A 57,671-nucleotide genomic window follows, 5' to 3' on the forward strand; every position below is an offset into this window, starting at 1 on the left:
CTGTTGCCATCGACCGGATCGAAATCGAGTCCCGGAGCCACGGCGACACCCGTATCGCGCAACAAGGCTTCGCAGAAGGAGAGGCTGTCATTCGTGAGATGGCCGACATCCGCATAGATATAGAAAGCCCCGTCGGGGGGCGCGATGCGCTGGAGGCCCATTTCAGGAAGGGCCTGGAGCAGGAGTTCGCGATTGCGCGCATAGGTATGGATATGGCCTTCGAGTTCGTCGCGGCAGTCAAACGCGATCAGGCCGGCATGCTGGGCGAGCGAGGGCGGCGTCAGGAACAGATTGCCCATTCGGGCGCGGGCGGCGTCGATCAGGCTTTCGGGAACGATGAGCCATCCAAGGCGCCAGCCCGCCATGCTGAAATATTTGGAGAAGCTGTTGACGACTAGCGCGCCCGGCGCATGCTGCAGCATGGATTCGGCGGGCAGCGTATAGCTCAGCCCGTGATAGATTTCGTCCGACACGAGAGCGATGCCACGGCGCTCGCAAACGGCCGCCAGCGCCCGAAGCTCCTCGGGCGGGATGATCGTGCCGGTGGGGTTGGCAGGGCTCGCGACGATCAGTCCATCCGGCGCCGGCTCCATTCGTTCGACTGCGTCGGCCGTGATCTGGAACCGCTCGGCTTCGCCGCAGGCGAGTTCGACCGGCTCGAGATGCAGCGCCTTGAGGGTGTTTCTGTAGGCAACATAACCGGGCCGAGCCAAGGCGACCCTCGCGCCAGGCGAAAACAGGCAGGAGAGTGCGAGGACGAAGGCAGGCGAAGCGCCGCACGTGAGGATGACCTGTTCCGGACTGACGGACACCCCGTAGGCTTCGCCATAATGTGCCGCGATACGCGCCTTGAGCCCCGGACTTTCCCAATAGCCCATGCCATCCTCGTCGAGGATGTGGTGCGCGGTCTCGATCGCTGCTGCCGGAGCACCGGTCGAGGGTTGGCCGAATTCCATATGAATCACGGACCGCCCCTCGGCTCGCAGCTGATGCGCGAGACGGCTTATGGCGATGGCGTGAAAGGGATCGATCTCGACCGGCATGAAAAACTTGCTCCACTTGAATATCGACTAATGCTTCACGCCGGGCTGATAGGGACACCGGCATAATTATCCAACGCTGCTTCTTTTGCCGACCGGATGCGCGGGTGCCTGCGTAGCGTGATGAGACGGTGCCGACGAGCGCACCGACTGTCCATACTGGTTCCTTGGTGGGTCATAGCGAGATAGCGAAGCTTCAAGGGAGCAACTATCATATCGGGTGTGGATTCTCCGATGTCCGCTCGTCCCGATTTCACCAAATGGCCTGACCGCAGACGGGCACGCCCATCGCAAGGGGCTCGCAAGCATAAGTTCTTGCCAATTTCCCGGAAAACCAAAGCTCTCAGGCCGCGCTGGTTCGAATTCCTGAAGGCGCTGACGGGAAGTCGTTGACAATTTTCTCTCGGGGCAATTATGTCCAAATACGAAAATATTCTCCGTTTAGAAACTTCTGTTTGGCGAAAAGGGAATGCATCATGATCTCGTGTAAGCGATTGAAATATGTCGTCCTGCCCGCGCTGAGTCTGGTCCTGCTCGCCAGTCCCGCATTCGCGCAGACCGTTGCGGAGACGCCTGTTCCAGCGCCCTTGGTATCATCACCCACGACGGCAGAAGCGCTCGGCGGCCTCGACGCTTATATCGAGAGCGCGCGGAAAGCGTGGCACGTACCCGGCCTGTCCATCGCCATCGTCAGGGATGACCGGATTGTGTATTCCAGAGGTTTCGGTGTCCGCGAAGCAGGCAAGCCCGGCAAGGTCGACGCCGATACGGTCTTCGCGATCGGATCGGCGACCAAGGCTTTCACCGCCGCGGCGCTCGGCATGCTGGTCGATGATAAGAAGATCGAATGGGACGGCGCGGTGCACGATTATATGCCGTCGTTCGAACTTCACGACCCCTATGTCACCCGCCACGTGACGGTACGCGATCTGCTGTCGCATCGTACCGGCGTCGTTACCAACGGCGGGCTCTGGTATGGATCGGGGTTCGACCGCCGGGAAATCATCCGGCGGTTACGCTTCCAGACCGAGACGCTCGGCTTCCGTAACCAGTATCAGTATCAGAACGAGATGTTCATCGTGGCGGGCGAGATAGTCTCCGCGGTGACCGGCACCAGCTATGACCAGTTCATCGCCGGCCGCATCTTCGAGCCGCTCGGCATGCGCCGCACCAACACCAGTGTCACTGCCCTCAAGGGGCTGGCCAACGTTGCCACCCCGCATGCGCTGCTGGACGGCAAGGCGACGCCGGTCGAATATCGCATGATCGACAATGTCGGCGGCGCCGGCGTGATCAACTCCAGTGCGCGCGACATGGCGCAGTGGGTGCGCCTGCAACTAGGCGGCGGCACGTTCGAGGGTAAGCGGCTGATCGGCTCCACGACGCTGGCGGAAATGCATAGCGGTCAGATCGTCCCGCGCGGAGGAACCGACGCACTCTTCAAGTTCAGTGAATACGGCCTTGGCTGGGGCATGCAGGAATATCGCGGTCAAAAGATTGTCCAGCATTCCGGCGCGATCGATGGGATGCAGAGCATGGTCGCGATGATACCGGAAAGAAAGCTCGGCGTGGTTGTGCTGACCAACGGCCTGCGCACAAAGCTGGCTACGGCCGTGGAACTGCGAGTGCTGGATGCCTTCCTTGGCGGTCCTGCGACCGATCACAGCGCTGTCATGAAGCAGGAGAGCGATGACGCGGTCCGGATTGCGCGTGAAAAGGCAGCGGCGACGTCGGGTTCAGTGACGATTGCGCCCGCGCGACTGCCGCTCGATCGCTATGTCGGAACCTACTCGAGCGACCTGCTCGGGGAGATTGCAATCACGCTGGCCGACGGCAAGCTCAAGCTCGCACGTCCGCAGGCGACGGCGGTGCTCAACCATGATCGCAACGATATGTTCAAGGCGCAGTGGGATAGCCCTGGCCAGAGGAGTATAACCGGTCAGACCTCCGTCGGGTTCACCTTCGCTCCGGATGGAGAGATTGCCACTCTGGAACTCGGCGGCGACAAATTTGCACGCGAATAGGCGTTGTTGAAGGGCTGCCCATCTTCCACCTTTGATGACAGCTTGTGATCTCCTAAGCCAATAAGCAGGCTGGCCGCTACCGGCCAGTTCTGGAGCCCTTGTGCTGCTCTTGCCTGCGCTGTTGAGCCCGGTCCTGCACCCACGCTCAGCTTTCGTAATAGACCGGCCCCAGCGCATCGATTACAGCGACGGCGTCGAGCGCGTCGGCTTCGCCTTCGCCCAGCAGGCGGATGGTCAGTTCGGTCTTATAGCCAGTCAGCGTCCGGTTCATCGGCACGCCGTTCATCGTCTGAGTGAGATAACGCTGGTAATCGTTCCGCCCGACGACGTGAAAATGCGACTTGCCCGCCTCGCGCGCGAGTTCGGCCGCCCGTAGTAGAGTCATTTCCTGAACCACCGGTCCGGAGGTGGTATTACCGGTATATTCGACCTTGATCGAACCGTCATCGTTCGGGGTCGAACGGAATCCTGCCGTGCGGTCGATCCCCCCGAGCAACGTTGTGCCCATCGAAAACGCCGCGCCCACCAGCGCGCCGAGAATATTCGGGCGCGATTTTTCGTAGTCGATCAGCTTGCGTTGCGATTCGGGGCGGATCAGAAGATCGTCCGCCATTCCGGAGAGACGCGCCGGACCGCGTTTGGCAGCGGGGCCCAGCGGAGGCAAATCGGGTGCGCTCAGCGCGCTGGCACTACGCGCGGCGGCATAGGCGGCGTGGAATTCTTCCGTCACCGGGGTCGCGCGCAATTGCTTGCCCTGAAGCGCGGTGGCGGCATCGGCGAGCCGGCCCTCGGCGATGGCAATGCGGGCGTCGACCAGATCGGCCAACGGTTTGAAATGTTCGGCACGCGCCATTTCGACTAACAGGGTAACGATATCCTTGGGAGCCTGCTTGCCCTCTTCGCCCTGTGAATTCCATGCCGGACCGGCGGCGTCGAGCGCCGCGCGGGTCGCCTCAACCCAGGCACGGGCGGCTGCAGGCTGGCCATGGGCGGCAAGCGCATAGGCCTTGGTCATTGCCCCTCTGACGGGGGCCGACCACTCGGACAGTAGCGGCGCGATATTCCCGCCATTGGCCATCATCGCGTTGAGCGAAGGCGCTGCGGGCATGGCTACCGAGGGCGTCCCAGCCGAGGCCGCCAGTTCGGCGAGATCGCCGGACTGGGACGCGAGCTGCGAGAAAATGCCCCGAGTAGCCGGATCGATGCGGGCGAGGCCCTGCCAGATCGTCGGATCGGCCGGCTTGTCACCATTGGCGGCGCGGAGCATGCCTGCGACACGCTGCACCTCGAGCGCATAGGTGCGCTTGGCCGCCGCCGCTTCAGCCAGCGCCAGCGCCGCTTTGCTCTCGCCCGTCTCGTTCAGGGCAAGAGCGCGCAGCAGATCGAGCGAGACGCCCATGCTGCGAGCGTAAAAGAAATCGCCGGCGTAGGCCTTACCAGCCTCTTGAGCGGCATCGATATCGGCGAGCGCACCGGCGGCATCCCCGAGCTCCAGCTTCGCGGCAGCGCGGGCGCGCATCACATGGGCGCGGCGCAGTGTCTGCTCGGGCAGGAGTTTCCCGCTCTCTAGCACGCGGTCGCATGCGGCCAGCGTCTGGCTGGGCGCATCGCGACCGCTGAAGCGGTAGGAGGGGAAAGTCGCCTCGCCCCGCATCCCGTCGTCGCTGCTCTTGGGTTTCTTAAGCCCGTCGCATTCGGAGAAATCCTCCGACACGCCCGCATGGGCGGACACGGTGATCCCAAGCGCAAGCGCAACTAGCCCCGCTCGGGCGAAGATCGCGTTCATTCGGTGCAGCCCCCAACCCCTGTTCCGCAAGTGCTTGGCGCCCAGCGGTGAAGCGATGTCTAATTTGGATTGTGGAGGGCGGCAATCGGGAAAAAGTCGAGCGCGAGGCATTTAAGTGAATCGAAACGACAACGGCACCGGAAGTTAGTCGCTGTCCAATCAGGATCAATGAAACTGCCGGGAAGAGGGGCGATTCCGGCCCGCGTCGATTCAATCTCACGCCGCGATGTGTGGGATTTGGAGGAGATCGAAGCTTGGATCGCAGAGCGTCGCCAAAGCAGCTTGGAAGGTCGCGCGAAGGTGGCGCCCGCACCCAAAATCCGCCAACGCAGAACTGCGCCCGTCGAACCGACAGAGTGAAGCGGGTTTCGTCGTATTTGTTAGTTATTACTGATGCTTAAGGCGGCTGAGGTGGGATAGTGGAGCAATCGAAGTGCTCCTACCGATTGTAGTCGATTGATATCGATTGATACCGTCACTCCCACTCAATTGTTCAATTAGACATAACAAATTGAAAAATAACGAATAAAAAATATTTGATCCGGGATGACCGGGCGGCGATCCGTCAAATAACTACACTTTTGAAATTCAAAGAAAAAATTCCCGATTCGACGAAATCTCAAATTCGAAGACATTCGGCTACATTCGAGCCTCGGCGCTTTCACGATCGGCACCTTAGCCTCAGGCCTTTCGCGGACAAATGCCGTAAGTCGATTTGAACGCGCATCTTTGTCGAATCATCGGTCCCGTGACGTTTCCACGAAGCTTTCGATGCCGAAGATTGACCGTCCCGGGCCAATGGCGAATCTGCCAAGCACAAGGTGCAGCTTCTGCTCCTCGGTTCGGTATGGCGCAAAATGTGCGCCCAGTTCCATCACGCCGCCTGACCTGTTCGCGAACTCCGGCCATTGTGGCAAACCCGGGCCGTTGGGGTCGCCGCGCTTCACGAAAGTTGCCCATAGTTGCGACATGGTCGCAGCAACCGAGCGGTCGTATTCCGTGAAGGGGCGGTCGGGCGAGGTTCTCAACGAATTGAAAGTGTAGGGCATTTCGGCCGAGTGGAACGCGCCGAACATCTCCTGTCCCGGGCCCGGTTCGGGATGGGTGTAATAATAGGCAAAGGCGGGGGCGTGGTGCATGCGCGCCCAGTCGACAAGCGATGCAAGGCCGTACAGGCGGGTCAGTTGCCGGCGCGCGGCGAGCGCCGTCATCTCGCTATCGAGCGGGATGTCCGCCAGTAGTGCATCGGCGCCGGCGTCGCCCGCGATCCGGGCGGCGAGCGCACGCACATCCGCAGGCGCCGCGCGGAAATAACCGGGGCTCAACACGCCTTCGTCGGCGTTCAGCCCGACCATCACCGGCACGGCGCGCCGCCGGCCCGCCGCTTCCATGGCGGCAACCTGTCCGGGCAGGATCGATCCGTCGACGACCGGGCCGAGCAGCGGCATGCCGCCGACATCTCCAGCGCCGGCGAGCGGGCCGGTTTCGAGCAGCGCCATCACCCGATCCGCCGGCAGGTGCCGCAGCGCTGCGATGCCGGGGAGCCTCGCGCGGGCGAGCAGGTCGGCGCCGCGGCGGTCGGCTTCGATGCGATCAGGGAGCGGGGTTTCGACAATGCCGCTTTGTGCGATCGCGCGCGCGAACAGTCCGTCCGCTTTCGGCGAGAGGAGCAGCATATGGACGGCCATGGCACCTGCCGACTGACCGGCGATCGTCACCTGTCCGGGATCGCCCCCAAAGCCGGCGATATTGCGCTGCGTCCAGCGCAGCGCCGCCAATATGTCCTGCAACCCGAAATTGGCGCCGCCGCCGGGATCGCCCGCGAGGTCGCGAAAGGCGGCAAAGCCGAAGACGCCCAGGCGATAGTTGATCGACACGACAATGATGCCCTGCCGCGCCAGCGCCGCGCCGTCATAGATCGGAACCGCATTCGACCCCGACATGAAGGCGCCGCCGTGAATCCATATCATCACCGGCAGCGGCCGGCCGTCATGCTCCGCCGGTGCCCAGATGTTGAGGGTGAGGCAATCCTCCGAAACCGGGGCCGGCGCGACATATTCGCGGGTCCACGGACCGAAGCCGCCGGGGGTGATCGTCTGGACGCAGCCGGGGCCATGCGCCTTCGCATCGCGCCGCCCGGACCACGGCGGCGGCGCTTCGGGGGCGGCCCAGCGCCGTTCGCCGACGGGCGGCGCGGCATAGGGGACGCCGAGGAAGCGAACGACGCCGTTGTCGACGGTTCCGCCGATCTCGCCGCTTTCAACCTTCGCCACCACCTCTTGCGCCGCCACGGGCGGCGCGAACAAGAGAGCGCCGGTCAGGGCGGCGAGATGCGACAGAAAGCGCATCGGAATCGGGCGCACCGGTCAGGGCGCTCTGGCGGCCACGACGCGCTCGACGAAGTCGAGCCGCGCGCGGATCGGGTCGGGACCTTCGCGGGCGCCGGCCGCGTCGAAGGTCATGATGGTGTCGGCAGCCACGCCGCCGGGCGACCAGTGCCCGCCGCCCGTTGCCGAGGGCACGCCGGTCTTTGCGAAATTGACCCAATAATCCTGTACCAGCCGCGCCGCCGCGCGATCGGCGGGCGATGTCGCGGCGCCGTGCCGGGCGTCGACGGTGCCGAAGAAAAAGGGCAATTCGCTGGCATGAAAGGCGCCCGGCATCTTGGCGCGCAGATATTCGGGCACATAGCCGAAGCGGTAGGTGAAGACGGGCTGCCCGCGCCCCGCGATGATCCGGGCGACGTGCCGCGCGGGTTCGAGGAACATCGTGTCGGCCGAAACCGCGATGCCGATGCGCATCGCGTCCTTGCGCGCTTCGGGGTCATAGACCGGCTCGGCCTCTGTCCGCACCGCTGCCAGCGGGGCATAGGCCTGATCGACACCCCCGCCGAAGAAGAAGCCGTCGGCATCGTTCGCGCCGATGACCATCGGAATCTTTGCGCCGTCGCCGGCGGCATAGGCCGCATCGATCGACCGGCGCACGATCTGTCCGTCGGCATAGAGCGGGGTGAAATCCTTCGCGCCGAACAGGCTCATCAGGTTGAGCCCGCTCATCACGCTGTCGGCCGGCAGGGCGCGAAGCGCTGCGAGTGCGCCGGCCTCATCGCCTTCTATCCCCTTTGCCCGCGCAAAGCCGGCGCCGATCGCTTCGGCCTCGGTCGCGGTGCGCAGCGGGCCCATCAGATCGCGCCCGCCGCCCGACATGGAGATCGCCTTGTGAAACAGTCCCTTCGCAAGCGGGGTCGTCGTCAGCGCGTGCACCGACATGCCGCCGGCCGATTCACCGAAAATGGTGACGTTGCCGGGATCGCCGCCGAAGGCCGCGATATTTTCCTGCACCCATTTCAGTGCCGCGATCTGGTCGAGGATCGCATAATTGCCCGTCGGCGCGCCAGCGGCTTCGCGCTTGAGGGCCGGGTGGGCGAAAAAGCCGAAACGGCCGAGCCGGTAGTTGAAGCTGACGAAAACCACATCCGATTCGGCAAAAGACCGGCCCGTATAGACCGGCGGCGAGCTGCCGCCGTTGACGAAACCGCCGCCATAGATCCAGACCATCACCGGGCGTTTCTTGCGCGACCGTTCGGCCGGGGTCCAGACGTTGAGATAGAGGCAGTCCTCGGACGGCTTCACCCCCAGCGGCGCGGCATCGGCCTTGAAGGGAATCTGCATGCAATCGGGGCCGTACTGGTCGGCGACGCGAACCTGGGCCCAGCGATCGGCGGGCTGCGGCGCGCGCCAGCGCAGATCGCCGACGGGGGGCAGGGCATAGGGAATCCCTCGATAGGCGATGCTCTGGCCTTCGGCGACGCCTTGCACGGCACCGCTACGCGTGTCGACGACCGGCTGCGGCGCGGTGTCGGCCGCCATCGCGGGAGAAACGAGCGCCAGCGCGAGCGCGACGGTGGGGAATATCCGCATTGTCTGTCCTTTCACATTATCGCCGCGATGCTGCCGGAAGGGGACAGCCTGTCCCCGTTCCGCCGAGTTCGAGGCATTCTCCATCAACCGGACCGTCCGGCGCGACCCGTATGGCGGCGGCAAGTGTTGGCGCCACATCGGCCACCTGTACCGGCAGGGTGCGTTCCTGATGCGTCACACCGGGCCACCAGAAGAGGATGGGGACGCGCCGGTTGAAGTCGCTGGGCCCCGAATGGCCCATCATGAACAGGCCGGGGAGCGGCGGCGCGGCGATCTTCAGCGGGTCGGTCGCGAGCAATATGTCGCCGCTACGCCCGGGATAGAAGGACAGCGCCATACGGTCGGCGACCGGCAGCAGGTCGGGGGACAGGCGCGGGTCGGGTTTCCGCCCCTGCAATTGCGCCGCCGTCCAGGCACCAGCGATGCCCGGCCGGGTGAGCGCGCGCGCCGCGGTCGCTTCGGCGATGCGGTTCTTGAGCGCGGTATCGGCGAGCGACTGCCCGCCGGCGTCGACGACGACAAGCTGCGTCGGGTCGAAGAACGCCGGACGCAGCGGGGTCCAGTCGACGCCTGTCGCGGCGCGCGCCGCGGCGTTGAGATCGGCGAGCAGCGCGGCGGCATCGATCCGCCCGGCGTCGCGATAGCCGCGCGCCATCAGCCGTTCGGGGAGATCCCCGCCGCCATGGTCGGCGGTGAGCGCGACGAGTACGGGAATCTTCAGTTCCGCGATCCGTTTGAGGAGGCGGCCGACCGCCTCGTCGACCCGGGCCATCTGGTCGCACATCTCGGGTCCCTGCGTGCCATAGGCATGGCCGACCATATCGGTCGCCGACAGGCCGACCGCGAGCAGGTCGGTTCCGGGCGATTGGCCAAGCTTTTGTCCGTCGAGCAGGTCGATCGCCGCGTCGATTGTGATCTGGTCATAAAACCAGGGCGGCAGTGTTGGGCCGCTCGCGGGTGGCCGGCCGGGGATCGCGGCCGGCGGATCGGGCGGTAGATGCGCGTGGAAACTCTTGCCGTCGGGGAGGGGAATCACCGCCTCGCGTACGCGGCAGCTTTCGCGCCGGTAGGTCCAGGCGGGTGCGGCCTTCAGCCGCCGCGCAAACCCGGCATTGAGCTTTGCAAGCGGCGCGAGGCGGCGCTGCGCGTCCTGCGCATCGGTGCCCCAGGTGTCGAATCCCTGCTTGCCATCGAACCAGAACGCCCCGTCGGGATGGCGGCCGCCCATCATGATCGCCGACCGATCCTTGCCCGCGACCGAAAAGACGCGATTGGCGGGCGAGGCGGCCTTGAGCCAGTCGCCGAGCGTCGACACCTCGAGCATTCCCGGTCCGGTGCCGAGCTTGCGGCTGGCGCGTGCGGCGACATGGATGCCGTCGTCGGTGCAATAGCGGTCGACCCCGGCGCGCTGGTCGTACCATTGGTTCGCGATAATCCCCGTCGCAGCAGGATGCCGGCCGCTCGCAATCACCGCATGGCCCGCGCAGGTTTCGGTCACGCCCTGCGCATGAAAACCGTTCGAATAGACGATGCCCTGCGCCAGCCTGGCGAGCCCGTCCTGAAATTCGCTCCGGCTCGCGTTGAACAGATCGGCCGAGAACTGGTCGATCGAAATCAGGACGACCAGCTTTGGTTTGCCGGGCGTTTCCTCGGCGGCGGCGGGTGTCGCCGAAAATGCGGCCATGGCGATGGCGCTGACCGCAGCCGCGATCCATTTCTTGGTCATCCGAACCCTCCCGGGCGTGACGCCGGGCCGTCCCAATCGACGGCCCGGGCCTCCCCTCTTTTTAGAAACGACCTTCCAGCGACACGCCCAGCGTCCGGAACGAGTTGAGACCGAACATGTGGTAATAGTCGCCGCGCGACTGCGAGTTGGAGTTGACGAAGGTCGGCTGGCGCTTGTCGAAGCAGTTGCGGCAGAAGATCGTCAGCTTGTATTTGTCGTCGATCTGTTTGAGCCCGATGCTGGCGTCGAACAGCGAATAGCCCGGCAGCTTCGTACTCGGATCCTCGGTCGAGCTGAAATTCGAACTGGTGCGGGCATAGAGCGCGCCCTGCAGGAACACTGCGAGGCTTTCACTGACCGGCGTTTCATAGCGGCCCGTCAGGCTGACCGTCCATTTGGGCACGTTCGGCAAGCGGTTGCCCGACGAGTCGATCGTCCCGTTGGCGCGGCAGTTCGGCTGGAAGGGATAGCAGCGGTCGCCCTGGAAGTCCGAGAAGAAGGCGTCGACATAGCTGACGCCCAGATTGAAGACGAGGCCTTCGGCGGGCAGCGCCGACGCCTCGATCTCGAACCCGCGCGACTTGAGCTCGCCCGCGTTCAGCAGGACATAGCCGTTGCTCGCCGTGTCGAAGGCCTGCGCCTGGAAGTTCTTGAAGGTCGAGGTGTAGCCCGAGATGTTGAAGATCAGGTGGCGGTCGAGCAGCGTCGACTTGATCCCGGCTTCATAGGAGGTCGGGATTTCGGGCATGATCAGCGGCGCGCGCGGATCGATCGTCAGGTTGAAACCCGGTCCCTTATAACCGCGCGCCACCGAGGCATAGGCCATGACATCATCGGTCACGTCATATTGCGCGCCGACGCGCCACGAGAAATTTTCCTCGCTGATCCGCTGGTTGCGCGACCCCACCGCGCCGAACGGGACGACGAACCCGGCCGCATCGCTGACCGAGCGAAGCTTGAGCTTGTCATAGGTATACCGACCGCCGAAGGTGAACCGGAAGCGGTCGCTGATATTGAGCGTGCCCTGACCGAAGCCTGCGTAGCTTTTCGACGTCATCGAGCCGGTCGAGTGAATGCCGAGCCATGCATTGAAGCCGGCCGGCGGCGATGCTGTCGCGCCGTTGGCGCCCGCCGCGGTGATGTCGGAATCGCTCTTGGAATCGTAATAATAGAGACCGAACTGATATTCGAAAAACTGGCCGACCGGCGACGCCAGCCGCAGCTCTTCGGTGACCTGGCTGATCGTCGAAAGCTGGTGGTTCGTATCGAGCAGGTTGATGCGGTGCTTGTCCGAATCGAAGAGGTTGTCGGCGTCGAACTTTCGCCAGGCAGTGATGCTGGTCAGCGTGTGACCGCTTTCGAACTCATAATCTATATTGGCCTGAAGCCCGCCGACATCGAAATTGGCCCGCGTCGGCGCGCCATAGCTCGAGAAGAAATTGTCGGGGTTGGCGACGATGCCGAGTGCGGCGTTTTCGGCGGCGAAGCGGCTCGTGGGCCGGACGATCCGGTCGGCGCTGCCGCCCGATCCGACGCCCGAGGAATGGGCATAGTCGCCGGCGATATAGATGCTGAGCTCGGCGGTCGGTTCCCACAACAATTTGGCGCGCAGGCTGGTCTGGTTCTGGCCATATTGGCTGCCCGGAACGTCGACCAGATTCGTGATGACGGGATCGGTATGCGTCTGCGACGCGCTGACGCGCAGCGCGGCCTTGTCGCCCAGCGGAACGTTGACGATGCCTTGCAGACGATAGAGCAATCCGTCGCCGGGCACCTTCATCTGTGCGATCTCGCCCATCACCTGCCCGTCGAAACGGCCGATTTCCGGGCGGCGCGTCGTGATGTTGACGAGGCCGGCAGAGGCGTTCTTGCCGAACAACATGCCCTGCGGCCCGTTGAGCACTTCGATCTGCGCGAGGTCGAGATAGTTCATGAAGCCGAGCGACGGGTTGCCCATGACCACGCCGTCGATCACCGAGGTCACGCTCGCTTCGATCGAGTTCGAGAAGCTCAATGTGCCGACGCCGCGGATCGAGAAATTGGATGCGCCGAGCGCCGCGTTGAAGCTTTTGACCTGCAGGCTGGGCGCGACGAGCTGGAGCTGCGACGGGTCGAAAATCTGGCGCGAAGCAAGTGCATCCGCGCTGACGACGGTTGCCGAGATCGGCACGTCCTGGAGGTTTTCGGCGCGTTTCTGCGCAGTAACGATGATTTCGCCGAAGCCGCCGGTCTGCTCGTCGGCTGCCGCGCTATCCTGTGCGAAGGCCGGTGTCGTGACCGCGAGCACGGCGCCGAGCGCGGTGGCGGAAGTCCAAATCCTCTTCATATCATCCCCCTGTTCTGTGATGGTCTATTTGCGGTAGTTCCAGGTCCTTCCGGCGAGCGTGACGCCCGTTTCCTCGATCAGGTCTTCGGCCGACGCGCCGAGCGCGAAGCGATAGGTGCCGGGCGCGATCGCCCAGCCCTTGGGGCCCCAGTCGGCGAGCAGGCGCGGGTCGATGGGCGCGTCGACCCGGCGCGTCTCGCCGGGTTTCAGGTCGACGCGCGCAAAGGCGACCAGCCGGCGCGTTTTTCCGCGCGGCGTTTCGACCAGATAGACTTGTCCGACATCGGCGCCGTCGCGCGCACCGCTATTGCGCAGCGTGAAGGCAGCCGTGGGGCTCGCCCCGTCCGTTACGGCAAGGCCCGAGCGTTCGAAGCGGGTGTAGCTGAGCCCGAAACCGAACGGATAGAGCGGCTTCGCCTGCTGGCGCGCGAACCAGCGGTAACCGACGTCGGCGCCTTCGATATTATAGTCGATGTCGAGCGTCTGGCCCGGCTTGCCATGCCCGGCGAAGCTGGGCTCGACGGTCTCGGCGCCGGGAAGGGCGGGGCGCGGAAGCTGCGCGATCGAAGCGGGAAAGGTTACGGGCAGGCGGCCCGACGGATTGACGTCGCCGAACAGCACCCTCGCGATCGCCTCGCCGCCGCGCGCGCCGGGATACCAAGCCGCGAGGATCGCGCCGACATCGTCCTTCCACGGCATCGCGACGGGTCCGCCGGTTTCGAGGACGACGACCGTCTTCGGATTGGCCTTCGCCACCGCTGCGATCACCGCATCCTGCCCCTGCGGCAGCGAGAGGTCGGGGACGTCGAGCCCTTCGGTCATCCACTGGGTTCCGAAGACGACGACGAGGTCGGCGTTCTTCGCCGCGATCGCCGCTTCGGCCGGGTAGCGGCCATCGCGAAAGACGACCTCGGCCCGCGGCGCGCGGGCGCGAATGGCGTCGAGCGGCGAGGAGCGGTGATAATTTTGCGCCATCAGTGCGGTGAACGGCCCGTCCTTCACGGTCGGAAGCGACACAGCCGGGCCGCCCTGACCCTGTACCTGCGACGATCCCGCGCCCGAAAGCACGCCCGCGTCGGCATAGCCGCCGACCACCAATATACGCTTTGCCGAGGCGGCGAGCGGCAGGATATCGCCGTGGTTCTGAAGCAGGACCATGCCTTTTTCGGCGATCTCCTGCGCAATCGCGGCGCCGGCGGCGACATCGATCGGCGCCTTGCGCGGCGGGTTGCGATCGACCCCGACGGCGTAGATGGAGCGCAGCACCCGCCGGCTCATGTCGGCGATGCGGCGCTGGTAGCGCTTGTCGCGATTGGCGGCATCGAGCAGCGGCTGGCCAAAGAACACCGCCGCGTCGAGCTGCGAGCCCGATTGCTGGTCGAGGCCATGGAGCGCGAAATCGGTCGCCCGGACCGATCCCCAGTCGGACATCACCCAGCCCTTGTAGCCCCAGTCGCCTTTGAGGATGCCGTTCAGCATGCGGTCGTTGCCGCACGCCTGCGCGCCATTGACCTTGTTATAGGCGCACATGACCGATCCGGGCTGGCCCTTTTCGATCGCGATCTCGAACGCGAGGAGATCGCTCATGCGCAGCGCGCCTTCGTCGATCATGCCATTGTGGAACTGCCGCCCGATCTCGGTCGGATTGAGTATGAAATGCTTGATCGTCGAAATCACGCCCTGCGACTGGATGCCTGCAACCGCCGCGCCGCCGAGCAGTCCCGAATGCAGCGGGTCTTCGCCCAGATATTCGAAGGCACGGCCGCCGCGCGGATCGCGGACCAGGTTGATGCCGCCCGCGAGCAGGACATTGAATCCCTTGGCATGAGCTTCGCCGCCGATCAGCGCGCCGCCCTTTTGCATAAGGTCGGGGCTCCATGTCGATCCCATCGCCATTCCCGACGGAAGCGCGGTCGCGCCGTCGCCGCGCAGGCCGCCGACATAGGAAACGCCAAGACTGGCATCGGTTTCGGTGAGCGCAGGAACGTCAAGGCGAGGAATGCCGGGAATATAGCCGGCGCCGAACGGAACGCCTTCGGGGATTTTTACGTCGCCAAGGGGCATAGCCATGATGCCGTTCAGCAGGCTCACCCGCTCGGCATTGGTCATCGCGGCTTCGGTGGTGGCGGCGCGGCGATCGGCGTCGTCGGCCGCATCCTGCGCATGGACTCCCGGTGCGATAGCCGATGTCGAACAGGCGGCCAGCAACGCCGCGCGGCAAAGCCACGACCCCATCAAACTCTCCCATTTCTTCTGTTTTCGAATCGCTAGCTATCTAATTATGTCAGCGCTGACAACGAAAAATGTCAGCGCTGACATAAAGGGTGGACTGGATACGTATTCCGCGTCTAACAAGGCGCGATGAATCCTATTGGTCCCGCCGTGAAAAGGCCTGCCACCCTGGACGATGTCGCCGCGATCGCCGGCGTATCGGCAAAGACCGTGTCGCGCGTCGTCAATCGCGACGTCAATGTCAGCGCCGCGACGCGCGAACGCATCGAGGCGGCAATCCGCGAAACCGGCTATCGCGTGAATCAGGCGGCGCGGTCGCTGGCGGCGTCACGCTCCTTCCTGATCGGCGCGTTCATGCCGCACCTTTCGTCCTTCTATTTCGCTGAGATATTCCGGGGGGCGGCGAAGGCCTGCCGGCAATATGGCTATCACCTCGTCCTCGAGGAGTTCGACCATGGCGCGGACAGCGTCGTCGACCGCTACGAGCAGGGGCTGCGCGGCGCCCATTGCGACGCATTGATCCTGACGCCGCCGGTCTGCGACGATGAAAAGCTGCTCGACGCCCTCGATCGCGACGGCCTGCCCTATGTGCGCATCGCCCCCGGCAAGCAGCTTGGCCGCTCGGTCGCGGTCGGCGCCGACGAGCGTCGAGCGGTGGAGCAGTTGGTGAGGCATTTGTGGGACGCCGGACGCCGCCGTTTCGCGATCATTGCCGGCCCCGCCGATCATGCAGCCGCGATGGTCCGCGAGCGGGCCTTCTGCGACGCGCTGGGCGCCTTGGGCGGCGATCCCGCGGGTGTCGCGCTGACTCGCATCGAACTGAATGAATCGATTGCGGAAGCCGGGCGCATTGCAACGCTAGATCTTCTGCGCGGCTCGAACCCGCTGCCCGACGCGATCTTCGCCTTCAACGACGAGGTTGCGATCGGCGCCATGGCAGCCATTCGCGAGCTTGGCCGCTCGGTCCCCGAAGACATAGCGGTCGCGGGGTTCGACGACAGCTATATTGCCCAGCTCGTCTGGCCGCCGCTTACGACCATTCATCAGCCAATAGCCGACCTGGCCTTTCAGGCGGTGCGTCTCGTCGCGGATCCCGAGGGTTTCAGCACGGGAAATATTCTGTTGCCGACGAGGCTTGTTGTGCGAGGCACCACTTAGGGTCCGGAAGAGGGAGGTATCGGCTCGGCAGTCAGGCGTGCGCCCTTCCGCCCGACACGCTCCCGATTACGTGCCAGCCGGCTTCTTTTCGCCGCAAGTCAGATAGTTGAAGCCGATCGTCGCTGATTTCACCGGATCGGCCGGAAAGTCGAACTCATAGACATAATAGGCGATCTGCGGTCCCGCGGCCTCGATAACACGGCGCCAGTCGGTCGTGCCGGCCCCCAAATCGGTGACGGCGCCATTGGGCGCGAGATCCTTCATGTGCAGGAGCGCGATGCGGCTGCGATATTTTTCGAGGAAGGCGAGCAGGTCGTCGAGGCGATCGGGTTTGAATGCCAGGCGCGCCCAGAAGATGTCGACCTCGAACTGGACGAAGCGCGGGTCGGTGTTCGCGGCGACGATCTCCCACGCGCTCGTCATCACCGGCTTGCCGTCGCCATGATCATAGGGGAAGCGGCTGTCGAACTCGCCGGTATGATTGTGGACATAGAGGGTGAGCCCCTCGGCGCTGGCGGCTTCGCCGAGCGCGTTGAGGTTGCGCGCGGTTTCGAGGACATGGTCGAGCGTGTCGAGCCCGGGCTGGCCGAACCCGCCCGAACCGATGAAGCGTTGCCCGCGCGCCTTTGCGGCGGCGAGAGTCGCGGGCCATTTGGCCTTGTCGAACGATGCGTGGCTCGCCACCGCCTGCAGGCCGTTGTCCTTGAGCAATTTTGCATAAGCGGCCGGGTCGCTGCCGCCGATCAGGTCCATCCCCTCGATATTGCGATAGCCGATCGCCGAAATCTGCTCGAGCACCGACTCGAGCCGTGCCGGGTCGGGCTTCGCGCCGGCGAGCTTGGCGAAGGATGGCTTGAGCCGCTCGAACTTCTCGCCGACGGGCATCGTGTCCCATTCGGCGGGGATAGGGATGTTCGCGACCGTGCTGGCGAAGACATAGGTCTGGATCGCGACCTTCTCGACCGGCAGGCCAAGGCACCGGGCGGCGGCGGGCGCCTTCTTGTGCGCGCTATGGTCGTGGGCAGAGGCCCCCCCGGCGGCGAGGGCCGACGAAATCATCAGGAGCGGTGCGATGTGGCGACCCTTCATAATCCTGTCCCTTTCATTCTCGTTGTCGGTTTGGCCGGTGTCAGCGCAGGCCTTGCATATAGTCGATGATCGCGGCGCGCTTGGCGGGATCCGAAACGCCGGGGTAGCTCATGCGATTGCCCGGAACGACCGCCTTGGGGTTCGCGATGAAGGCGTCGAGCGTCTTGCGGTCCCAGCGCAGCTTCGCCTTCGCGAGCGCGGGGGAATAGCGAAAGCCTTTCGCCTGCGCGGCGGGCTTGCCGAAGATGCCGGCGAGGCTGGGCCCGAGCCGGGTCACGCCGGCCTTGTCCGAATGGCAGGCGGCGCAGGCCTGAAACGCGACGCGCGCTTTCGGGTTGGGGGCGTCGGCGCCGGTTGCGCCGGGTGCCGCGAACAGCAGGGCGCCGGTCGCAATCGCCGATGCGATGGCGAACCGCCGCACGGGCATAGCCTTCTTGTTCATCCTCGATCCCTCTTTTTCCCCGGTCGTGTCATATGTAAATGATTACATATAGCGTCGCCGTAGGGGCTTTCATTTGTATATTTATGCCGATTTATCCTCTTGCATAGGTATTTGCAATCGATTACTCAATCATCATAACATAAGCAAGGGAGAGGTCAATGCCATCCGCCCAGACTGCCGGCTACGCCCTTACCGGTCGCCGCGATTTGCTCAAGCTTGCCGCCTTTCTCGGTGTCGGGTTGGTGACCCCCGCCGCGCGCGCCGCCATGGCGGCGCCGGAGCCATGGTCTCCGGACCGGCGGGCGCTGATTGCCGACATTGCCGAAACGATCATTCCCGCGACCGATACCGGCGGGGCGAAGGCAGCGGGTGTGCCGGCCTTCATTGAAATGATGGTGGCCGACTGGTTCAACCCGGCCGAGCGGACGCACTTCATGGACGGGATGGCCGCCTTTGGCGACGGCGCGCGCGCAGCGCATGGGAAGCCGTTCGCCGAACTCGCGCAGGCCGCGAAGGACGATTATTATGGCAAGCAGCTCGCTGCCGCCGGCGCGGCGATGGCGGCGCCCGGCGCCGGCGTGCGGCCGCGCACGCCCTTTGCGGTGCTGATGAAGCGGCTCACCGTCTATGGCTATTATACGAGCGAGCTCGGCGCATCGGTCGAACTGCGGCTCGACATGGTCCCGAACGAATATCGGCCCGACGCGCCGTTCAAGCCGGGTGACCGCGCCGATTCCTTCATCCTCTATTCGCTGTCGCCTTTCAGCGCCTACTAAGCGGGAGCATCACCATGTCGAATCAGGATTTCGATGCGATCGTCGTCGGCTCGGGCATCTCGGGCGGCTGGGCCGCGAAGGAGTTGACCGAAAAGGGATTGAAGGTTCTGCTCATCGAGCGTGGGCGGTCGATCACGCCCGAAGATTATGTCGGCGAGCACAAGGCGGCGTGGGAGTTCCCCTTCCGCGACCTCGGCGACCGGCATCGCTACGAGCGCGACTATCCGATCCAGCGCACCTGCTACGCCTTTGGCGAGTCGACCGACCATTTCTTCGTGAACGACAGCGCGCATCCCTATGGGCAGGATGCCGAGCATCCGTTCAGCTGGATCCGCGGCTATCATCTCGGCGGCCGCTCGCTCACCTGGGGGCGCGTCACGCCGCGGCTGGGTCCGATCAACTTCACCGAAAATGCCGAGGACGGCCACGGCGTCGACTGGCCGATCCGCTATGAAGACATCCGCCCCTGGTACGACCATGTCGAACGCTTCATCGGCGTGTCGGGGCAGTCGGACTATGACGCGCCGACGGCCCCGGTCGGCCGTTTCCAGCCGGGGATGCCGCTCAATCGCTGCGAGGCGCATGTCGCCGAGGGGATCGCGAAAACCTATCCCGACCGGCGGCTGATGATCGCGCCGTCGGCGATCCTGACACAGGATCTGGGCGACCGCGCGGCGTGCCATTATTGCGGGCCGTGCCAGCGCGGCTGTTCGACCGGATCCTATTTCAGCTCGATCAGCTCGACGCTTCCCGCCGCCGAAGCGACGGGCAATCTGACGATCGTCACCGACGCGATCGTCGAGGGGCTCGATCATGATCCCGCTACGCGCAAGGTGTCGGGGGTGCGGGTCATCGATTCCGCCAAGGGAACGCGCACGACCTATCGCGGGCGGATCGTCTTTCTGAACGCGTCGACGCTCGGCTCCACGCAGATCCTGCTCAACTCGACGAGCGAGCAATATCCGGACGGTATCGGCAACAGAAGCGGGGTGCTCGGTCATTATCTGATGGACCATCTGATGACCGGCGGCGCCTTTGGCATCGTGCCCGGGATGCTCGACAGCCAGCCGATCGGCAATCGTCCCGCGGGCCTTTACATGCCGCGTTTCCGCAATGTCGGAAAGAAGGATGCGCCCTTCCTGCGCGGCTATGGCCTGCAGGGCGCCGCCGCGCGCTCCAACTGGACGCGCGGCGCGATGACGCCGGGTTTCGGCGCGCCGCTGAAACAATCGCTGCGCGAGCCGGGGCCGTGGTTCATCTATATCGCCGGCTTCGGCGAGTGCCTGCCCAATTACGACAACCGGCTGAGCCTTGATGCGCAGAAGAAGGACAAATGGGGCATTCCTATCCTCAACACGCGGTTCGAATGGGGCGCGAACGAAAAGCTGATGGCCGAGGATATATCGAAAGAGGCGGTGGCGATGCTGACCGCGGCGGGCGCCGTGGGCGTGAGCGCGATCCGGACGGCGCTACCGCCCGGCGGCCTCGCGATCCACGAAATGGGCACGGCGCGCATGGGGCGCGATCCGACGACATCCTATCTGAACGGCTTCAACCAGTCGCACGAGGTGTCCAACCTGTTCGTTACCGACGGCGCGTGCATGACGTCGACCGCGGCGCAGAATCCGTCGCTGACCTATATGGCGTTGACGGCACGCGCCGCCAATCATGCGGTCGAACGGCTCAAGGCCGGCCAGCTCTGAAGGGGCTGGCCGCTGCCTCAGCGCGCGGGCGGCGGCGCCGTGCTTTCGCGCACCACCAGTTCGTGGGGGAGGGTGATCGACGCGAGACCCTCCGCCTTCTTGGAGAGGATCGCGAGCAGCATCTCGACCGCCTTGCGCCCGATCGTTTCCTTGGGCTGACTGATCGTGGTGAGCGCGGGATGGAAGGCGCGGGCGTAGCGTATGTCGTCGAAACCGACGACCGAAACGTCGCGCGGGCAATCGAGGCCGCGTTCGCGAAGCGCCGCGATCGCGCCGATCGCCATTTCGTCGCTGAAGCAGAAGATCGCGGTCGGCGGCGCCGCCTCGGCCATCAGTTCGTGCGTCAGCGCCTCGCCCGAATCGACCGAGAAATCGCCCGTCCGCACCAGTACCTCGTCCCACAGGCGCTGCCCCGCCGCGGCGCCCTGAACGCCGCTCAACCGGTCGCGGCTGATCGGGCTCAGCAGCGGGCCGGTGATGACGCCGATCCGCTGGTGCCCGAGGTCATAGAGATGCTGCATCGCCTCCGCCGCCGCGACGGCATTGGCGATATGGACGCTCGAGACGTTGAGGCCGGGTTCGAACTCGCAGCCGTTGACGATCGGCGCCTTCTCGCCCTGCTTGGCCACCAGAGCGACCATCGTCGGCGCGAGCCGGTGGCCGAGGAAGATCATGCCGTCGGCCTCGCGGCGCGTCAGCATTGCGGCATAATATTCCTCGCGCTCGCTGTCGTGATGCGTGTCGCCGATCAGCAGCGAGTAACGCGCGGCGAGCGCGGCCTCCTCGGCGCCGCGGATCACCGCGGAGAAAAAGGGGTTGGAGATGTCGGGAACGGTCAGGATGATCCGCTGCGACCGGGTGGTGCGCAGGCTCTGCGCGGCATAGTTGGGCGTATAGCCGAGCGCCTTCGCCGCCTGCAGCACCTGGCTGCGCCGCGGTTCGCTGACCGCATCGGGGTTGCTTAGTGCGCGCGACACTGTGGCGGTCGAAACACCTGCCGCGCGTGCCACATCTGCAATTGTCGTCATTTGGAAACGTTCTCTCATCGTGAAAAGCGTTGGGAAGCTTAGTATTATTGGCCTTGCGATTCAACGCCACTGTGCATAATGTAATCCATTACATACGTAAAATGGGGGAGGGGTTGGTGATCGGACCTTTTGATACGCGGAGGCGGCTTTTCGGCATATCTTTCGCCGCCATCACGGCGACATCCTTCTGCTTCGTGCTGCGTGCGATGGTCGTCGACGAATGGGGTGTGGCCTTTGGTCTGTCGGAAACCCAGAAGGGCGAATTGCTGGGTGTCGGCCTGTGGCCCTTCGCGATTACCATCGTGCTGCTCAGTCTCGTGATCGACCGGATCGGATTTCGCCGCGCCTTCGGTTTCGCGGCCGTCTGCCACATCGTCGGGCTCGGCATATTGGTAACCGCGGGCGGCTATTGGTCGCTCTATGCCGGCACCTTCATCATGGCGCTGGGGAACGGCGCGGTCGAGGCCGCCGCCAATCCGCTCGTCGCGACGCTCTACAGCGAGGACAAGCCGCGCTGGCTCAACCGGCTCCACGCCGCCTGGCCGCTGGGGCTGATGCTGGGCGGGGTGATCGCCATCGCCTTTGGCGCGCATGTCGACTGGCGCGCGAAGACCGCGATCATGGCGGTCCCCGTCCTTATCTATGCGATCGCGCTCTGGGGGCAGCGTTTCCCCGTCAGCGAGCGCGTCGCGGCGGGCGTTTCCTATCGCGAGATGCTGAAGGAAGCGGGCTTCGTCAGCGCCTTCGTGATCCTGTCGCTGATGTGCGTCGAGATCGGGCGGGTCGCCGACCTGCCCGGGACGCTCGTCGTCTTCGCCGTCGCGGCGCTGACCGCGCTCTATGCCCTCTACGCCCGCTCGGCGGGGCATCCGCTCTATATTGTCCTCGTGCTCGTGATGATCCCGCTCGCGATCACCGAGCTCAGCACCGACAGCTGGATCGTCTCGCTGATGGAACCCGAACTGGCACGCTGGGGGATCGAGGCGGGCTGGGTACTCGTCTATACCGCCGCGATCGTTTTCGTGATCCGCCTGTTCGCGGGATCGATCGTGCGCGTCGCCACCCCGCTCGGAACGCTGGCAATCGCGTCGGCGCTCGCCGCGATCGGCCTGTTCTGGATGGCGGGATCGAGCGGCGCGGCGCTGCTCGCGGCGGCCACGCTCTATGGCATCGGCAAGAGCTTCTTCTGGGGCACCAGCCTTGCCGTCGCGTCGGAGCGTTTTCCCAAGGGCGGCGCGGTGACGGTGAACGTCATGGCGGGCGCGGGGATGCTCGCGGCCGGAATCGTCGGCGCGAGCCTGCTCGGCACGATCCAGGACCGTTCGACCGCGGCGGGGCTCGCAGCCTATGACCGGGCGCACGAAACGCGGCTCGCCGACACCCATTTGTCGGCGCCGAAGCAGGGTGTGTTCGGCTCGTACCGCGCGCTCGACGCGGCGTCGGTCGCACGAGCACCCGAAACCGAACGGCAGGCGATCGAGACGGTGGTCGTCGAGGGCAAGAAGGGGGCGCTGCGCGAAGTCGCGCTGCTGCCGGTGATGATGCTCGCAATCTATCTCGCGCTGATCCTCTTCTTCCGGTCGCGTGGGGGCTATGCGCCCGTTACGCTCGCCGCGGCGCGGAGCGAGGCATGACCGTCGCCAGCCGGCCCCTCGCCATGGCGATGGTCGGCGGCGGCCCCGGCTCGTTTATCGGGCCGGTGCACCGCATGGCGGCCGAACTCGACGGCGCGATACGCCTGCGCGCGGGGGTGTTCAGCCGCGATCATGCGCGTTCGCTGACGGCGGCGGCGGGATATGGCATCGATTCTGATCGCGCCTATCCCGACGTCGCGGCCATGCTTGCCGCGGAGGCGCAGCGCCCGGACGGCATCGCCTTCGTTGCCATCACGACCCCCAACAACACGCATCTTCCGATCGCCGCCGCCGCGCTCGCGGCGGGCGTGCATGTGATCAGCGACAAGCCCGCGACCGCGACACTGGGCGAGGCGCTGGCGTTGCAGCGCCATGTCGCCGCGTCAAACGCGCTCTATGCTATGACCTACACCTACACCGGCTATCCGCTGGTTCGCGAGGCGCGCGAGCGCGTCGCGCGTGGCGACCTTGGGCGCATTCGCCGGGTCCATGTCGAATATCCGCAAGGCTGGCTGGCCGATCCGGTCGAGCATGGCGACAACAAACAGGCGGGCTGGCGCACCGATCCCGCCCGCACGGGCGTCGGCGGCTGCATTTCGGACATCGGTGTCCATGCCCTCAACCTTGCCGAATATGTATCGGGCGAGCGGATCGACCATCTGCTCGCCGATCTCGTCGCGGTTGTGCCGGGCCGCCGGATCGACGACGATGCGACGCTGCTGCTTCGCTTTGCCGGCGGCGCGCGGGGCTTTGTCGCGGCGACGCAGATCGCTGCGGGCGCGCGGAACGACCTGCGCCTCAGCATCTGGGGTGATCGCGGCGGGTTGCAATGGTCGCACGCCGACAGCCAGAATCTCTATCTGCGCTGGCCCGACCGTCCCGACGAGATCGTCAGCGCCGGCGGGCCCTGGCTCGGTCCGTTCGCCGCGGTGGCAACGCGGTTGCCCGCGGGTCATCCCGAAGGCTTCATCGAGGCGTTCGCGAACATCTACCGCGATTTCGCCGGCGCGATCCGCACCGCGACGCCGATCGCGCAAACGCCGCTTTCCGGGATCGAAGACGGCGTGCGCGGGCTGCGCTTCGTCGACGCCGCGCTCCGGTCTTCGGCACAAGGCGGCACATGGCAACCGGTCGAAGAAACCGGGCGGCATAACTGACCCTCCCCTCCGAAAGGATTTCCATGCGAACGATAAAAGGCCCCGCGATCTTTCTGGCACAGTTCGAGAGCGACGAGGCACCCTTTGACAGCCTCGCCGGTATGGCGGGCTGGGCGGCGGGGTTCGGCTACAAGGGGCTCCAGCTTCCTACCGGCGGACGGCTGGTGAACCTCGAGCTTGCGGCGGAGAGCCGCGACTATTGCGACGAGCTGGCCGGCACGCTCGCCGAACATGGCCTCGCGATCACTGAGCTGTCGACACACCTGCAAGGGCAGCTGATCGCAGTCGATCCGGCGCAGGACCGGCTGTTCGATGCCTTCGCGCCCGCGCATCTGCACGGCAAGCCCGAGGCGCGCCGGCAATGGGCGACCGAACAGCTGCTGCTCGCCGCGAAGGCGAGCCGCAATCTCGGGCTCGATACGCATGTCACCTTCTCGGGCACGCTCGCGTGGGCGAATTTCTATCCCTGGCCGCAGCGTCCGGCGGGGATGATTGACGAGGCCTTCGCCGAACTCGCGCGCCGCTGGCGTCCGATCCTCGACGCCTTCGACGATGTCGGGGTCGATGTCGCCTATGAGATCCATCCGGGCGAGGATCTCCACGACGGCGCGACTTTCGAACGCTTCCTTGCCGCCGTTGACGATCACCCGCGTGCGAACATCCTCTATGACCCGAGCCACTTCCTGCTCCAGCAGCTCGACTATCTCGCCTTCATCGATCTCTATCACGAACGCATCAAGGCGTTCCATGTGAAGGACGCCGAGTTCCGGCCGAGCGGCCGGTCGGGGGTCTATGGCGGGTATCAGGACTGGATCGACCGCCCCGGACGCTTCCGCTCGCTGGGCGATGGCCAGATCGATTTCCGCACGATCTTCTCCAAGCTCGCGCAATATGATTTCCCGGGCTGGGCGGTGCTCGAATGGGAATGCTGCCTGAAGCATCCCGAGGATGGCGCGCGCGAGGGCGCCAGGTTCATCGCCGACCGCATCATCCGCGTGACCGACCGGGCGTTCGACGACTTTGCCGGAGGCGCTGACAGAGGCTGAGCCGCCGCTGGAGATGCTTCATACGTGAGGTCTAAATGATAACGTTATCAAACATGAAAATGTGACGATTCGAGATAGATTTGTAATCGATTACTTGACTCTGCCAAAGACATCGGTTTTACCCTTAGAAAACGTGAACTGTAATCGAGTTCATAGATAAAACAGGAGGGAGAGAGCCAATGGCACATCGTCTGCGAATTCATCTTTGCGTCACCGCCGCACTCATCGCGTCGCCCACATTCGCTCAAGGGCAGGAAACGCCGCAGGACGGCGACATTGTCGTGACGGCGACGCGCACCGAAACACTGGCGTCGAAAACGCCGATCGCTTTGACGGCGATCGGCGCGGAAGGGCTGCGCGACGCGGGCATTTCCAACCCGACGCAGCTCGCCGACGTGGTTCCCAACCTGTCGATCGACCGCGCCAACGGGCTTCAGATCACGATCCGCGGCGTGACCAGCACCGACGGTACGGAGAAGGGCGACCCCTCGGCCGCTTTCCTGCTCGACGGCGTCTATATCGCGCGGCCGCAGGCGCAGGAGGTCAGCTTCTTCGACATCGAGCGGGTCGAGGTGCTGCGCGGGCCGCAGGGAACGCTGTTCGGGCGCAACACGACCGCGGGGGCGGTGCAGGTGATTTCGGCGCGTCCTCTCGACCATTTTGCGGCGTCGTTCGACGCCGCCTATGGCAATTTCGACGCCATCCAGGCAACGGCGATGGTCAATGTGCCGGTCACCAGCGGTTTCGCGCTGCGCGGAGCGGTCAATTACGACCGCCGCGACAGTTTCGTGATCCAGTCGCCGACGTCGCCCTTCAAGCTCGACCCCGCCAAGAACAATTTGTCGGCCCGCCTGTCGGCGCTGCTCGAGCTCGGCCCCGACGTCAGCCTTCTCGTCAAGGGCGACTATAGCCGGATCAAGGGGCGTCCGGCGCACAGCGTCCGCCTGACCAATTTCTTCACGCGGCCTTTCACGCCGGGTGGGCAGCCGCAATATGTCGACCTCGGATCGACGCGTCAGCGGATGCGTCTGCACAATGACGGCACGCCGTCGTTTACCGACAATGATACGTGGGGCGTTTCGGCCGAGCTCAACTGGGCGTTCGGACCGGTGACCATGACCTATCTTGGCAGCTACCGCGAGCTGGAGCGTCACGAAGGCGGGCCGCAGGATTTCGGTTTGCCCACCGCCTTTGTCGGCGTGTTCGATGGCGAATATTGGCAGAATTCGCAGGAACTGCGCTTCGCCTTCGACAATGACGGCCCGCTCACCGGCCAGGTCGGCGGCTATTATTTCAAGGAAAAGTCAGGGATCGGGGCCTTCATCCTCAACCCGCCCTTCGTTCCCGGCGCGCTCGCCTATGGCTTTCCGCAGGATCCGACGATCGCCGAGTCCAAGGCGGTGTTCGGGCAGCTCAGCTATGAACTGGTTCCCGGGCTCAAGCTGACCGGTGGCGTCCGCTATTCGCACGACCTCAAGTCGCGCGTCGGGCAGACCGTGATTATCTTCCCGGCGCCGGTGGGGCAGATCCCGACGCAGCAGAACAATGCGCGCCGCACCTTCAGCAAGGTGACCTGGCGTGCCGGCGTCGACTATGATTTCGGCGATACATTGCTCTATGCGACCGTCTCGACCGGCTACAAGGCCGGCGGGTTCAACGATGGCTGCGAAGCGGGCACGGCCACGGGATGCGCGCTGCCGGCCGACATTCTCTATTATGACCCCGAAACGCTCACTGCCTATGAAGGCGGGATCAAAACGCGCTTTGCCGACGGTGCGGTGCGCCTCAACGCCTCGGTGTTTCACTATGACTATAAGGGGCTGCAGCTGAGCTTCCAGTCGAACAGCTGCGGCGGGCCATGCCAGATCACGACCAACGCCGGCGCGGCGAAGGTCGACGGGATCGAGGTCGAGGCCAGCCTGCACCCGCACCCGAACCATCGTTTCGATTTCGGCGTCAACTATCTCGACGCGCGCTACGATCGCTTCATCCCCCGGCCGGGGATCGATTTTGCCGGCCGCGATCTCGATCGCTCGCCGGCGCTCACCGCCTCGGCGGGCTATAATTTCACGCTCGAGCTGGGCAATGGCGGCCGCATCGAGGCGAATGCGCGCATCCGGCTCAGCGATTCCTATGTCCTGACCGACTATGCCGTTCCGGTGCAGTTCCGCCAGCCGAGCTTCCACAAGACCGATCTGGCGTTGACCTATACGGCGGCTGAGGATCGCTATTATGTCCAGCTCTATGCGAAAAATCTGGAGAATGTGATCACGCTGTCGAACCTGTCGGCGCAGAACGGCACCAGCGCGACCTTCGCCGATCCGCGAACCTATGGCGTTCGCGCCGGCTTCAAATTCTAGCGGCCGGAGCGGGCGTCAAACGACAGGGAGAACGGGCCATGAGGATATTCGCCGCCATTGCCTTGCTGGGAGCCGCCCTGCCGGCTGCTGCCCAGCAGGCGCCTGTCGTGCCGGTGACCGGCGGAAATGTCGCAGGCTCGGTCGAAGGGGATGTCGCGACCTTTCGCGGCATTCCTTTCGCGGCTCCGCCGGTCGGCGCACTCCGCTGGCGCGCGCCGCAGCCGGTCATTCCCTGGGCAGGCGTTCGCGATGCGACCGTCTTCGGGCACGACTGCATGCAGCTGCCGTTCCCGAGCGATGCCGCCCCCCTCGGCACGCCGCCCTCGGAAGACTGCCTGACCGTCAATGTCTGGGCGCCGGCCGACGCGAAGGGCAGGAAGCTGCCGGTCCTTTTCTGGATCTATGGCGGCGGGTTCGTGAATGGCGGATCTTCGCCAGCGGTTTATGACGGCGCCGCCCTCGCGCGCGCCGGAGTGATCTTCGTCAGCTTCAATTACCGGGTCGGCCGCTTCGGCTTCTTTGCGCATCCGGCGCTGCCGGCGGCCGGCGAAGGCCCGGCCGGCAATTGGGGGCTGATGGATCAACAGGCCGCGCTTCGTTGGACCCGCGACAATATCACAGCGTTCGGCGGCGATCCTGGCCGCGTCACGATCATGGGCGAATCGGCGGGCGGCATGTCGGTCCTGAACCTGCTGGGTTCGCCATCGGTCCGCGACCTGTTTCATGGCGCCATCATCATGTCGGGTGGCGGGCGGACCGCCGGCCTCCAGCGCGATGCGACGCGTGACCTGCCGGGCGCCCCGTCGGCCGAGGCGATCGGCCTGAATTTCGCGAAGAGCATCGGCATCGACGGCACCGACGCGGCGGCGCTCGCGCGGCTCCGCGCCCTGCCGGCGGAAAAAATCGTGTCGGGTCTCAATCTCGCGAGCCTCTTCGCGCCGCCCTCCGGCGCCCCGACCTGGTCGGGACCGTTCACCGACGGGCGGACGCAGACGGCAAGCGTCGAGGCGATGTTCGACCGCGGCCTTCAGGCGAAGGTGCCGGTGATGATCGGCGCAACAAGCGCCGATATCGGTTTCGTGGCCGCAAAGTCGAAAGAGGAGATATTTGCCGGTTTCGGCGCGAATGCCGCGAAGGCGCGGGCGATATATGATCCTGCGGGCGACGGCAGCTTTTTCGACGTGGCGCTCAAGGTCGGCGGCGACAGGTTCATGATCGAGCCGGCGCGCTATGTCGCCGGACGCGCCGCCGAGGCCGCGCAGCCCGCCTATCACTATCGCTTTTCCTATGTCGCCGAGTCGGCGCGCGCGGGGTCGAAGGGCGCGGCGCACGCGAGCGAGATCCCCTATTTTCTCGATACGGTCGCCACCAAATATGGCCCGGCGACCATCGCCGGGGACAGGGCGATCGCCCGGACCATCAGCGCTTATGTCGTCAACTTCGTGAAAACCGGAGATCCGAACGGGCCTGGCCTCGCCGACTGGCCCCGCTTTCGTGGCGGCGAGGTGATGGACTTCGCCTCCGATGGCGCGGCGCGGTCTGGAAACGACCCGTGGTCGGACAGGCTCGATCTTGTCGGTCCCGATGGACCCGGCTGACAAATGATGAGGCCCTGTCCTTGGCCTAACATTCTCCGCTTGCGCGATGCCCGGTCGCCTGAATTTCGAATGAGCTGTTGCCCAGGGCAAGCTCGTCGCCGCAATGGCTGCACGCAACGACCATCTTGAGATCATTGCCGCACGGGGTGTGGGTCAAAAGGACCGGCGGCCCGCGCTCGTCGGAAAACCAGCGGTCGCCCCATTGCAGGAGCGCGAGGATCACGGGGTAGAGGTCGCGGCCCTTTTCGGTGAGACGGTAGTCAAAGCGATCCGCGTGCGCCGAATAGGGCGCGGCGTACAAAATGCCCTGCTTGACGAGGCGGTCCAGGCGGCCGGTCAGGATGTTTGTGGCCATCAGCGTATCGCGCTGAATCTCGTCGAAGCGATTGATGCGGGTGAACATCGCGCGGACGACCAAGGTCGCCCAGCGGTCGCCGAACAATTCGATCATCGTGTCGACCAGGGGCCGGCCGCCCGGTCGGCGACTGCCGACATCGCCGCAAAAGCGGCGGCGTTCATAGGCGGGGGTGACCTGGACCAGGCCCGGCCCCTCGCGCCATGCGACGTCGCGCGGGTCGATTTCGGCGCGGCAGCAATGACAGACCGGGACCGGTTCGGTCGCACTGCCACAGGTGGCATGATAGAGCCGAACCTGGAAATCGCGGCTCGCCGCTTCCCATTTATGCTGCCAACGCAGCATCATCAGTGCGTTGGGAAACTGGTCGCGCCCCTTTGGCGTGAGCATATAATGGTAACCGCGTCCGCCCTTTTTGGGCTGCTTGGCCAGGCAATCTTCCTCGACCAGCTTTTTGAGGCGGCCGTTGACGACCGAGCGGGCAAGCCCCGTGCGCGCGACGAATTCGTCAAAGCCATGCACACCCAGAAACGCCTGTTCCATGATAAGCAGGACGGGAACGTCGCCGACCACCTCCAGCGCGCGCCAGATCGAACAGGCCCTGATCGTGCGGTCGTGTTTCAAGCCAAAGCCATCCCTTGCGTCGCCATGCCCCTAAACCAGGACGGGTGCATCGACAAGGCGTGCGCCGGGAGGGGGAGGGCGGAGCCTCCGCCCTCCCGCCCGCCATCAGAAGCGCCCGGTCAGCTGCACCGCGATCGTGCGCGGCCGGTCGACGATGCCATTATAGGCGTTGCCCGCGCCGCGCGTGATCGTCGTCGCCAGCGGCATCGCGCTTCCGGTCTGCAGGATGCGCTGGTTGGTGAGGTTGCGCCCGATCAGCGCCACTTCCCAGCGATCGTCGAGCTGCGCCAGCGCGAGCCGTGCACCGAGCTTCACATACCCATCCTGATGGGTGCGCGGATCGAGGTTCGCCGCGGCAATATAGGAGGAGGAGAAGTCGGCGTTGACGTTGAATGCCACCTTGATGTCGCTCGTCACCGGCGTCGTATAGTCGACGTTCAAATTGCCCGACCATTTGGGGCTGAGCGCGTTGCGCTTGCCCGAATAGTCGCAGAAGCCGTTCGGCCCCGGCGCCTGCAAATAGAAGCACTGACCGTCGGTGAAGTTGGTGAATTTGAAGTCGAGGTAGGCGACCGCGCCGCTGATCGTCAGCCCGTCGGCGATCGCGGCGCGAAAATCGGCCTCGACCCCCTGTGTCGTCGCGGCGGCGGCGTTGCGGACGTTGAAATTGAGCGTGCCGTCGAAGATGTTGACCTGCAGATCCTTGTATTTGGTGCGATAGAGCGACAGGTTGAAGGCGATATTGCGCCCCTTGTATTTCAGCCCCGCCTCGAAATTGTCGGCGCTCTCATCCTCGAACATGAAGGCACCAGGTTTCGCCACCGTCGTCGAAGTCGGCAGCGAGTTCGAACGAATGTCGAAGCCGCCCGCTTTCGTGCCGCGGGCAAAGGACGCATAGAGCATCAAATCATCGGTGGCGTCATACTGGACGTTGACCATCGGGTTGAAGCTGTCCTCGCTCAATTTGCCCGAGACGCTGTGCGCCTCGATATTGAGCGCGCGGAACACCGCGGTGACGACCGGCAACGGCGCGGTGCTGAGCGGCCCCTTGACGATGGCGAGCGTGCGGCGGCCGCTCTTCTTCTCATGGTTGAAGCGTGCGCCGGCGGTGATGCGAAGCTGGTCGGTCACCGATAGTTCGCCCTGCGCAAAGGCAGAGATCAGGTCCGATTTCTGCGCATAGTCGCGGTCGTTGCGCGTGTCGCCGAGCGCGCTGAACGGCGCGCCGAGCGCGAGGAAGGTCGGGTTGAACCGCGTGAAGTCCTGCACGTCGAGCTTCGCATGCTGGTAATAGACGCCGCCGATATAGTTGAACGTCTCGCCGCCGGGGGAGGCCAGGCGGAGTTCCTGCGAATATTGGCGATAATCCTCGCGCAGGTTCGTGCCGTCGAGGAAGCTGATCCCCGAAAAATCGACGTCGACGATCTCGCGTGTCTTGTAGTCGAGCAGCGAACTGATCGAGGTCAGCGTATGTTCGCCGATTTCGAGGTCGGCGTTCAGTGTCGCGCCGAACACCTTGTTGCGGCTTTCATAGCCATTGTCCTCGCGGACATAATCGGGGTTCGTGCTGACGAAGAACGGCCCCTGGAAGACGGTATTGTAGTTGCCGACCGCGCCGAACACGTCGCGCGGCTGTCCCTTCGCCTCGAAGTCGGCATATTCGAGCTTGAGTTCGGCGGCGAACGGCCCGCCCTTGTCGAACTCGATCTTGCCGCGAACATATTTCTCGTCAACGCTCGGCTCGTCGCGGTCCAGCTTCTGGTTATAGAAATAGCCGTCCATGGTCCGATAATAACCGACGACGCGCGCCTCGACGCCGTCGCTCAGCGGACCGGAGAGTACGCCGTTGAGCTGGAATTCCTTGTGGTTGAATTCATAGAGGCCGGTCACCGAGCCTTCGAATTCGTCGGTCGGACTGCGCGTCGTGATGTTCACCGCGCCGGCGATCGCATTCTTGCCGAACAGGGTCGGCTGCGGCCCGCGCAGCACCTCGACGCGCTCCATGTCGATCAGCGGCAGGCGCGAGAGCTGGTCGCGGCCGTAATAGACGCCGTCGACGAACATCGCGACCGACTGTTCGAAGCCCTTGTTGTCGCCCGAGGCGATGCCGCGAATCGCGATGCGGTTGGCGATCGCGGTCTGGGTGATCTTCAGATTCGGGACCGATGACGAAATCTGTTCGAGGTTGGTCTGGCCATAGCTTTCGACCTGCTTTCCGCTGACCGCCGAGATCGAGATCGGCACGTCGGACAGGCCTTCGGCGCGCTTTTGCGCGGTAACGATGATTTCCTCGAGCCCGCCCTGATCCTCGGTGGATTCGGAGGCAGGCGCTGCGTCCTGAGCGAAAGCGATGCCAGGGCTGGCGAGTGCCGATGCGGTAAGCAGCGCGACAAAATAGCTCTTCATAGGGTCCTCCCACGCACCATCGTCTTGGCGACCACCGCCGCGATGTTTTTCTTGCCTTGCGACTCATAAGGGCTTTAAGTATCACTATGCAAGTCAGATAATTTGAGAGAGGATTGACCTTGCCGGGACACGGCCTTCCACCAGCGCTAACGCGCAATTTGCGCCTGCCCGCGATCGCGGCGCCGATGTTCCTCGTGTCGAGCCCCGAGATGGTGATCGCGGCCTCGCGCGCGGGCGTGATCGGCAGTTTCCCCGCGCCCAATGCGCGCACCTCCGCCGACCTTGAGGATTGGGTGAGCCGGATCGATGCGGCGCTGTCGAACGATCCCGAGGCGGCGGCGTGGGCGGTGAACCTGGTCGTCCATCCGTCGAACAGCCGGTTGCCCGACGATCTCGCCTGCGTCGTGCGGCACAAGGTGCCGCTCGTCATCACCGCGCTGGGCAGCCCGGCGCGGGTGGTCGAGGAAATCCATTCCTATGGCGGGCTCGTCTTCGCTGACGTTAATTCGGTGGGCTTTGCGCGCAAGGCGGCGGCCGCGGGTGTCGACGGGCTGGTGCTCGTCGCCGCGGGCGCGGGCGGGCACACCGGCGCGACCGCCGGCTTCGCCTTCGTCGAGGAGGTTCGGCAATTCTGGGACGGGCCGCTCGTGCTTGGCGGAGCGATCTCGACGGGGCATGCGGTCCGTGCCGCCGAAATATTGGGCGCCGATTTCGCCTATCTCGGCACCTCGCTGATCGCCTGTGCCGAGAGCATGGCGGTGCCGGGCTACAAGGACATGATCGTCGCCGCCGGCGCCGAGGACATTATTCCTTCAAAGGGTATCACCGGTGTGACCGCCAACTGGCTGAAATCGAGCCTGATCGCCGCGGGTTATGACCCCGCGAACATGCCCGAGGACAAGCGTCCCAACTTCTCCGACGCGCAGGACGATGCCAAGGCGTGGAAGAATGTCTGGTCCGCCGGGCAAGGTGTCGGCGCGGTGCGCGGTGTCGAACCCGTCGCGACTATCGTCGATCGCCTCGTTTCCGAATATGATGCCGCCGCCGCAAGGCCGCGATTTGCCCCCGCCGAAGGAGTCATCGCATGACCGCCCAGCTTGTCGAGACGATCGCATCGACGATCCAGCCGAACGACCACCCTTATATGAAAGGCGCGTGGCGGCCGACCTACAATGAATGGAACGCGATCTTCGCCAATGGCGATGCCGAGGTGATCGGCAATATCCCGACCGACATCGACGGCGTTTACGTGCGCACCGGCGAAAACCAGATTCACGAGCCGATCGGCCGCTATCACCCCTTCGACGGCGACGGCTTCATCCATTCGATCTCGTTCAAGGACGGGCGCGCAAGCTATCGCAGCCGCTTCGTGCGCACCAAGGGGTTCGAGGCGGAGAAGGAAGCCGGCCGCTCGCTGTGGGCGGGGCTGATGGAGCCGCCGCACAAATCGACGCGCCACGGCTGGGGCGCGCAGGAGTGGCTCAAGGATTCATCGTCGACCGACGTCGCGATCCACGCGGGCCGGATCATCTCGACCTTCTACCAGTGCGGCGAAGCCTATCGGCTCGACCCGTTCACGCTCGAACAGTTCGGCACCGAAAGCTGGGTGCCGCTCGACGGCATTTCGGCGCATTGCAAGGTCGACCTCGCGACCGGGGAGCTGATGTTCTTCAACTATTCGAAGCACGCGCCCTTCATGCATTATGGCGTCGTCGGCGCGGACAACAGGCTCAAACATTATATCCCGATCCCGCTCGCCGGGCCGCGCCTGCCGCACGACATGGCGTTCACCAAGAATTACACGATCCTCAACGACATGCCGCTCTACTGGAACGAGGAGCTGCTCGAGCGGAATCTGCACGTCGTCCAGTTCCACCCCGACGAAAAGACGCGCTTTGCGATCATCCCGCGGCACGGGCAGCCCGAGGATATTCGCTGGTTTACGGCCGAGCCGACCTACACCCTCCACTGGCTCAACGCATGGGAGGAAGGGGACGAGATCATCCTCGACGGCTATTATCAGGAAGAGCCGATGCCCAAATCCTATCCGAACGCGCCCGAGGGGCTCGAGCGGATGATGGCGTATCTCGACCAGGGGCTGCTCAAGCCGCGCCTCCACCGCTGGCGCTTCAATTTGAAGACCGGCGAGACAGTCGAGGAGCGGCTCGACGACCGCGACCTCGAATTCGGGATGTTCAACCACCGCTATGCGGGCAAGCCCTATCGCTACGCCTATAGCGCGATCCCCGAGCCGGGCTGGTTCCTGTTCCGCGGGCTGGTGAAGCACGACCTCAACGCCCGCACGAGCGAATCCTATGAATTCGGCCCCGGCCGCTTCGGCAGCGAGGCCCCCTTCGCGCCGCGGATCGATGCGAAGGACGAGGACGACGGCTATCTCGTCTCCTTCATCGCCGACCTTGAGACCGACACATCCGAATGCGTGCTGATCGACGCCAAGAATGTCGCGGCGGGGCCGGTGTGCCGGATCATCCTGCCCGAGCGCATCTGTTCGGGAACGCACACCGTCTGGGCGTCCGGCGACGATATCGGCATGGGCGACAACAGCGTGCTGGCCGCCTGACATGATCGCCGCGGGAGAGGATAAACGGCGACAGCATCGCGAAAGCGGCTGGTGGGGCGACAAGAGTTTCGCCGACCTGTTTTTCGCCAACGCGGTGGCGCATCCCGATCGGCTGGCGCTGGTCGATGCACCCAATCGCGGCGACTTTGCCTTCGGCGAACCGCAACGTCTGACCTATGCTGAACTCGAGGCCGAAATTGACCGGCTGGCTGGCGCTCTGGTCGTCGCAGGGATCGGCAAGGATGACGTGCTGCTCGTCCAATTGCCCAACATCAGCGAGTTCGTTGCGCTCTATTTCGCCGCCGCACAGATCGGCGCGATCGTCAGCCCGGCGGCGGTGCAGTATCGCAGCCACGAGCTGAAAGCCATGATCGGCGTCGTCGAACCCAAGGCGTTCGTCTGTGCGACGCAGGTCAAGGGCTGCGACCATGTCGGCGTCGCGGCACCGCTACTCGACGGCATCCGGCTGTTGACTTTCGGCCCGAACCCGCCGGTGGATGCGCTCGACCTCTCGGTCGCCAGGGGAGACGAAGCGAGCCTCGCGGCGCATGTCGCGGCGAACCAGGTCGACGCCGACGACATCTTCACCATCTGCTGGACGTCGGGCACCACCGGCGTCCCGAAGGGCGTGCCGCGCAGTCACAATCACTGGATCGCGGTCGCGGGGGCGGGCTATGAGGCGATGAAGGTCGGGCCGGGCGACGTGCTGCTCAACCCCTTCCCGCTGATCAATATGGCGAGCATCGGCGGCATCACCATGTGCTGGCTGACGAGCGCGGGGACGATGGTGCTCCATCATCCCTTCGACCCCGGCGTCTACCTCAAGCAGATCGCGACCGAGCGGCCGAGCCTGACGATCGCGCCGCCCGCGGTGCTCAACATGCTGCTGCAGAATGAGGCCTTGCTTGCGTCGGTCGACTTGTCGAGCCTGCGCGTCATCGCCTCGGGCTCGGCGCCGCTCGCGCCCGCGATGGTGCGCGGCTTTCAGGAAAAGCTCGGGATCATCATCGTCAACGTCTTCGGGTCGAACGAGGGGATGAGCTTCATCACCGGCGAGGGCGACATGCCCGATCCCGACAAGCGCGCGAGCCTGTTCCCGCGCCGCGGCCGATACGCCCCGCCCTATGGCGAGGGGCGGGCGTATAATATCGAGAGCCGGCTGGTGCCGCCAAATGGGGGCGATCCGATCGAGGAAGATGGCGTATCCGGCGAACTCCAGATCCGCGGCCCGACCTTGTTCGAGGGCTATCACAACGCCCCCGAACGCACCGCCGAAGCTTTCACCGGCGACGGCTGGTTCCGCACCGGCGACCTGTTCGAGATCGCCGAAGGCGGCGATTTCTATCGCTTCGTCGGGCGCTGCAAGGATCTCATCATCCGTGGCGGGGTCAACATCTCGCCCGAGGAAATCGACCAGCTGCTCGGCGGCCATCCTTTGCTCGCCGAAGCCTGCACCTTCTCGCTCCCCGACCCGGTGATGGGCGAGCGCATCGGCCTCGCCTATGTTCCGCGTGGGCTGGGCGATGTCGGGATCGGCGAGGTCGCCGACTATCTCCGCGAAAAGGATCTCGCGGTCTTCAAGCTGCCCGAGCGACTGTTCCGCTTCGACGCGCTGCCGCGCAACGTCACCAACAAGGTGATGCGTAGCGACGTGCGCGAAATGGCGCTCGCCACTCTCGAAAAGGAGGCCTGACATGGCCAAGGACGTCTTCATCCTGGGCGGCGCCCAGACCGACTTTGCGCGCAACCTCGAGCGCGAAGGCGGCGGATTGTTCGAGCTGTTCCGCGAGGTCGCCGAGGCCGCCTTCGTCGCGACGGGCATCGAGCCGAAAGAGGTCGAAACCGCGCATGTCGGCAATTTCGTCGGCGAGTTGTTCGCGGGGCAAGGCCAGCTCGGCGGCTTCTTCGGCCATGTCCATCCCGATCTCGCGGGCGTTCCGGCGTCGCGGCATGAGGCCGCCTGCGCGTCGGGCAGCATCGCGATCCTCGCCGCCGCCGCGGAGATCGAGGCCGAGCGCTACGGCCTCGCGCTCGTGCTCGGCATCGAGCTGATGCGCAACGTCCCCGGCCAGCGCGCCGCCGAATATCTTGGTGCCGCGGCCTGGGCAGGGCGTGAAGCGCAGGAGGCGCGCTACGTCTGGCCGTATATGTTCGCGCGCGTCGCCGAGGAATATGACGAACGCTTCGGGCTCGACCACGCCCATCTGCGTGGCATTTCGGCGAATAATTTCGCCAATGCGAAGAAGAACCCGAACTCGCAGACGCGCGGCTGGGCGGTCACTGACGATCATCTCGGCGAGAATGACGAGGTCAATCCGCTAATCGAGGGAAGCCTGCGCAAATCCGACTGCGGCCAGGTCACCGACGGCGCCGCGGCGATCTTCCTCGCCTCGCGCGCGGTTGCCGAAGCCTATGCGAAGCGGCGCGGCATTTCTGTCGACGCGATCCCGCGCATCAAGGGCTGGGGCCATTCGACCGCGCCTTTGCTTTACTCGACCAAGGTCGCGGGAAGCCGCGGTGCGCCCTATGTCTTCCCGAGCGTGCGCAAGGCGATGATGGATGCGCTGCGCCGCGCCGAAATGCCCGACGTCTATGCGTGCGACGGGGTCGAGGTGCACGACTGTTTCTCGATCACCGAATATATGGCGATCGACCATTTCGGCATCACGCCGCCGGGCGAAAGCTGGCGTGCGGTCGAGGATGGCACGATTGCCTTGGGTGGGAAGCTGCCGGTCAATCCGTCAGGCGGGCTGATCGGGCTCGGCCATCCGGTCGGCGCGACGGGAGTTCGGATGCTGCTCGACAGCTGGCGCCAGGTCACCGGCAACGCCGGCGATTATCAGGTCGAGGGTGCGCGCAATTTCGCGACCTTCAACGTCGGCGGCAGCGCAACGACCGCGGTCAGCTTCGTCGTCGGCGTCTGATTCTTGACCAGCGTCTATCTCTATGACGCGGTGCGGACACCGCGCGGCAAGGCGCGGCCCGATGGCGGTCTCGCCGCGCTGACCCCGCAGGAACTCGTGCGCCAGCAGGCGGCGGCGCTCGCGGCGCGCTGCGGCAATGTCGCGGCCAATCCCGATGCGCTGCTCCTCGGCTGCGTCACGCAAAGCGGCGCGCAGGGCGGGCATATCGCGCTGGTGTCAAAGCTCCATGCGGGCCTGCCCGACACGACGGCGGCGCACAGCATCAACAATTATTGCGCATCGGGGCTGTCGGCGATCGGTCAAGCGGTCGCAAAGGTCGCGAGCGGCGAAGCCACGTGCATCCTCGCGGGCGGGATCGAATCGATGAGCCGGAGCCCGTTTCTGGGCGACCGCGCGGCCTATTATGACGACGATAGCCTGCCGGCCCGCGCACGCTTTGTCCCGCCGGTGCTCGCCGCCGACCGGCTCGCGAACGCCGAAGGCATCATCCGCGCCGAGCTCGACGCGGTTGCTCTCGCCTCGCAGCAAAAGGCGGCGGCAGCGGATGCCGACCCGCGCTTGCAGCATTCGCGCATCGCGACCGGCGCGCTGACCGGCGAGGAATGCATCCGGCCGCAGACGACGGCCGAATCGCTCGCCGCCGCGCCGCCTGCCTTCGGCGACCTGCAGCCGCAATATGCCGGCGCGCTCGACGGCGCGACCTTCGAGCCGCTCCACAGCATCGCCCACGCCCCGCCGATCTGCGACGGCGCGGGCCTCGCGCTCGTTGGCGCCGAAGGGCTCGGCCCCGCCCCGCGCGCGCGCGTGATCGCCTTTGCCGAAAGCGGCGGCGATCCGGCCGCCTCGCTGACCGCTGGCTTCGCCGCGATGGACAAGGTGCTCGCGCGCGCCGGCCTTGGTCTCGCGGATCTCGACCGGATCGAATTCATGGAGGCCTTTGCCGTCACCATCGCCAAATTCCTCCGCGACCGCGACGCCGATCCGTCGTGCGTCAATGTCGGCGGCGGGCATCTGGCGAAGGGGCATCCGATGGGCGCCAGCGGCGCGATTCTGACGTCGACGCTGCTCGACGCCCTCGATGCCTGCAACGGGCGTTATGGAATGGTCGTCTTGACGGGGGCTATGGGCGTGGGGGCTGCCATGATCGTGCAACGGCTCGGTGGCGCCCAATTGCGTCAGTGAGGCTGTCGGAAGTGCAGGGCATATCAATGGCCTCCGCGAAGGAAACTATGGCAAAAAAATCCTAATCGCGTGCGTATCGTCATGATGTCTTACCAAGATCATTCTGCCGAAAACCGTGTCAATAATTCAGGGGCCGGCGCGATATTCGCAGGACTGCCCCGAATGATCCGCCGACACGAGCTCAAGCTCATCGTTCCCTTGGCTGACAGCACCATTTTTGAGATGGAAAGACGAGGCGAGTTTCCGCGTCGATTCAATCTCACGCCGCGATGTGTGGTGTGGATTTGGAGGAGGTTGAGGCTTGGATCGCTGATCGTCGCCAAAGCAGTCTGGAAGATCGCGCGAAGGTGACGCTAGCGCCCAAAATCCGTCAACGCAGAACTGCGCCCGTCAAACCGACAGAGTGAACGGGTCACGTCAGCTTTGTCAGTGATTACTGCTACTTAGGGTCATCTGAAATAAAATAGTCGCGCAATCGAAGTGCTCCCACCGATTGTAGTCGATTGATATCGATTGATACCGTCACTCCCACTCGATCGTGCCCGGCGGTTTCGACGTATAGTCGTACACCACGCGGTTGATGCCCTGTACCTCGTTGATGATGCGCGTCGCGCAGCGGCTGAGGAAGCTTGCGTCGAATGGATAGATGTCCGCCGTCATGCCGTCGGTCGAGGTTACGGCGCGCAGCGCGCAGACATGATCGTAGGTGCGGCCGTCGCCCATCACGCCGACGGTCTTGACGGGCAGCAGCACCGCGAACGCCTGCCAGATCGCGTCATAAAGGCCCGCATTGCGGATCTCGTCGAGATAGACCGCATCGGCCTTGCGCAAAATGTCGCAGCGTTCCTTCGACACTTCGCCAGGGATGCGGATCGCGAGGCCGGGGCCGGGGAAGGGGTGGCGGCCGACGAAAATGTCGGGAAGGCCAAGTTCCTTGCCGAGGAGGCGCACCTCGTCCTTGAACAGTTCGCGCAAGGGTTCGACGAGCTTCATGTTCATGCGTTCGGGAAGGCCGCCGACATTGTGGTGGCTCTTGATCGTCACGCTCGGCCCGCCGGTGAACGAGACGCTTTCGATGACGTCGGGATAGAGCGTGCCCTGCGCGAGGAAGTCGGCGCCGCCGATCTTCTTCGCCTCTTCCTCGAACACGTTGATGAACTCGGCGCCGATGAACTTGCGCTTCTTCTCGGGGTCGGTGACGCCCGCGAGGCCGCTCATAAAGCGTTCCTCGGCATCCACTACGACGAGGGGGATGTTGTAATGGTCGCGGAACAGGCGCTCGACCTGCTCGCGCTCGTTCATGCGGAGCAGGCCATGGTCGACGAAGACGCAGGTGAGCTGCTCGCCGATTGCTTCGTGGATCAGCACCGCGGCGACCGCGCTGTCGACGCCGCCCGACAGGCCGCACAGCACGCGCTGGTCGCCGACCTGCGCGCGGATTTCGGCGATCTTGGTCGCGCGGAATTCGGCCATCGTCCATTCGCCGCTGCAACCGCAGACGTGGCGGACGAAATTGGCGATCAGCTTGGCGCCGTCGGGGGTGTGGACGACTTCGGGGTGGAACTGCGTGCCGTAATAGCGGCGCTCGTCGTCGGCGATGAGCGCGAAGGGCGCGCCGTCGCTGATCGCGACGATGCGGAAGCCGGGGGCGAATTGGGTCACGCGGTCGCCGTGGCTCATCCACACCTGATGGCGTTCGCCGACCTCCCACAGGCCGTCGAACAATACGCAGGGCTCGGTGACGGTCAGAAAGGCGCGGCCGAATTCGCCGTCGCGTTCGCCATCGGCGCCGCCGGGTTCGACCTGCCCGCCGAGCTGCTGGCTCATCACCTGCTGACCATAACAGATGCCGAGGATGGGGAGGCCGCTATCGAAGATCGATTGCGGCGCGCGGGGGCTGCCGGCCGCGGGGACCGATGCGGGCGAGCCCGACAGGATCACGCCCTTTGGCTTCATCCGTTCGAGCGCGGCCTCGGCGGCGCTGAACGGGACGATCTCGCTATACACGCCGGCTTCGCGGACGCGGCGGGCGATGAGCTGGGTCACCTGGCTGCCGAAATCGACGATCAGGATGGATTCGGGCGGAGCGGAAGAGTCTGGAGTCGGCATGGGTGGCCGATAAGGGCGAAGGCTCATGCTGTCCAGCGGTCGATATGGACGGCCTATCGAACAGGCATGGGCATCGACACATTGTTGCGACAATTGCGCGACATAAATGAACCGCGAACAAAGCGCGGCGTCATCGAGGGTTAAGCGCTCTCATGCGAAGAAAAAAACGAAGACAGAAAAGAAACAAAGGTTCTCCCCCAATGAATAACATCCGCCTGACCATTTCCGCACGCGCCGCCCTGCTCGCCGCAGGCGCATCGTTCGCGCTGCCCGCGATGGCCGAGGCGCCGATCGGTCCTCCGGCAGCCGCCGCGGTCGCCGAACAGCCGGCAGAAGCGGCCCCCGCCGCGCCCGAAACGGTCGAGGATGCCTATGACGACTACAGCGAGGACGAGATCGTCGTCACCGCGCCGCGCCTCGCAGGCCAGCTCGACACCGACATCAAGGCCGAGGCCGAACTCGATGAGGCGGCGATCGCGAGCTATGGCGTATCGAACGTCTCCGAACTGCTCGATGCGCTCGCGCCGCAGACGCGCTCGGGCCGCGGGCGCGGCGGCGGGCGGCCGATCATCCTCGTCAACGGCCGCCGCATCGGCGGTTTCGGCGAAGTGCGCAACCTGCCCCCCGAAGCGATCGCGAAGGTCGAGGTGTTCCCCGAGGAAGTCGCGCTGCAATATGGCTATTCGGCCGACGAGCGTGTCGTCAACATGGTGCTCAAGCCCAATTTCCGCCAGATTGCGGTCGAGGGCGAAGGCGGCATCCCGACGCAGGGCGGCCGTTTCCAGAGCGAGATCCAGCCGAGCTTCCTCGCGATCGGCGAAAACGGACGCCTCAACGTCAACGCCGGCTGGGAACATAAATCGATGCTGCTCGAAAGTGAGCGGGATCTCGATTATGACGACCCGGCGCAGGCCGCCGAGGCACCCGCGCGCAGCCTGCTCGGTGCCTCGGACGAATATTCGATCGACGCGACGATCCAGCGCAGCCTGAACAAGACGACCGACGCGTCGATCAACGTGCGTTTCGACCAGACCGACAGCCTGTCGCTGCTCGGTCCGGGCGTCGGCGGAGTTGACGACCCGCTCGAACGCGATAGCCGCAGCCGCAACCTCACCACCACCGCCAGCGTCAACGGCATGCTCGGCGACTGGCGCTGGTCGCTGTCGAGCAATTATGCCGACGCCGATCAGCTGACTTTCACCGACCGCATCAGCGGAACGCGCGACCGGTTCGAAAGCAGCCAGCAGACCTTCGGCGGCAACGCCAACCTGTCGGGAACGGTGACCGACGGCTGGGCCGGCCCGATCCGCCTGTCGATGACGGGCAGCTATTCGGGGCTGCGTTTCGACAGCCGGTCGGACAATGCGGGTGGCATCACGACGACCGATCTCGCGCGCGACCTGCCGGGCGTGTTCGGCTCGCTGACCGTGCCGCTGCTCGACCCTGAATATGAGGTCGGCAATATCGGCCGCGTCTCGCTGACGCTGAGCGGACAGGTCCAGAACCCGAGCGATTTCGAGGCGCTCAAGAGCTGGGGCGCGAACGTCAACTGGGGCGTGACCGACAATCTCTCGCTGATCGCAAGCTTTAATCAGGACGAGGCGGCGCCCGGCATCCAGCAGCTCGGCGCCGCGCCGCTGGTGACGCCCGCGGTCACCTATTACGACTTTGCGACCGGCCAGACGGTGCAGATCACGACGACGACGGGCGGCAACCCGTTCCTGCTCGCCGAACAGCGCCGCGATTTGAAGTTCGGGCTCAACTGGTCGCCGCCGATGCTCGAGGGGCTGAATGTCTCGGTCAATTACAACAGCAACAAAAGCTATGACACCGCGAACAGCTTTCCGTTGCTGACCCCCGAGATCGAAGCGGCCTTCCCCGATCGCGTGACGCGCGACGCGAACGGCGTTTTGCTCGCGCTCGACCAGCGGCCGGTCAATTTCGACCGGGTCGAAAATTCGCAGATCCGCTGGGGCCTCAATTTCGGCAAGAGTTTCGGCCAGCAGGAACAGCGCGGCCGCGGCGCGGGTGGTCCCGGTGGCGCACGTCCCGAAGGCGCGGGCACGCGCGAAGGCGGCGGATCGGGCGCCGGTGAGGGGCGTCGGCGTGGCGGCGGCGGCCCGCGCATGGGTGGTCGCGGCGGCCGCGGCGGTCCCGGCGGCATGTTCGGCGGGCCGCAGGGCGGGCGCTGGCAGGTCTCGCTTTACCACACGATCAAGCTGACCGACAAAGTGCTGATCCGCCCGGGCGTGCCCGAACTCGACCTTTTGAACGGGTCGGCGACGGGCAGCGGCGGCGGCAGCAACCGCCACCTGTTCGAACTCGACGGCGGTCTGTTCAACAAGGGCATGGGCGTGCGGCTCAGCGCCAAATATGACAGCGGCAGCACGGTGACGGGCGGTACCGCGGGCGACCTGAAGTTCGGCGACCTCGCGACCTTCAACCTGCGCTTCTTCGTCGATCTGGGTCAGAAGCCGAAGCTCACCGAGAAGCTGCCGTTCCTGAAAGGATCGCGCCTGCGTCTTGCGGTCGACAATATCTTCGATGCGCAGCGCAAGATCACCGACGCGAACGGCCGCGTGCCGCTCAACTACCAGCCGGGCTATATCGACCCCTTGGGCCGCTATATCGAGCTGGAGTGGCGCAAGACTTTCTAGACAGCGACCCGCGCACCGGCGATGGCTTCGCGCAGCGGCTCCGACGGAACAAAGGTCAGCGCCTTCGCGAACTGCGCGGTGCAGCTCGCCCAGCTGTACCGCGCGCCGAGCGCTTCGGCGTCGGCGCGGTCGCACGCGAGCGCCGTGTCGATCGCCCGGCCGAGGTCTTCATCGAGCGCACCCGCGCCGCCCGTCACGATGTCGCCCGGGCCCGGCACCGGATAGGCGGCGACCGGCGTTCCGCAGCTCATCGCCTCGATGATGACGAGCCCGAAGGTGTCGGTGCGGCTGGGAAAGACGAAGACGTCGGCGCCCGAATAGGCCGAGGCCAGTGCTTCGCCGCCGAGCTTGCCGAGGAACAGGGCTTTGGGGTGCTGCGCCTTCAACTCGGCGAGCGCCGGGCCTTCGCCGACGATGACTTTCGTGCCCGGCCGGTCGGTCGAGAGGAAGGCGCCGATATTCTTCTCGACCGCGACGCGCCCGACATAAAGCTGGATCGGCCGCGCCAGCCCTGCATAGGCCGGGTGCGGCGCGCGATCGGGGCGGAACAGCTCGTGGTCGACCCCGCGCTCCCACATCATCGTCTGGCTGAGGCTCTGGTCGGCGAGTTCGCGCGCCAGGCTGCGCGTCGCGACCATGATGTGCCGCGCCGGACGGTGAAACCAGCGGATGAAGCGCCATACGAAGGCGGGTGAGACGGGCAGCCGCGCCGCGACATATTCGGGGAAGCGCGTGTGATAGGCGGTGGTGAACGGAAAATTGTTCGTCAGGCACCAGCGCCGCGCCGCCATGCCGAGCGGCCCTTCGGTCGAGATATGGATCGCCTGCGGCGCGAAAACGCGAATATGCCGCCCGACCTTGCGTCGGCCCGCCAGCGCGAGCCGGATTTCTGGATAGGAGGGGCAGGGGAGCGAACGGAACAGGTCGGGCGAAATGACCCCGACCTCATGCCCCGCGGCGCGCAGTTCGCCGACCGTCGCCTGCAATGTGCGGACGACGCCGTTGACCTGCGGCTCCCACGCGTCGGTGACGATCAGGATTCTCATGCAGCGCGCGCCGGGGCGGGCAGTTTCAGCGGCGTCGGCGCGGTGCGGTTCGCGACCTCTTCGGCCCAATGGAGGATTTCCATCGTGCCGTCGTGATGTTCGACGAGCGCGGTGCAGCCTTCGACCCAGTCGCCGTCGTTATAATATTCGGTGCCCTCGATCTCGCGCATCTCGGCGCTGTGAATATGCCCGCACACCACACCATCGACCCCGCGCGAGCGCGCGGCGTGGGCGACGACCTCCTCATAGCGGCCGATGAACTGGACCGCGTTCTTGACCTTGTGCTTGGCGACCATCGACAGCGACCAATAGGGCAGGCCGAACGCGCTGCGGATGCGGTTCACGACCACATTGCACTTCATCAGCGCGGTGTAGGCGGCGTCGCCGACGAAGGCGAGCCAGCGGTGCGCGAGCATCACCGCGTCGAACTCGTCGCCATGTACGACGAGCAGTTTCCGCCCGTCGGCGGTTTCATGGATCGCCTCGCGGCGGATCTCGACCCCGCCGAAATCGAAGCCGTCGAATGGCTTGCACATTTCGTCATGGTTGCCGGGGACATAGACAACGCGCGTGCCGCGCTTGGCTCGCTTCAGCACACGCCACACGACATCATTATGCTCGGGTGGCCAGAAATGGCGCTTCTTGAGCCGCCAGCCGTCGATGATGTCGCCGACGAGGTAGAGCGTCTCGCAATCGACATGGTCGAAGAAATCGATCAGCATCGCGGCGTTGCATCCGCGCGTGCCGAGGTGGATGTCGCTCACCCAAACGGTGCGATAGCTGCGCCGCTCGCCGATCACGCGTTCGGGAATATGCGGGTCGCTGGTGAACGGGTCGGGAAAACGCGCGGGGATGGGCAGGGTCGAAATCGTGGCCATGTCACACTCCGTAAGCAGCCTCGGGCTGCCCACGGCCTAGACAGGAGTTTTGTTACACCCTGCGATTCAAAGTCGCGACAATATGGCGACGGTTTGGCGTCACTTCCGTGACGTTGCCTATTTGACACATATCCGGTTAACCATGATCCAATCAGGTTCGCCGAATGACCAGGTTCCTGATTTCGCTCATATCTTCCATGGCAAAGCGCACGCCCTCGCGCCCCAATCCGCTATCCTTCACCCCGCCATAGGGCATGTTGTCGACGCGGTAACTCGACACATCGTTGACGACGATGCCGCCGACGTCGAGATGATCCCACGCATCGAGAACCTTGTGGATGTCGCGCGTGAAGAGCCCGGCCTGAAGCCCGAACTTGCTGTCGTTGACCTCGGCGAGCGCGGCTTCCCAGTCGGTGAATTTCGACAGGATGACGACGGGACCAAAGGCTTCCTCGCGCACGACGTCGGTATCGGTCGGCACATTTTCGAGCAGCGCAGCCTCGAGCATATTGCCCTCGCACCCGCCGCCCGCGAGCAGCGTCGCGCCCACGGCGACCGCATCGTCGATCCAGCCCTTCAGCCGCTGCGCTTCCTTGACCGAAATCATCGGGCCGATGAAGGTGTCGCGCAGCTTCGGATCGCCCGATTTCAGCGTCTTGACCTTTGCCGCGAGCATGTCGCGGAACTTGTCGTAGATCTCCTCATGGATGATCACGCGCTGGACATGGATGCAGCTTTGCCCCGACTGGTAATAGCCGCCGAAGATGATCCGCGCGAGGGCATGGTCGAGGTCGGCGTCCTTGTCGACGACGACCGCGGCATTGCCGCCGAGTTCGAGCACGACCTTCTTCTTCCCCGCCTTGGCCTTCAAATCCCAGCCAACGCCGGGCGAGCCGGTGAAGGACAGGAGTTTCAGCCGTTCGTCGGTGGTGAACAGGTCGGCGCCGGCGCGCGTCGCGGGGAGGATGCTGAACGCGCCCTCGGGCAAGATGTCGCATTCGGCGAGCACCTCGCCCATGATGATCGCGCCGAGCGGCGTGAGCGACGCGGGCTTCATCACGAAGGGGCAGCCGATCGCGATCGCCGGCGCGATCTTGTGCGCGGCGAGGTTGAGCGGGAAGTTGAACGGCGAGATGAAGCTGCACGGCCCGATCGGCACGCGCTTCCACATTCCCATATAGCCCTTGGCGCGCGCCGAAATGTCGAGCGGCTGGACCTCGCCATAATTGCGCGTCGCTTCCTCGGCGGCGATGCGGAAGGTGTCGATCAGGCGCGTGACCTCGCCCTCGCTGTCGGCGATCGGCTTGCCCGCCTCGACGCACAGCGCATAAGCGAGTTCGTCGAACCGCTCCTGGAACCGCCCGACGCAATGCGTGAGCACATCGCGCTTCTCGAAACTCGCGAGCCGCGCCATCGGCTCGGCTGCGCGGACGGCGCCCGCGATCGCCTCATCGATCACATCGGGGGTTGCCAGCGCGGTGCGGAACGCGACCTCGCCGGTGAACTTGTCGATCACCTCAAGGTCGGTGTTCGGCTGCACCGCCTTGTTGTTGAGATAGAGCGGATAGACGTCTTTCAACTTCATTTTTCACCTCTCCGTTCCCCGGCGAAGGCCGGGGCCCAGGGCTAGAACGCGCGACGATAGCGCAAAGGCGCTCTGGGCCCCGGCCTTCGCCGGGGAACAGGAAGCAGGAATTACAATTCTTTCGACAGCCGCTTGATGTCGTTGTTCAAAATCTGGTCATTCTCGGAATAATCGACCGGACAATCGATCAGATGCACACCCGGCGTGCTCAGCGTATGCGCGAGCAGTTCCTTCAGATGCGCCGCGCTCTCGACGCGGTGACCGTGCGCACCATAAGCCTCGGCATATTTGACGAAATCGGGGTTGCCATAGGTCAGCCCCCAATCCTTGAAGCCCATGTTCGCTTGTTTCCAGCGGATCATGCCATAGCTGTTGTCGTTGAGGATCAGCACGGTGATGTTGAGCCCAAGCCGCACCGCGGTCTCCATCTCCTGGCTATTCATCATGAAACCGCCGTCGCCGCAGATCGCCATGACCTTGCGCCCCGGATAGACCATCGCCGACATCATCGCCGACGGCAGCCCCGCGCCCATCGTCGCGAGCGCATTGTCGAGCAGCACGGTGTTCGGCTTGCACGCGGTATAGCCGCGCGCGAACCAGATCTTGTACACGCCATTGTCGAGGCAGATGATCCCGTCGTCGGGCATCGCGTCGCGGATCGACTGCACCAGATGCGGCGGAAAGATCGGGAAGCGCTCGTCCTTCGCCAGCGGCGCGGTGTGCTCGACCTCGGCCTGGCGATAGGCGAGCAGATGGTCGAATTTCCACCCGCCGTTGGGAACGATGTCCTCCTTTATCTGCCACACGGCATTGGCGATATCGCCGATCACCTCGATGTTCGGGAAATAGACCGGATCGACCTCGGCGGTCTTGCTCGACACATGGATGACGGTCGGGCCGCCGCGCTGCATGAAGAAGGGCGGCTTTTCGATCACGTCGTGGCCGAGGTTGACGATGCAATCCGACGCTTCGACCGCGCGGTGGACAAAATCGCCCGATGACAGCGCGGCGCAGCCCAAAAATTTCGGATGCCGCTCGTCGATCACGCCCTTGCCGAGCTGCGTCGTCAGGAAGGGGATGCCGGTCTTTTCGATGAATTGCAGCAGCATGCGGCCGGTCATCGTGCGGTTGGCGCCGGCGCCGATGACGAGCACCGGCGACTTCGCATTTTCGAGTGCCTTCACCGCCTCGCGGATCGATTTCACATCGGCGTTCGGGCGCCGCGAGTGGCTGCGCTTCAGCGGCAGGCTGTCGGTATGTTCGTCGGCGATATCCTCGGGCAATTCGATATGCACCGCGCCGGGCTTTTCCTCTTCGGCAAGGCGGAAGGCTTCGCGCACGCGGCTCGGGATATTGTCCGACGAGGCCATCTGGTGCGTATATTTGGTGATCGGCCCCATCATCGCGACGACGTCGAGGATCTGGAAGCGGCCCTGTTTCGATTTCTTGATCGGTTTCTGGCCCGTGATCATCATCATTGGCATGCCGCCGAGCTGCGCATAGGCGGCCGCGGTGACGAAGTTGGTCGCGCCGGGCCCCAATGTCGCAAGGCACACGCCGGTCTTGCCCGTATGGCGTCCGTAAGTTGCGGCCATGAAGCCCGCGCCCTGTTCGTGCCGCGTCAGGATCAGCTTGATCTTCTTCGAGCGCGACAGGCTGTCGAGAAAGTCGAGATTCTCTTCGCCCGGGACGCCGAAAATATATTCGACGCCTTCTTCCTCCAGACACTCGATGAACAGGTCGGATGCTTTTTTCATGTGTCAGTCGCCCCCTCAGCCACGCACCAAGACGATGCGGCCCCAAGTCATGCCGGCGACCCCTCAGCACATATGTTGATACAGTGGCTCTCGTCGTCAGGCCGCGAGTCCCTGCTGCACCGGGAAGAGGTTGTAACGAGGGCAAAAGCCGTTGTCACCCTGCGCGCGGCCAGCGCGTTCGGGCGGTGTCCGGTCAGCGCCGATCGACCCATATGTCGCGGTCGAGGCGCGCCGAAGCCGCCGAACCGGCGGGGATTTCGGCGCTGCGGCCGGTGGAAAGAAAGGGCAGGAGCAGAAAGGCGGCGGCGGTCGCGGCGTCGTCGCCGCCATCCTTCTCGCCGCGCGCCTCCAGCGTACCGCTGACGCGGAGCGGGCCACCGGGCAATTCGGCGTAGAGCAGTTGCACGTCGAGCTTGCCCGACCGGCCGAACGCACCGCGCTTTTCGGCGCGCGTCAGCTGAGCGACGACGACGGTATCGGCGGGTATCGCGGTCGCCCCGTCGACGATCACGGGCACCGCGACTTTCAAATACAGAAGGTCGCCCTTTTCATTCTTCTTGGTCGAAACGGCATCGCGCGTGACAAGCTCGATCAAGGTGCCCGACGGCACGTGGAGGCGCGAAGCCGATGCGGCAGGTGCCGGGCCGGGCTCTTCGCCGACGACCGGATATGCAAGGACCAGTCCGATCGCGGCAAGAAAGGCGCGATGTTGTTTCACCGTGCGGCCGGCTTCGGGCGCGGAATTTCGGTGTCCTGTTCGACAAAGCCGGTCATCAGCTCGCCGGCCTTGATCTTCGCATTATTGCCTCGTGCGAGCAGGCCGAGCGGCCCCAGCGCGATAACGCCCAGCGCGGTCTCGGCGCCGCCGCCCGCACCCTTGGCGGTATTGTTGCCGCTGATCGGCACCCGGTATCCCTCGACGTCGACATAAAGCAGCCGCGCCTCCAGCGACCCCGATTTACCCGCACTGCCGCTCTTCTTCGCGGCGAGCACTTCGCCCCACGCCGTCGTGCCGACGGGCAGCGCGAGGGCGCCGTCGACGAGCATCGGCTTGTCGACGCGCAACCTGAACCGATGTCCTTGCGTGTGGGTCTTCGTCGTCACCTCCGACACCACCATGAAGTGAATCGGCGTATCGCGTTTCAGGACCAGCGGCGCGATGGCGGGCTCGGCGGCGATCGCCGGGGCCGGTTCTGCTGCATTGCTTGTTTCGACGGCGGCGGCGGACTGCGCCGATGCCGCAAGTAAAGCGGCCACCGCCGCGCCGAATATCAATCCCATTGTCAGCCCCCTGCAACCCCGCGTCAGATAGGCCATGAATAGGCGAAGTTGCCAAGCCAGAATCTTGTTGACCCGGTTGAAAAGGAGAGAGAATTGTTGCGGGCTAACCAGGGGGGAGCAGACGATGAAATATGCAAAGATTCTGGCGGTGGTGAGCATCGCCGCAATGGCGGTTTCGACACCCGCAATCGCGAAGAAAAAGGATGTCGCCTATGTGATGGTCAACGAGGAAATGGGTGTGCCCGTTTTCCCCTATGACATCACCGACAAGCCGTACAAGATCATCGGCGTGGTGACTGCGGGGGTCCGCAAGGCGACGATTTTCAGCAAGGAAGCATCGCAGCAGAAAATCTACAACGAGATTTGGGAACGCGGCGAAAAGCTGGGCGCCGATGCCGTGATCGGCGCCAAATATGGCGACAGCCGGATCACGGCGATGAGCTGGGGCAGCACCAAGGCCGGCGGCGTCGCGATCAAGTTCCTGACCGCGGAAGAGATTGCCGCCGGGGCAAAGGGCGACACGCTCGAAGGGTTCGATCCCGAGGCGTGGACCGGCAAGAAGAAATAGGGGACTTTCGGCACAGGCCGGATGGCCTCACGAAGCAGGGAAGGGGAGCGGTGTTGCCGTTCCCCTTTTTTCGTTCGATCGACGGCCGGATAACCTCGCGACTATTCGCCGTCCCAATAGCCCGGCGTCGCGGCATCGCGGCCGACCAGCAGGTCGAAGCCCGTGCCGCCCGCAATCACCCTGGTCTTGCCGCTGTCGGGATATTCGATGACGTCGAGCTCGGTGCGGGTGCTTATCGCCAGATAGCGCAGCGGCTGCGTTCCGTCGTTGACGATCTGGTGCGCGCTGTCGGCCCCGCCAGCGGTGCAGGCCAGCATGTCGCCCGGCCCCACCGGGACGGAATCATTCCCCTGCCGGAACGATCCGGCGCCTTCCAGGATCACGAAAAGCTCTTCGGTCGCATGATGGTTGTGAAGGGGGAAGGCGCGTTTCCCGGGCGGCACAACGAAGATGTTACAACCGAGCCGCTCCATTCCGAGCAGCGCGCCCGCCATGGCGACGTCGACGGCATAGCGTTCGGCCGCAGGGCCGGTCGCGCGGATCGGTTCGGGAAGCGGCGCGCAAGCCTGGGTGAAGATGTTGAGCGATTTTGGGGGCATGATTTTCTCCTGATGGCTCGCCCTAGGCGGCCACAGGCGGCAACGATATTGCATAAATTGCCATATCTGCCATTCACATATGAATGATAAGAGATGTGGATTGGTCGCTTTACCGAAGCTTTCTCGCGGTGATGGAGGCGGGGTCGCTGTCCGCCGGCGGACGGCGGTTGCGGATCAGCCAGCCGACGATGGGCCGTCATATCAAAACGCTCGAAGCGGCGCTGGGCAAAAGCCTTTTTCTCCGCACGCCCGACGGGCTGTCCCCGACCGACGCCGCGCTCGCGCTGATGCCGCATGCGCAGGCGCTGGCCGATGCCGCCGGGGCGTTGACCCGTGCGGCGTCGGGCGCCCGCGATGCCATGGAAGGAAGCATCAGGATCGCCGCCAGCGAAGTGACCGCGGCCGAGATTCTGCCGCCGATCATACGCGACATGATGGACCGGTGGCCGGGGCTCGTGATCGAGCTCGCGGTGTCGAACAGCGACGAAGATGTGATGCGGCGGGCGGCCGATATTGCGGTGCGCATGGCGCCCCCGCGACAGGACGCGCTGGTCGCGACGCGGATCGGCGCCTTCGAGCTCGGCCTCTATGCCCACCCCGCCTATTTGCGCGGTCGGCCGGCGGTGGAGCGGACCGAGGATCTGCGAGAGCACCGGCTGATCGGGTTCGACCGCCCGTTCGCCTACACCGATATTTTTCGCGTGGCGGGGAAGCGCATCGCGCGCGACGACTTCGCGCTGCGGTCCGATAGCGACATGGCGCAGCTCGCGGCGATCCGGGCGGGGTGCGGTATCGGCGTGTGCCACGCGCCGCTGTCGGGTGGACTGGTGCGTCTGTTTCCCGCCGATTTCGCGCCCGAGGTCGAGATGTGGCTGCTCATGCACCCGGATCTGCGTTCGTTAAGCCGCTTCGACCGTGTCTTTGCCTATCTGGTCGATGCCTTGACGCGTCATATCGCCGGCCCCGGCGAGGCGACGGCTCCCGCGCGCTAGTCGATGTCGAACAGCCCCGCGAGCTGCTCGACCATCGTCCCGCCCAATTGCTCGGCGTCCATGATCGTCACCGCGCGGCTGTAATAGCGCGTCACGTCGTGGCCGATGCCGATCGCGCACAGCTCGACCGGCGATCGGTTCTCGATCCAGTCGATCACCTGGCGCAGATGCTGGTCGAGATAGGCGCCGTGGTTCACCGACAGCGTGCTGTCGTCGACCGGCGCGCCGTCCGAAATCACCATCAATATCTTGCGTTCTTCGGGGCGGCCGATGATGCGGCTGTGCGCCCACGTCAGCGCCTCGCCGTCGATATTTTCCTTGAGCAGCCCTTCGCGCATCATCAGCCCGAGCGACTTGCGCGCGCGGCGATAGGGTTCGTCGGCGGGCTTGTAGATGATGTGGCGCAGATCGTTCAGGCGCCCGGGGTGGGCGGGGCGCCCCGCGGCGAGCCAGTCCTCGCGGCTCTGCCCGCCCTTCCACGTACGCGTCGTGAAGCCGAGGATTTCGGTCTTCACGCCGCAGCGTTCGAGCGTGCGCGCGAGAATGTCGGCGCTGATCGCGGCGATGCTGATCGGCCGCCCGCGCATCGACCCCGAATTGTCGATCAGCAAGGTTACTACGGTATCGCGGAAATCGGTATCGCGCTCGATCTTGTATGACAGCGACTGGCCCGGCGAGACGATGACGCGCGCGAGCCGCGCGGCGTCGAGCTGGCCTTCCTCCTGATCGAAATCCCACGCGCGGTTCTGCTGCGCCATCAACCGGCGCTGGAGCCGGTTGGCGAGCTTGGTCACCGCGCCCTGCAGATGCTGCATCTGCGTGTCGAGATAGGCGCGCAGCCGCGTCAGCTCGTCGGCATCGCACAGCTCGGTCGCGGCGATGATCTCGTCATGCTTTTCGGTGAAGCGCAGATAGTTGAAATCGGGGATGTCGCTCGGCAGGCGGTTGGGGCGCACGGGCAGCATGCCCTCGTCGCCTTCGCCGCCCATTTCGGGCTCGCCGTCGGCTTCCATTTCCTGCGCGTCGGGGTCGCTGTCGCCGTCGTCGGCCTGATCGCCCGCCATTTCGGCGCGCGCGTCGACCTGGCTTTCACCGGCGCCGCCGTCTTCGCTTTCCTGCTCTTCCTGGCTTTCCTCGGCTTCGCTCTCGTCCTGCTCGCCGCCGTCCTCGCTGCCTTCCTCCAGGGGCTCGTCGCTCTGGATCAGGTCGAGATGGCGCAGCGCGAGCTTCGCGGTTTCGGCAAAGGCGGCCTGATCGTCGAGGAGCATCGACAGCGCGGTGAGGTCACCGCCGGCCTCATTGGTGATCCATTCGCGCACCAGCGACAGGCCGGTCTCGGTCCCCTGCGGCGCCTGCTCGCCGGTCAGCGCCTCGCGCAGCATCAGTTCGAGCGCGCTCGAAATCGGCACATCCTCGCGCCCTCGCGCGCGGCTGATCGGATCGCTGCGCATCCGCATCGCGAGGCTGGCGGCAAGGTTGCCGCGCATCCCGTTCATGTGCCGCGCGCCCAGCGCTTCGACCCGCGCGCGCTCCATCGCGTCGAACGCGGCGGCGGCGATCGGATCGGCGGGGCGAGCCGCGGCGTGCAGCTTCTCGCTGTGATGCTTCATCCGCAAAGCATAGGAATCGGCGAAACCGCGCGCCTCGGCGACCTGATCGGCGGGCAGCGTGCGCGACGGCGTCGGCACCTTGATCGCCTTGCCGATCTGCGCGGGCGCGTCGGCGGTAAAACCGACCTCGACCTCGGCATCGCGGGTGACCGCGCGCGCGACGCTCGACAGCGCGGCCTTGAAATCGTCGAGGGGAGATTGGGTGGACATTTCGAGTCGGCTCTAACCAGCTTTGGGTGTCGAAGGAAGAGGATGCGGAAGCGCGTATCATAATCGTCACCCCGGACTTGATCCGGGATCCCGCTTTTCGACGTCGCCGAGCGGGACCCCGGATCAAGTCCGGGGTGACGAAGGGAGAGTAAAGGAGCTTATAGCTAAGCTCGCTTGACGCAAACGGAAGGGAGGCGCATCCGCGGCCTATGTCCTCCCCCGCACTCTCCCCCATGAAAAAGCCCTGGGTCGTCATCGCCTGCGCGGCGTTCATCGTCACGCTCGCGATGGGCGTGCGCCAGTCGTTCGGTCTGTTCCTGCCGCAGATGAGCGTCGATATCGGCATCAGCCGCTCCGACTTCGGGCTCGCGATGGCGCTCCAGAACCTGCTCTTCGGCCTCGTTCAGCCCTTCGTCGGCGCGCTCGCCGACAAGCATGGCGCTGGCCGCGTCGTACTCGGCGGCGCATTGCTTTACGCGCTTGGGCTGATCGGCGCAGCGTTCGCTACCGATGCGATCGGGCTGCATATCAGCTTCGGCCTGCTCATCGGCATGGCGCAGTCGGCGACGACCTTCGTCGTCGTGCTCGGTGCGGTCGGGCGCGTCGTCAGCCCCGAAAAGCGCAGCAGCGCGTTCGGTATCGTCACCGCGGGCGGCTCGCTCGGCCAGTTCCTCGTCGTGCCGCTCGCGTCGATGTTGCTCGGCGACATCGGCTATCACCAGACTTTGTGGATCATGGCGGGGCTCGTCGCGCTGTGCGGCCTGCTCGCAATCGGCGTTGCGGGTCGTACCGACACGCCCGGGACGCTGCAGGCCGAGGAGCAGACCGCGCGCGAAGCGCTGCGCGAGGCCGCCGTTCACCGCGGTTACTGGCTGCTCAACGCGGGCTTCTTCGTCTGCGGTTTCCACATCGCCTTCATCGCGACGCATCTTCCCGCCTATCTCGATGACAAGGGCCTGGGGATCGAGATCGGTGCACAGGTGCTCGCGCTCGTCGGGCTGTTCAACATCCTCGGCTCATATGTCTTCGGCCGCGCGGGCGACCTGATGCGCCAGAAATATGTGCTGTCGGCGCTCTACACCGCCCGCTCGGCGGTGATCGCGCTCTTCCTCTTCCTGCCCTTGAGCCATGCGAGTGCGCTCGCCTTTGCGGCCGCGATGGGCTTCCTCTGGCTCGGCACCGTGCCGCTCACCAGCGGGATCGTCGGGCGCATCTTCGGCATCCGCTACCTCTCGATGCTCTATGGCATCGTGTTCTTGAGCCACCAGCTCGGCAGCTTCTTCGGCGCGTGGATGGCGGGGCTGATCTTCGACGCGACGGGCAGCTATAATATCGCGTGGGGCTTCTCGATCGCGCTCGGGCTGTTCGCGGGGCTCGTCCACCTGCCGATCGCCGACGCGCCGGTCAAACGGCTGCAACCGGCGTGAAGATCGCGCGGCAGGACTGGGTGGCGCTCGCGCTCTTTATCCTGATCGCGGCGGGCGGTTTGTGGCTGTGGACCGGCGCGGGGCCGGTCGTCTGGCTCACCAATTTCGCGATCATGTGCGGCTTCTAGCCGCTCACAGCGGTTCTTCGATCTCGGGCGTCCGGTGACAGATCGCATCGTCGCCGTCCTTGGGCACGGCGGGGTCGGGGAGCAGCCGGAACACATGCGCCCATATCGTCGCGGCGCGCTCGGGGCGCGTGCGCTTGTTCGCGACCACATCGATGAAGTCCCAGCACGCGACCGCGCTGCGCAGGAAATTGCTGTGCCCGGTCGACCCGCGCGACACGTCGGTCGTGTCGATGACGGTCAAGCCGGCGCGCGCGGCGGGGTAGCAGCGCTCGGGCAATCCCTTGGCTTTCAGCTCGGCCGCCTCGAACGGGTTGAAGCAATAGGGCGAGCCCAATCGCGGATAGCCGTGGATCGCGCGCGACGCGGCGAGCGCCTTGTCGGCGCGCGATGTATAGACGGTGATCCGGCGACCCGCCGCGACGCGCCGCGCCGACAGCACTTCCTCCTCGATATCGCGCTCGAACGTTTCGCGATCGATGTCGGGCGAGGCGAGGATGATGTTCGAGATATTGCTGCTGTCGGCGCTGCTCGACGTGCGGTCGACATAGGCGATCGCGGGGACCACGAGCCGCGCGCCGAGCGAGTGCGAGACGACCACGACCTCCTTCACCCAGCTCTGTTCGGCGAGCGATTTCAGGAAGTCGCGGAAATTGCGGACGTCGTGGTACATGTTCGTCTCGTCGACGACATAGCTCAGGACCTTGCCTTGCGACGGCCAGCTATATTCGATGATCGGGCCGTCGAACCCCGTCATGCGCGCGATCTGTGCCGCATCCTTCGACGTCGTCGAGAAATTCTCGCGATAGCCGTGGACATAGAGCAGGACACGCCCCTGCTTGCGGTCGGTCTCGGCCTGCAGCGCGCGCCACCAGTCGGCCGAGGTCTGGAAGGCGATCGGCGCGAGCAGCTTCTTTTTCTTGCCGACCTCGACCTCGCGCGGCGCGTTGAAGCGGCCGTAGCGCATCTGGTCGCCGCGGTGGTGGAGCAGCTCGATCTCGCTCGTGCGGCAGTCGGGCAGGCGGCTCGTCGCGAAGAAATAGGGCAGCGCTTCGCCATCGACCACCGCGCCCGGCTGCGCAGTACAGCGCGGGTCGGCGACATATTCGGCATGGCGGATCTTGCCATAATCGACCGCCGCGATGCTGCACCCCGACAGGGGAATGACAGCAAGGGCGGCCAGCAGGCGCGTCATTCGCACCGCGGGTTCATCTTTGAAAAGCCTGACACATTCGCCGACGCTGGCAGAGGATGGCGGGCTTTGGAAGCGAGAAATCGATCCGGCGGATGCGCTGGCGCCCGGTTCGCTTATTTGCCGACGACGCTCTCGGGCAGATCCTCGCCGAACACGCGCTGATAATATTCGGCGACGATCATCCGCTCGGCCTCGTCGCATTTGTTGAGGAACGAGAGCCGGAAAGCGAAGCCGATATTGTTGAAGATCGCGGTGTTCTGTGCCCAGCTGATCACCGTGCGCGGCGACATCACGGTCGAGATATCGCCGTTGATGAAGCCCTGACGCGTCAAATCGGCGACCTTGACCATGTTCGCGACGGTCGTCTCGTCGGTGTTCGGCACCTTGGCGAGGATGATCGCGCTTTCGGTCGCGGCGGGCAGGTAGTTCAGGGTGACGACGATGTTCCAGCGGTCCATCTGGCCCTGGTTGATCTGCTGCGTCCCATGATACAGCCCGCTCGTGTCGCCGAGGCC

43 protein-coding genes (2 of these 43 running past the window's edge) are annotated in these 57,671 nt (G+C 64.9%); 20 read left to right on the forward strand and 23 right to left on the reverse strand.

Annotated elements, in window-relative coordinates:
* Positions 1–1,043 carry the 5' portion of an aminotransferase class I/II-fold pyridoxal phosphate-dependent enzyme gene (locus J2X38_RS05400; protein ID WP_310252020.1) on the reverse strand. Its footprint begins 118 nt before the window's first position, so the window shows 1,043 of its 1,161 coding nt (coding positions 1–1,043); the start codon lies at positions 1,041–1,043; its stop codon lies off the left edge, out of view.
* A 473-nt stretch (positions 1,044–1,516) separates the two neighbouring features.
* On the opposite strand from J2X38_RS05400, the gene J2X38_RS05405 reads away from it, so the two are divergent.
* Positions 1,517–3,064, forward strand: coding sequence for a serine hydrolase (locus J2X38_RS05405; RefSeq protein ID WP_310252022.1), 1,548 nt, complete (start codon positions 1,517–1,519; stop codon positions 3,062–3,064).
* A 145-nt stretch (positions 3,065–3,209) separates the two neighbouring features.
* Here the strand turns inward: J2X38_RS05405 and J2X38_RS05410 are convergent, their stop codons facing one another.
* The 6 genes from J2X38_RS05410 to J2X38_RS05435 all read right to left on the reverse strand — a co-directional run bounded on the left by J2X38_RS05410 (position 3,210) and on the right by J2X38_RS05435 (position 15,057).
* Positions 3,210–4,850 carry a hypothetical protein gene (locus tag J2X38_RS05410; RefSeq protein ID WP_310252024.1) on the reverse strand — a complete coding sequence of 547 codons (1,641 nt, stop codon included), beginning with the start codon at positions 4,848–4,850 and terminating at the stop codon, positions 3,210–3,212.
* Between the two features lie 737 nt (positions 4,851–5,587).
* The gene (locus tag J2X38_RS05415; protein WP_310252025.1) at positions 5,588–7,213 is read right to left on the reverse strand and encodes a carboxylesterase family protein; all 1,626 of its coding nucleotides are present in this window, start codon (positions 7,211–7,213) and stop codon (positions 5,588–5,590) included.
* 3 nt (positions 7,214–7,216) lie between these two features.
* Entirely contained in the window at positions 7,217–8,770 is a 1,554-nt protein-coding gene (locus J2X38_RS05420; RefSeq protein ID WP_310252026.1) for a carboxylesterase family protein, read from the reverse strand.
* Positions 8,771–8,786: 16 nt separating this feature from the next.
* Complete coding sequence (locus J2X38_RS05425) at positions 8,787–10,496, reverse strand: alkaline phosphatase family protein (protein ID WP_310252029.1); 1,710 nt, start codon at positions 10,494–10,496, stop codon at positions 8,787–8,789.
* 61 nt (positions 10,497–10,557) lie between these two features.
* The gene (locus J2X38_RS05430; protein WP_310252032.1) at positions 10,558–12,822 is read right to left on the reverse strand and encodes a TonB-dependent receptor; all 2,265 of its coding nucleotides are present in this window, start codon (positions 12,820–12,822) and stop codon (positions 10,558–10,560) included.
* 24 nt (positions 12,823–12,846) lie between these two features.
* On the reverse strand, positions 12,847–15,057 hold the full coding sequence (locus tag J2X38_RS05435) for a glycoside hydrolase family 3 C-terminal domain-containing protein (protein ID WP_310252034.1): 2,211 nt from the start codon (positions 15,055–15,057) through the stop codon (positions 12,847–12,849).
* 147 nt (positions 15,058–15,204) lie between these two features.
* On the opposite strand from J2X38_RS05435, the gene J2X38_RS05440 reads away from it, so the two are divergent.
* Positions 15,205–16,212, forward strand: coding sequence for a LacI family DNA-binding transcriptional regulator (locus J2X38_RS05440; RefSeq protein WP_197411383.1), 1,008 nt, complete (start codon positions 15,205–15,207; stop codon positions 16,210–16,212).
* A 66-nt stretch (positions 16,213–16,278) separates the two neighbouring features.
* On the opposite strand, the gene J2X38_RS05445 is transcribed toward J2X38_RS05440, so the two are convergent.
* Together J2X38_RS05445 and J2X38_RS05450 are read right to left on the reverse strand one after the other, a co-directional pair.
* A complete protein-coding gene (locus J2X38_RS05445) occupies positions 16,279–17,301 on the reverse strand; it encodes a TIM barrel protein (RefSeq protein ID WP_310252037.1) in 1,023 nt (340 codons plus the stop codon).
* A gap of 40 nt (positions 17,302–17,341) precedes the next feature.
* Complete coding sequence (locus J2X38_RS05450; protein WP_058536644.1) at positions 17,342–17,743, reverse strand: cytochrome c family protein; 402 nt, start codon at positions 17,741–17,743, stop codon at positions 17,342–17,344.
* Between the two features lie 158 nt (positions 17,744–17,901).
* Between J2X38_RS05450 and J2X38_RS05455 the strand changes: the two genes are divergently transcribed.
* Positions 17,902–18,519 carry a gluconate 2-dehydrogenase subunit 3 family protein gene (locus J2X38_RS05455; protein WP_310252041.1) on the forward strand — a complete coding sequence of 206 codons (618 nt, stop codon included), beginning with the start codon at positions 17,902–17,904 and terminating at the stop codon, positions 18,517–18,519.
* Positions 18,520–18,533: 14 nt separating this feature from the next.
* Positions 18,534–20,222 (forward strand): GMC family oxidoreductase, encoded by a 1,689-nt coding sequence (locus J2X38_RS05460; RefSeq protein WP_310252043.1) that lies wholly within the window; start codon positions 18,534–18,536, stop codon positions 20,220–20,222.
* 17 nt (positions 20,223–20,239) lie between these two features.
* On the opposite strand, the gene J2X38_RS05465 is transcribed toward J2X38_RS05460, so the two are convergent.
* Entirely contained in the window at positions 20,240–21,250 is a 1,011-nt protein-coding gene (locus J2X38_RS05465) for a LacI family DNA-binding transcriptional regulator (protein WP_058536641.1), read from the reverse strand.
* Positions 21,251–21,366: 116 nt separating this feature from the next.
* Between J2X38_RS05465 and J2X38_RS05470 the strand changes: the two genes are divergently transcribed.
* The 5 genes from J2X38_RS05470 (at position 21,367) to J2X38_RS05490 (ending at position 29,045) form a co-directional block, all read left to right on the forward strand.
* Entirely contained in the window at positions 21,367–22,884 is a 1,518-nt protein-coding gene (locus J2X38_RS05470; RefSeq protein ID WP_310252046.1) for an MFS transporter, read from the forward strand.
* Entirely contained in the window at positions 22,881–24,041 is a 1,161-nt protein-coding gene (locus J2X38_RS05475; protein ID WP_310252049.1) for a Gfo/Idh/MocA family oxidoreductase, read from the forward strand. Before J2X38_RS05470 ends, J2X38_RS05475 begins: the two co-directional genes overlap by 4 nt.
* A gap of 23 nt (positions 24,042–24,064) precedes the next feature.
* Complete coding sequence (locus J2X38_RS05480; protein ID WP_310252051.1) at positions 24,065–25,087, forward strand: sugar phosphate isomerase/epimerase; 1,023 nt, start codon at positions 24,065–24,067, stop codon at positions 25,085–25,087.
* A gap of 179 nt (positions 25,088–25,266) precedes the next feature.
* Positions 25,267–27,447 carry a TonB-dependent receptor gene (locus J2X38_RS05485; protein ID WP_310252053.1) on the forward strand — a complete coding sequence of 727 codons (2,181 nt, stop codon included), beginning with the start codon at positions 25,267–25,269 and terminating at the stop codon, positions 27,445–27,447.
* 38 nt (positions 27,448–27,485) lie between these two features.
* Positions 27,486–29,045 (forward strand): carboxylesterase family protein, encoded by a 1,560-nt coding sequence (locus J2X38_RS05490; protein ID WP_310252056.1) that lies wholly within the window; start codon positions 27,486–27,488, stop codon positions 29,043–29,045.
* 25 nt (positions 29,046–29,070) lie between these two features.
* Here the strand turns inward: J2X38_RS05490 and J2X38_RS05495 are convergent, their stop codons facing one another.
* Both J2X38_RS05495 and J2X38_RS05500 read right to left on the reverse strand, forming a co-directional pair.
* Positions 29,071–30,024, reverse strand: coding sequence for a winged helix-turn-helix transcriptional regulator (locus tag J2X38_RS05495; protein ID WP_310252058.1), 954 nt, complete (start codon positions 30,022–30,024; stop codon positions 29,071–29,073).
* A gap of 105 nt (positions 30,025–30,129) precedes the next feature.
* Positions 30,130–32,430, reverse strand: coding sequence for a TonB-dependent receptor (locus J2X38_RS05500; protein ID WP_310252060.1), 2,301 nt, complete (start codon positions 32,428–32,430; stop codon positions 30,130–30,132).
* A 119-nt stretch (positions 32,431–32,549) separates the two neighbouring features.
* Here J2X38_RS05500 and J2X38_RS05505 point away from each other — a divergent pair, with 119 nt between their 5' ends.
* From J2X38_RS05505 to J2X38_RS05530, 6 genes are all read left to right on the forward strand, one after another.
* Positions 32,550–33,518: a nitronate monooxygenase gene (locus J2X38_RS05505; RefSeq protein ID WP_310252062.1), complete on the forward strand. Its 969-nt coding sequence runs from the start codon at positions 32,550–32,552 to the stop codon at positions 33,516–33,518.
* Positions 33,515–35,011, forward strand: a complete 1,497-nt coding sequence (locus J2X38_RS05510) for a carotenoid oxygenase family protein (protein WP_058536635.1) — start codon at positions 33,515–33,517, stop codon at positions 35,009–35,011. The genes J2X38_RS05505 and J2X38_RS05510 overlap by 4 nt, the downstream gene beginning before the upstream one ends.
* Position 35,012: 1 nt before the next feature.
* Positions 35,013–36,704 carry a class I adenylate-forming enzyme family protein gene (locus tag J2X38_RS05515; RefSeq protein ID WP_310252064.1) on the forward strand — a complete coding sequence of 564 codons (1,692 nt, stop codon included), beginning with the start codon at positions 35,013–35,015 and terminating at the stop codon, positions 36,702–36,704.
* Between the two features lies 1 nt (position 36,705).
* The gene (locus J2X38_RS05520; RefSeq protein ID WP_310252066.1) at positions 36,706–37,935 is read left to right on the forward strand and encodes an acetyl-CoA acetyltransferase; all 1,230 of its coding nucleotides are present in this window, start codon (positions 36,706–36,708) and stop codon (positions 37,933–37,935) included.
* A gap of 3 nt (positions 37,936–37,938) precedes the next feature.
* Entirely contained in the window at positions 37,939–39,117 is a 1,179-nt protein-coding gene (locus J2X38_RS05525; protein WP_310252069.1) for an acetyl-CoA C-acyltransferase, read from the forward strand.
* A gap of 162 nt (positions 39,118–39,279) precedes the next feature.
* Positions 39,280–39,468, forward strand: a complete 189-nt coding sequence (locus J2X38_RS05530) for an AlpA family phage regulatory protein (RefSeq protein ID WP_310252709.1) — start codon at positions 39,280–39,282, stop codon at positions 39,466–39,468.
* 171 nt (positions 39,469–39,639) lie between these two features.
* Here J2X38_RS05530 and guaA read toward each other — a convergent pair whose 3' ends face one another.
* A complete protein-coding gene (gene guaA, locus J2X38_RS05535; RefSeq protein WP_310252071.1) occupies positions 39,640–41,226 on the reverse strand; it encodes a glutamine-hydrolyzing GMP synthase in 1,587 nt (528 codons plus the stop codon).
* Between the two features lie 200 nt (positions 41,227–41,426).
* Between guaA and J2X38_RS05540 the strand changes: the two genes are divergently transcribed.
* Positions 41,427–43,883: an ABC transporter ATP-binding protein gene (locus J2X38_RS05540; RefSeq protein ID WP_310252073.1), complete on the forward strand. Its 2,457-nt coding sequence runs from the start codon at positions 41,427–41,429 to the stop codon at positions 43,881–43,883.
* On the opposite strand, the gene J2X38_RS05545 is transcribed toward J2X38_RS05540, so the two are convergent.
* The 6 genes from J2X38_RS05545 to J2X38_RS05570 all read right to left on the reverse strand — a co-directional run bounded on the left by J2X38_RS05545 (position 43,880) and on the right by J2X38_RS05570 (position 50,430).
* On the reverse strand, positions 43,880–44,929 hold the full coding sequence (locus tag J2X38_RS05545) for a glycosyltransferase family 1 protein (protein ID WP_310252075.1): 1,050 nt from the start codon (positions 44,927–44,929) through the stop codon (positions 43,880–43,882). The two genes, J2X38_RS05540 and J2X38_RS05545, sit on opposite strands and share 4 nt — an antisense overlap.
* A complete protein-coding gene (locus J2X38_RS05550; protein ID WP_310252077.1) occupies positions 44,926–45,807 on the reverse strand; it encodes a UDP-2,3-diacylglucosamine diphosphatase in 882 nt (293 codons plus the stop codon). Before J2X38_RS05550 ends, J2X38_RS05545 begins: the two co-directional genes overlap by 4 nt.
* A gap of 151 nt (positions 45,808–45,958) precedes the next feature.
* Positions 45,959–47,392: an aldehyde dehydrogenase family protein gene (locus J2X38_RS05555; RefSeq protein ID WP_310252079.1), complete on the reverse strand. Its 1,434-nt coding sequence runs from the start codon at positions 47,390–47,392 to the stop codon at positions 45,959–45,961.
* Positions 47,393–47,502: 110 nt separating this feature from the next.
* Entirely contained in the window at positions 47,503–49,149 is a 1,647-nt protein-coding gene (locus J2X38_RS05560; protein WP_058536627.1) for an acetolactate synthase large subunit, read from the reverse strand.
* Positions 49,150–49,342: 193 nt separating this feature from the next.
* Positions 49,343–49,867: a hypothetical protein gene (locus tag J2X38_RS05565; RefSeq protein WP_310252083.1), complete on the reverse strand. Its 525-nt coding sequence runs from the start codon at positions 49,865–49,867 to the stop codon at positions 49,343–49,345.
* Positions 49,864–50,430 carry a hypothetical protein gene (locus J2X38_RS05570; protein ID WP_310252085.1) on the reverse strand — a complete coding sequence of 189 codons (567 nt, stop codon included), beginning with the start codon at positions 50,428–50,430 and terminating at the stop codon, positions 49,864–49,866. Before J2X38_RS05570 ends, J2X38_RS05565 begins: the two co-directional genes overlap by 4 nt.
* A 124-nt stretch (positions 50,431–50,554) precedes the next feature.
* On the opposite strand from J2X38_RS05570, the gene J2X38_RS05575 reads away from it, so the two are divergent.
* Positions 50,555–50,998 (forward strand): hypothetical protein, encoded by a 444-nt coding sequence (locus J2X38_RS05575; protein ID WP_231732734.1) that lies wholly within the window; start codon positions 50,555–50,557, stop codon positions 50,996–50,998.
* A 101-nt stretch (positions 50,999–51,099) separates the two neighbouring features.
* Here the strand turns inward: J2X38_RS05575 and J2X38_RS05580 are convergent, their stop codons facing one another.
* Positions 51,100–51,597, reverse strand: a complete 498-nt coding sequence (locus tag J2X38_RS05580; RefSeq protein WP_310252088.1) for a cupin domain-containing protein — start codon at positions 51,595–51,597, stop codon at positions 51,100–51,102.
* Positions 51,598–51,692: 95 nt separating this feature from the next.
* Here J2X38_RS05580 and J2X38_RS05585 point away from each other — a divergent pair, with 95 nt between their 5' ends.
* On the forward strand, positions 51,693–52,589 hold the full coding sequence (locus J2X38_RS05585) for a LysR family transcriptional regulator (protein ID WP_310252090.1): 897 nt from the start codon (positions 51,693–51,695) through the stop codon (positions 52,587–52,589).
* Here the strand turns inward: J2X38_RS05585 and cobT are convergent.
* Entirely contained in the window at positions 52,586–54,409 is a 1,824-nt protein-coding gene (cobT, locus tag J2X38_RS05590) for a cobaltochelatase subunit CobT (RefSeq protein WP_310252092.1), read from the reverse strand. The genes J2X38_RS05585 and cobT overlap by 4 nt on opposite strands.
* Before the next feature lie 233 nt (positions 54,410–54,642).
* Between cobT and J2X38_RS05595 the strand changes: the two genes are divergently transcribed.
* Positions 54,643–55,836: an MFS transporter gene (locus J2X38_RS05595; protein WP_310252094.1), complete on the forward strand. Its 1,194-nt coding sequence runs from the start codon at positions 54,643–54,645 to the stop codon at positions 55,834–55,836.
* Positions 55,833–55,964 (forward strand): hypothetical protein, encoded by a 132-nt coding sequence (locus J2X38_RS05600; RefSeq protein WP_310252095.1) that lies wholly within the window; start codon positions 55,833–55,835, stop codon positions 55,962–55,964. The genes J2X38_RS05595 and J2X38_RS05600 overlap by 4 nt, the downstream gene beginning before the upstream one ends.
* Positions 55,965–55,968: 4 nt before the next feature.
* Here the strand turns inward: J2X38_RS05600 and J2X38_RS05605 are convergent, their stop codons facing one another.
* Both J2X38_RS05605 and cobS read right to left on the reverse strand, forming a co-directional pair.
* Positions 55,969–57,156 (reverse strand): alpha/beta hydrolase, encoded by a 1,188-nt coding sequence (locus tag J2X38_RS05605; protein ID WP_310252097.1) that lies wholly within the window; start codon positions 57,154–57,156, stop codon positions 55,969–55,971.
* A 113-nt stretch (positions 57,157–57,269) separates the two neighbouring features.
* Positions 57,270–57,671: the end of a cobaltochelatase subunit CobS gene (gene cobS / locus J2X38_RS05610; RefSeq protein WP_058536980.1), read on the reverse strand. 588 nt of this gene lie beyond the right edge of the window; 402 of the gene's 990 nt are visible here — the last part of the coding sequence; its start codon lies off the right edge, out of view; its stop codon occupies positions 57,270–57,272.

The sequence above is a fragment of the Sphingopyxis sp. BE235 genome (assembly GCF_031457175.1).
GTDB lineage: Bacteria > Pseudomonadota > Alphaproteobacteria > Sphingomonadales > Sphingomonadaceae > Sphingopyxis.

Coding starts and splice junctions, on each gene's coding strand:
- J2X38_RS05605 (WP_310252097.1), bottom strand. CDS start 57,156: ATGACGCGCCTGCTGGCCGCCCTTGCTGTCATTCCCCTGTCGGGGTGC.
- J2X38_RS05430 (WP_310252032.1), bottom strand. CDS start 12,822: ATGAAGAGGATTTGGACTTCCGCCACCGCGCTCGGCGCCGTGCTCGCG.
- J2X38_RS05510 (WP_058536635.1), top strand. CDS start 33,515: ATGACCGCCCAGCTTGTCGAGACGATCGCATCGACGATCCAGCCGAAC.
- J2X38_RS05580 (WP_310252088.1), bottom strand. CDS start 51,597: ATGCCCCCAAAATCGCTCAACATCTTCACCCAGGCTTGCGCGCCGCTT.
- J2X38_RS05575 (WP_231732734.1), top strand. CDS start 50,555: ATGAAATATGCAAAGATTCTGGCGGTGGTGAGCATCGCCGCAATGGCG.
- J2X38_RS05445 (WP_310252037.1), bottom strand. CDS start 17,301: ATGAAGGGTCGCCACATCGCACCGCTCCTGATGATTTCGTCGGCCCTC.
- J2X38_RS05500 (WP_310252060.1), bottom strand. CDS start 32,430: ATGAAGAGCTATTTTGTCGCGCTGCTTACCGCATCGGCACTCGCCAGC.
- J2X38_RS05540 (WP_310252073.1), top strand. CDS start 41,427: ATGAATAACATCCGCCTGACCATTTCCGCACGCGCCGCCCTGCTCGCC.
- J2X38_RS05485 (WP_310252053.1), top strand. CDS start 25,267: ATGGCACATCGTCTGCGAATTCATCTTTGCGTCACCGCCGCACTCATC.
- cobT (WP_310252092.1), bottom strand. CDS start 54,409: ATGTCCACCCAATCTCCCCTCGACGATTTCAAGGCCGCGCTGTCGAGC.
- J2X38_RS05530 (WP_310252709.1), top strand. CDS start 39,280: ATGATCCGCCGACACGAGCTCAAGCTCATCGTTCCCTTGGCTGACAGC.
- J2X38_RS05550 (WP_310252077.1), bottom strand. CDS start 45,807: ATGGCCACGATTTCGACCCTGCCCATCCCCGCGCGTTTTCCCGACCCG.
- guaA (WP_310252071.1), bottom strand. CDS start 41,226: ATGCCGACTCCAGACTCTTCCGCTCCGCCCGAATCCATCCTGATCGTC.
- J2X38_RS05465 (WP_058536641.1), bottom strand. CDS start 21,250: ATGACGACAATTGCAGATGTGGCACGCGCGGCAGGTGTTTCGACCGCC.
- J2X38_RS05425 (WP_310252029.1), bottom strand. CDS start 10,496: ATGACCAAGAAATGGATCGCGGCTGCGGTCAGCGCCATCGCCATGGCC.
- J2X38_RS05490 (WP_310252056.1), top strand. CDS start 27,486: ATGAGGATATTCGCCGCCATTGCCTTGCTGGGAGCCGCCCTGCCGGCT.
- J2X38_RS05450 (WP_058536644.1), bottom strand. CDS start 17,743: ATGAACAAGAAGGCTATGCCCGTGCGGCGGTTCGCCATCGCATCGGCG.
- J2X38_RS05560 (WP_058536627.1), bottom strand. CDS start 49,149: ATGAAAAAAGCATCCGACCTGTTCATCGAGTGTCTGGAGGAAGAAGGC.
- J2X38_RS05520 (WP_310252066.1), top strand. CDS start 36,706: ATGGCCAAGGACGTCTTCATCCTGGGCGGCGCCCAGACCGACTTTGCG.
- J2X38_RS05515 (WP_310252064.1), top strand. CDS start 35,013: ATGATCGCCGCGGGAGAGGATAAACGGCGACAGCATCGCGAAAGCGGC.
- J2X38_RS05595 (WP_310252094.1), top strand. CDS start 54,643: ATGAAAAAGCCCTGGGTCGTCATCGCCTGCGCGGCGTTCATCGTCACG.
- J2X38_RS05435 (WP_310252034.1), bottom strand. CDS start 15,057: ATGGGGTCGTGGCTTTGCCGCGCGGCGTTGCTGGCCGCCTGTTCGACA.
- J2X38_RS05570 (WP_310252085.1), bottom strand. CDS start 50,430: ATGGGATTGATATTCGGCGCGGCGGTGGCCGCTTTACTTGCGGCATCG.
- J2X38_RS05480 (WP_310252051.1), top strand. CDS start 24,065: ATGCGAACGATAAAAGGCCCCGCGATCTTTCTGGCACAGTTCGAGAGC.
- J2X38_RS05545 (WP_310252075.1), bottom strand. CDS start 44,929: ATGAGAATCCTGATCGTCACCGACGCGTGGGAGCCGCAGGTCAACGGC.
- J2X38_RS05555 (WP_310252079.1), bottom strand. CDS start 47,392: ATGAAGTTGAAAGACGTCTATCCGCTCTATCTCAACAACAAGGCGGTG.
- J2X38_RS05410 (WP_310252024.1), bottom strand. CDS start 4,850: ATGAACGCGATCTTCGCCCGAGCGGGGCTAGTTGCGCTTGCGCTTGGG.
- J2X38_RS05455 (WP_310252041.1), top strand. CDS start 17,902: ATGCCATCCGCCCAGACTGCCGGCTACGCCCTTACCGGTCGCCGCGAT.
- J2X38_RS05475 (WP_310252049.1), top strand. CDS start 22,881: ATGACCGTCGCCAGCCGGCCCCTCGCCATGGCGATGGTCGGCGGCGGC.
- J2X38_RS05405 (WP_310252022.1), top strand. CDS start 1,517: ATGATCTCGTGTAAGCGATTGAAATATGTCGTCCTGCCCGCGCTGAGT.
- J2X38_RS05460 (WP_310252043.1), top strand. CDS start 18,534: ATGTCGAATCAGGATTTCGATGCGATCGTCGTCGGCTCGGGCATCTCG.
- J2X38_RS05420 (WP_310252026.1), bottom strand. CDS start 8,770: ATGCGGATATTCCCCACCGTCGCGCTCGCGCTGGCGCTCGTTTCTCCC.